At 69.2% G+C, this 56,645-nt stretch carries 58 protein-coding genes (2 of these 58 running past the window's edge); 19 read left to right on the plus strand and 39 right to left on the minus strand.

Features of this window, described 5'->3' with window-relative positions:
* The 3 genes in view from A5757_RS08740 to A5757_RS08750 are tightly spaced (at most 9 nt apart) and all read right to left on the minus strand, a layout consistent with a single transcriptional unit that may run on beyond the window.
* Nucleotides 1-699, minus strand: partial view of an APC family permease gene (locus A5757_RS08740; RefSeq protein ID WP_066831465.1) — the 5' portion only. 651 nt of this gene lie to the left of the window's left edge; 699 of the gene's 1,350 nt are visible here — the first part of the coding sequence; it begins with the start codon at nt 697-699; its stop codon lies beyond the left edge, outside the window.
* Nucleotides 700-708: 9 nt separating this feature from the next.
* Nucleotides 709-2,319: an amidohydrolase gene (locus tag A5757_RS08745; RefSeq protein WP_066831468.1), complete on the minus strand. Its 1,611-nt coding sequence runs from the start codon at nt 2,317-2,319 to the stop codon at nt 709-711.
* Entirely contained in the window at nt 2,316-3,296 is a 981-nt protein-coding gene (locus A5757_RS08750) for a nitrilase-related carbon-nitrogen hydrolase (RefSeq protein WP_066831470.1), read from the minus strand. The genes A5757_RS08745 and A5757_RS08750 overlap by 4 nt, the downstream gene beginning before the upstream one ends.
* A gap of 72 nt (nt 3,297-3,368) precedes the next feature.
* Here A5757_RS08750 and A5757_RS08755 point away from each other — a divergent pair, with 72 nt between their 5' ends.
* Entirely contained in the window at nt 3,369-3,977 is a 609-nt protein-coding gene (locus A5757_RS08755; RefSeq protein WP_066831481.1) for a TetR/AcrR family transcriptional regulator C-terminal domain-containing protein, read from the plus strand.
* A 73-nt stretch (nt 3,978-4,050) separates the two neighbouring features.
* On the opposite strand, the gene A5757_RS08760 is transcribed toward A5757_RS08755, so the two are convergent.
* On the minus strand, nt 4,051-4,743 hold the full coding sequence (locus tag A5757_RS08760; RefSeq protein WP_066831484.1) for a hypothetical protein: 693 nt from the start codon (nt 4,741-4,743) through the stop codon (nt 4,051-4,053).
* 171 nt (nt 4,744-4,914) lie between these two features.
* Here A5757_RS08760 and car point away from each other — a divergent pair, with 171 nt between their 5' ends.
* Entirely contained in the window at nt 4,915-8,418 is a 3,504-nt protein-coding gene (gene car, locus A5757_RS08765; protein WP_066831487.1) for a carboxylic acid reductase, read from the plus strand.
* 51 nt (nt 8,419-8,469) lie between these two features.
* A complete protein-coding gene (locus tag A5757_RS08770) occupies nt 8,470-9,558 on the plus strand; it encodes a GGDEF domain-containing protein (RefSeq protein ID WP_066832302.1) in 1,089 nt (362 codons plus the stop codon).
* Between the two features lie 3 nt (nt 9,559-9,561).
* Here the strand turns inward: A5757_RS08770 and ruvB are convergent, their stop codons facing one another.
* The 6 genes from ruvB to A5757_RS08795 all read right to left on the minus strand — a co-directional run bounded on the left by ruvB (nt 9,562) and on the right by A5757_RS08795 (nt 13,144).
* Nucleotides 9,562-10,629 carry a Holliday junction branch migration DNA helicase RuvB gene (ruvB, locus tag A5757_RS08775; RefSeq protein WP_066831490.1) on the minus strand — a complete coding sequence of 356 codons (1,068 nt, stop codon included), beginning with the start codon at nt 10,627-10,629 and terminating at the stop codon, nt 9,562-9,564.
* The gene (gene ruvA, locus A5757_RS08780; protein WP_066831493.1) at nt 10,629-11,219 is read right to left on the minus strand and encodes a Holliday junction branch migration protein RuvA; all 591 of its coding nucleotides are present in this window, start codon (nt 11,217-11,219) and stop codon (nt 10,629-10,631) included. The genes ruvB and ruvA overlap by 1 nt, the downstream gene beginning before the upstream one ends.
* The gene (ruvC, locus tag A5757_RS08785) at nt 11,216-11,770 is read right to left on the minus strand and encodes a crossover junction endodeoxyribonuclease RuvC (protein ID WP_066831496.1); all 555 of its coding nucleotides are present in this window, start codon (nt 11,768-11,770) and stop codon (nt 11,216-11,218) included. The genes ruvA and ruvC overlap by 4 nt, the downstream gene beginning before the upstream one ends.
* A 76-nt stretch (nt 11,771-11,846) precedes the next feature.
* Nucleotides 11,847-12,200, minus strand: a complete 354-nt coding sequence (locus A5757_RS23135; RefSeq protein ID WP_156618250.1) for a hypothetical protein — start codon at nt 12,198-12,200, stop codon at nt 11,847-11,849.
* A 16-nt stretch (nt 12,201-12,216) separates the two neighbouring features.
* Nucleotides 12,217-12,522, minus strand: a complete 306-nt coding sequence (locus A5757_RS23140; RefSeq protein WP_156618252.1) for a hypothetical protein — start codon at nt 12,520-12,522, stop codon at nt 12,217-12,219.
* A gap of 4 nt (nt 12,523-12,526) precedes the next feature.
* Nucleotides 12,527-13,144 carry a TetR/AcrR family transcriptional regulator gene (locus tag A5757_RS08795; protein WP_082929382.1) on the minus strand — a complete coding sequence of 206 codons (618 nt, stop codon included), beginning with the start codon at nt 13,142-13,144 and terminating at the stop codon, nt 12,527-12,529.
* A 66-nt stretch (nt 13,145-13,210) separates the two neighbouring features.
* Between A5757_RS08795 and A5757_RS08800 the strand changes: the two genes are divergently transcribed.
* On the plus strand, nt 13,211-14,041 hold the full coding sequence (locus A5757_RS08800; RefSeq protein WP_066831509.1) for an alpha/beta fold hydrolase: 831 nt from the start codon (nt 13,211-13,213) through the stop codon (nt 14,039-14,041).
* A 4-nt stretch (nt 14,042-14,045) separates the two neighbouring features.
* Here A5757_RS08800 and fmdA read toward each other — a convergent pair whose 3' ends face one another.
* The 10 genes from fmdA to A5757_RS08850 all read right to left on the minus strand — a co-directional run bounded on the left by fmdA (nt 14,046) and on the right by A5757_RS08850 (nt 23,687).
* The gene (gene fmdA / locus A5757_RS08805; protein ID WP_066831511.1) at nt 14,046-15,299 is read right to left on the minus strand and encodes a formamidase; all 1,254 of its coding nucleotides are present in this window, start codon (nt 15,297-15,299) and stop codon (nt 14,046-14,048) included.
* 11 nt (nt 15,300-15,310) lie between these two features.
* Nucleotides 15,311-15,535 (minus strand): zinc ribbon domain-containing protein, encoded by a 225-nt coding sequence (locus A5757_RS08810; RefSeq protein WP_369815924.1) that lies wholly within the window; start codon nt 15,533-15,535, stop codon nt 15,311-15,313.
* Nucleotides 15,536-15,707: 172 nt separating this feature from the next.
* Nucleotides 15,708-16,961, minus strand: a complete 1,254-nt coding sequence (locus A5757_RS08815) for a PucR family transcriptional regulator (protein WP_066831516.1) — start codon at nt 16,959-16,961, stop codon at nt 15,708-15,710.
* A 31-nt stretch (nt 16,962-16,992) separates the two neighbouring features.
* Nucleotides 16,993-17,937: a PDR/VanB family oxidoreductase gene (locus tag A5757_RS08820; RefSeq protein WP_066831524.1), complete on the minus strand. Its 945-nt coding sequence runs from the start codon at nt 17,935-17,937 to the stop codon at nt 16,993-16,995.
* Complete coding sequence (locus A5757_RS08825; RefSeq protein WP_066831527.1) at nt 17,934-18,980, minus strand: aromatic ring-hydroxylating dioxygenase subunit alpha; 1,047 nt, start codon at nt 18,978-18,980, stop codon at nt 17,934-17,936. The genes A5757_RS08820 and A5757_RS08825 overlap by 4 nt, the downstream gene beginning before the upstream one ends.
* Nucleotides 18,981-18,993: 13 nt before the next feature.
* The gene (locus A5757_RS08830) at nt 18,994-19,881 is read right to left on the minus strand and encodes a polysaccharide deacetylase (protein WP_066831530.1); all 888 of its coding nucleotides are present in this window, start codon (nt 19,879-19,881) and stop codon (nt 18,994-18,996) included.
* On the minus strand, nt 19,878-20,840 hold the full coding sequence (gene speB, locus A5757_RS08835) for an agmatinase (protein ID WP_066831533.1): 963 nt from the start codon (nt 20,838-20,840) through the stop codon (nt 19,878-19,880). Before speB ends, A5757_RS08830 begins: the two co-directional genes overlap by 4 nt.
* A gap of 11 nt (nt 20,841-20,851) precedes the next feature.
* Nucleotides 20,852-21,526: an SDR family NAD(P)-dependent oxidoreductase gene (locus tag A5757_RS08840; protein ID WP_066831536.1), complete on the minus strand. Its 675-nt coding sequence runs from the start codon at nt 21,524-21,526 to the stop codon at nt 20,852-20,854.
* A 2-nt stretch (nt 21,527-21,528) separates the two neighbouring features.
* Nucleotides 21,529-22,224 (minus strand): SDR family NAD(P)-dependent oxidoreductase, encoded by a 696-nt coding sequence (locus A5757_RS08845; RefSeq protein WP_066831539.1) that lies wholly within the window; start codon nt 22,222-22,224, stop codon nt 21,529-21,531.
* Nucleotides 22,221-23,687 (minus strand): APC family permease, encoded by a 1,467-nt coding sequence (locus tag A5757_RS08850; protein WP_066831542.1) that lies wholly within the window; start codon nt 23,685-23,687, stop codon nt 22,221-22,223. The genes A5757_RS08845 and A5757_RS08850 overlap by 4 nt, the downstream gene beginning before the upstream one ends.
* A 214-nt stretch (nt 23,688-23,901) precedes the next feature.
* Here A5757_RS08850 and A5757_RS08855 point away from each other — a divergent pair, with 214 nt between their 5' ends.
* Complete coding sequence (locus tag A5757_RS08855; protein WP_231983920.1) at nt 23,902-25,011, plus strand: polyprenyl synthetase family protein; 1,110 nt, start codon at nt 23,902-23,904, stop codon at nt 25,009-25,011.
* 3 nt (nt 25,012-25,014) lie between these two features.
* Here the strand turns inward: A5757_RS08855 and A5757_RS08860 are convergent, their stop codons facing one another.
* Nucleotides 25,015-25,767 carry a YebC/PmpR family DNA-binding transcriptional regulator gene (locus A5757_RS08860; protein WP_066831547.1) on the minus strand — a complete coding sequence of 251 codons (753 nt, stop codon included), beginning with the start codon at nt 25,765-25,767 and terminating at the stop codon, nt 25,015-25,017.
* Between the two features lie 126 nt (nt 25,768-25,893).
* Here A5757_RS08860 and A5757_RS08865 point away from each other — a divergent pair, with 126 nt between their 5' ends.
* Nucleotides 25,894-27,606, plus strand: a complete 1,713-nt coding sequence (locus A5757_RS08865; RefSeq protein ID WP_369815925.1) for a CocE/NonD family hydrolase — start codon at nt 25,894-25,896, stop codon at nt 27,604-27,606.
* Here the strand turns inward: A5757_RS08865 and pdxT are convergent.
* The 13 genes from pdxT to A5757_RS08930 form a co-directional block, all read right to left on the minus strand.
* Nucleotides 27,603-28,187, minus strand: a complete 585-nt coding sequence (gene pdxT, locus A5757_RS08870; RefSeq protein ID WP_066831553.1) for a pyridoxal 5'-phosphate synthase glutaminase subunit PdxT — start codon at nt 28,185-28,187, stop codon at nt 27,603-27,605. The genes A5757_RS08865 and pdxT overlap by 4 nt on opposite strands.
* Complete coding sequence (gene tesB / locus A5757_RS08875; RefSeq protein WP_066831555.1) at nt 28,184-29,029, minus strand: acyl-CoA thioesterase II; 846 nt, start codon at nt 29,027-29,029, stop codon at nt 28,184-28,186. Before tesB ends, pdxT begins: the two co-directional genes overlap by 4 nt.
* Nucleotides 29,030-29,036: 7 nt before the next feature.
* On the minus strand, nt 29,037-29,915 hold the full coding sequence (gene pdxS / locus A5757_RS08880) for a pyridoxal 5'-phosphate synthase lyase subunit PdxS (protein ID WP_281498527.1): 879 nt from the start codon (nt 29,913-29,915) through the stop codon (nt 29,037-29,039).
* A gap of 192 nt (nt 29,916-30,107) precedes the next feature.
* Nucleotides 30,108-31,301, minus strand: a complete 1,194-nt coding sequence (locus A5757_RS08885) for a PrsW family intramembrane metalloprotease (RefSeq protein ID WP_066831559.1) — start codon at nt 31,299-31,301, stop codon at nt 30,108-30,110.
* Complete coding sequence (locus tag A5757_RS08890) at nt 31,298-31,948, minus strand: hypothetical protein (protein WP_066832305.1); 651 nt, start codon at nt 31,946-31,948, stop codon at nt 31,298-31,300. Before A5757_RS08890 ends, A5757_RS08885 begins: the two co-directional genes overlap by 4 nt.
* 183 nt (nt 31,949-32,131) lie before the next feature.
* Nucleotides 32,132-33,157 (minus strand): NUDIX hydrolase, encoded by a 1,026-nt coding sequence (locus A5757_RS08895; protein WP_066831561.1) that lies wholly within the window; start codon nt 33,155-33,157, stop codon nt 32,132-32,134.
* Nucleotides 33,154-34,290: a glycosyltransferase family 4 protein gene (locus A5757_RS08900; RefSeq protein ID WP_066831564.1), complete on the minus strand. Its 1,137-nt coding sequence runs from the start codon at nt 34,288-34,290 to the stop codon at nt 33,154-33,156. The genes A5757_RS08895 and A5757_RS08900 overlap by 4 nt, the downstream gene beginning before the upstream one ends.
* Before the next feature lie 4 nt (nt 34,291-34,294).
* The gene (locus A5757_RS08905) at nt 34,295-35,215 is read right to left on the minus strand and encodes a phosphatidylinositol mannoside acyltransferase (RefSeq protein WP_066831567.1); all 921 of its coding nucleotides are present in this window, start codon (nt 35,213-35,215) and stop codon (nt 34,295-34,297) included.
* Nucleotides 35,212-35,880 (minus strand): phosphatidylinositol phosphate synthase, encoded by a 669-nt coding sequence (pgsA, locus tag A5757_RS08910; protein ID WP_066832308.1) that lies wholly within the window; start codon nt 35,878-35,880, stop codon nt 35,212-35,214. Before pgsA ends, A5757_RS08905 begins: the two co-directional genes overlap by 4 nt.
* The gene (locus A5757_RS08915; RefSeq protein WP_066831570.1) at nt 35,877-36,473 is read right to left on the minus strand and encodes an HIT domain-containing protein; all 597 of its coding nucleotides are present in this window, start codon (nt 36,471-36,473) and stop codon (nt 35,877-35,879) included. Before A5757_RS08915 ends, pgsA begins: the two co-directional genes overlap by 4 nt.
* Nucleotides 36,470-38,524 carry a threonine--tRNA ligase gene (thrS, locus tag A5757_RS08920; protein ID WP_066831573.1) on the minus strand — a complete coding sequence of 685 codons (2,055 nt, stop codon included), beginning with the start codon at nt 38,522-38,524 and terminating at the stop codon, nt 36,470-36,472. Before thrS ends, A5757_RS08915 begins: the two co-directional genes overlap by 4 nt.
* A 61-nt stretch (nt 38,525-38,585) precedes the next feature.
* Nucleotides 38,586-39,056 carry a TIGR02611 family protein gene (locus tag A5757_RS08925; RefSeq protein ID WP_066831575.1) on the minus strand — a complete coding sequence of 157 codons (471 nt, stop codon included), beginning with the start codon at nt 39,054-39,056 and terminating at the stop codon, nt 38,586-38,588.
* Nucleotides 39,053-39,679 (minus strand): PaaI family thioesterase, encoded by a 627-nt coding sequence (locus A5757_RS08930; RefSeq protein WP_066831576.1) that lies wholly within the window; start codon nt 39,677-39,679, stop codon nt 39,053-39,055. The genes A5757_RS08925 and A5757_RS08930 overlap by 4 nt, the downstream gene beginning before the upstream one ends.
* A 69-nt stretch (nt 39,680-39,748) precedes the next feature.
* Here A5757_RS08930 and A5757_RS08935 point away from each other — a divergent pair, with 69 nt between their 5' ends.
* On the plus strand, nt 39,749-40,249 hold the full coding sequence (locus tag A5757_RS08935; protein WP_066831577.1) for a DUF1990 domain-containing protein: 501 nt from the start codon (nt 39,749-39,751) through the stop codon (nt 40,247-40,249).
* On the opposite strand, the gene A5757_RS08940 is transcribed toward A5757_RS08935, so the two are convergent.
* Entirely contained in the window at nt 40,221-41,306 is a 1,086-nt protein-coding gene (locus A5757_RS08940; protein ID WP_066831579.1) for a hypothetical protein, read from the minus strand. The two genes, A5757_RS08935 and A5757_RS08940, sit on opposite strands and share 29 nt — an antisense overlap.
* A 66-nt stretch (nt 41,307-41,372) precedes the next feature.
* Nucleotides 41,373-42,134 carry a carboxylesterase gene (locus A5757_RS08945; protein WP_066831585.1) on the minus strand — a complete coding sequence of 254 codons (762 nt, stop codon included), beginning with the start codon at nt 42,132-42,134 and terminating at the stop codon, nt 41,373-41,375.
* 99 nt (nt 42,135-42,233) lie between these two features.
* Here A5757_RS08945 and A5757_RS08950 point away from each other — a divergent pair, with 99 nt between their 5' ends.
* Together A5757_RS08950 and A5757_RS08955 are read left to right on the plus strand one after the other, a co-directional pair.
* A complete protein-coding gene (locus tag A5757_RS08950) occupies nt 42,234-42,632 on the plus strand; it encodes a phage holin family protein (RefSeq protein WP_197497296.1) in 399 nt (132 codons plus the stop codon).
* Nucleotides 42,632-42,922, plus strand: a complete 291-nt coding sequence (locus A5757_RS08955) for a DUF3618 domain-containing protein (RefSeq protein ID WP_066831591.1) — start codon at nt 42,632-42,634, stop codon at nt 42,920-42,922. Before A5757_RS08950 ends, A5757_RS08955 begins: the two co-directional genes overlap by 1 nt.
* Nucleotides 42,923-42,931: 9 nt before the next feature.
* On the opposite strand, the gene A5757_RS08960 is transcribed toward A5757_RS08955, so the two are convergent.
* On the minus strand, nt 42,932-43,249 hold the full coding sequence (locus A5757_RS08960; RefSeq protein WP_066831596.1) for an STAS domain-containing protein: 318 nt from the start codon (nt 43,247-43,249) through the stop codon (nt 42,932-42,934).
* A complete protein-coding gene (locus A5757_RS08965; RefSeq protein ID WP_066831598.1) occupies nt 43,249-45,810 on the minus strand; it encodes a SpoIIE family protein phosphatase in 2,562 nt (853 codons plus the stop codon). Before A5757_RS08965 ends, A5757_RS08960 begins: the two co-directional genes overlap by 1 nt.
* Before the next feature lie 106 nt (nt 45,811-45,916).
* On the opposite strand from A5757_RS08965, the gene A5757_RS08970 reads away from it, so the two are divergent.
* Together A5757_RS08970 and A5757_RS08975 are read left to right on the plus strand one after the other, a co-directional pair.
* Entirely contained in the window at nt 45,917-46,474 is a 558-nt protein-coding gene (locus A5757_RS08970; protein ID WP_231983921.1) for a TetR/AcrR family transcriptional regulator, read from the plus strand.
* Nucleotides 46,475-46,531: 57 nt separating this feature from the next.
* Nucleotides 46,532-47,386: an alpha/beta fold hydrolase gene (locus A5757_RS08975; protein ID WP_066831602.1), complete on the plus strand. Its 855-nt coding sequence runs from the start codon at nt 46,532-46,534 to the stop codon at nt 47,384-47,386.
* A 12-nt stretch (nt 47,387-47,398) separates the two neighbouring features.
* Here A5757_RS08975 and A5757_RS08980 read toward each other — a convergent pair whose 3' ends face one another.
* Nucleotides 47,399-49,021, minus strand: a complete 1,623-nt coding sequence (locus tag A5757_RS08980; RefSeq protein WP_066831604.1) for an NAD(P)/FAD-dependent oxidoreductase — start codon at nt 49,019-49,021, stop codon at nt 47,399-47,401.
* A gap of 90 nt (nt 49,022-49,111) precedes the next feature.
* On the opposite strand from A5757_RS08980, the gene A5757_RS08985 reads away from it, so the two are divergent.
* The 8 genes from A5757_RS08985 to A5757_RS09020 form a co-directional block, all read left to right on the plus strand.
* A complete protein-coding gene (locus tag A5757_RS08985; protein WP_066831605.1) occupies nt 49,112-50,134 on the plus strand; it encodes a ferredoxin--NADP reductase in 1,023 nt (340 codons plus the stop codon).
* 89 nt (nt 50,135-50,223) lie between these two features.
* Nucleotides 50,224-51,405, plus strand: coding sequence for a hydroxylase (locus A5757_RS08990; protein WP_066831611.1), 1,182 nt, complete (start codon nt 50,224-50,226; stop codon nt 51,403-51,405).
* Between the two features lie 10 nt (nt 51,406-51,415).
* A complete protein-coding gene (gene bphC, locus A5757_RS08995) occupies nt 51,416-52,324 on the plus strand; it encodes a biphenyl-2,3-diol 1,2-dioxygenase (protein ID WP_066831613.1) in 909 nt (302 codons plus the stop codon).
* The gene (locus A5757_RS09000; protein WP_066831615.1) at nt 52,321-53,784 is read left to right on the plus strand and encodes an FAD-dependent oxidoreductase; all 1,464 of its coding nucleotides are present in this window, start codon (nt 52,321-52,323) and stop codon (nt 53,782-53,784) included. Before bphC ends, A5757_RS09000 begins: the two co-directional genes overlap by 4 nt.
* Nucleotides 53,785-53,942: 158 nt before the next feature.
* Entirely contained in the window at nt 53,943-54,794 is an 852-nt protein-coding gene (locus A5757_RS09005) for an IclR family transcriptional regulator (protein ID WP_066831616.1), read from the plus strand.
* Entirely contained in the window at nt 54,791-55,735 is a 945-nt protein-coding gene (locus A5757_RS09010) for an alpha/beta hydrolase (RefSeq protein ID WP_066831620.1), read from the plus strand. Before A5757_RS09005 ends, A5757_RS09010 begins: the two co-directional genes overlap by 4 nt.
* Nucleotides 55,728-56,075, plus strand: coding sequence for a hypothetical protein (locus A5757_RS09015; RefSeq protein WP_066831622.1), 348 nt, complete (start codon nt 55,728-55,730; stop codon nt 56,073-56,075). The genes A5757_RS09010 and A5757_RS09015 overlap by 8 nt, the downstream gene beginning before the upstream one ends.
* Nucleotides 56,068-56,645 carry the 5' portion of a Dabb family protein gene (locus tag A5757_RS09020; protein WP_066831624.1) on the plus strand. It continues 40 nt past the right edge of the window, so only the first 578 of its 618 coding nucleotides appear in the window; its start codon is at nt 56,068-56,070; its stop codon lies beyond the right edge, outside the window. The genes A5757_RS09015 and A5757_RS09020 overlap by 8 nt, the downstream gene beginning before the upstream one ends.

Here is a 56,645-nt window from a genome sequence, read left to right on the forward strand (position 1 = left end):
CACCGTGCGGCGAGGGTCCTTGGCCTCCTCCGACAGCGTCGACACGGCGTCGAAACCCAGGAACGACAGGCACAGGATCGCCGCGCCCGCGAGTACCGGGCCCATACCGTCGGCTGATCCGTCACCGGTGAACGGAGCGAACAGGTCGACGGTCCCGAAACCCGCGATCTTGCCCAGCGCCAGCACCAGGAACACCACGATGAAGACCGCCTGGATGGCAATGATCAGGAAGTTGGCGCGCGCCACCGACACGATGCCGACGATGTTCAGCACGGTCACGAAGGCGATCGCGACCAGCACGATCACCCATTCGGGCAACGCAGGCACCGCCGCGTTGAGATAGAGCCCGATCACCAGATAGTTGAGCATCGGCAGGAACAGGTAATCCAGCATCAGCGACCACCCGGCCAGGAAACCCGCCGGCGCCCCGAAGGTCCGCTGCGTGTAGGTGTAGGCCGAGCCCGCGACGGGGATCGCCGCCGCCATCCGCGCGTAGGACAACGCGGTGAACACCATCGCGATCAGCGTGACGACATAGGACAGCGGCACCCGGCCACCAGAGGTCACGGTGACGATGCCGTAGGTGGTGAACACCGTCAGCGGCACCATGTAGACCAGACCGAACAGCACCAGCGACGGCAGGCCCAGTGCCCGCTTGAGGCTGCCCTCGTCGGTGTCGGCGATGAATTCGGATGTCATATCGACCTTTCAGTCCCGTGCCTGGTACATCGGCGCTCCGCGAAGATACGTGGTCCGCACGCCCACCGTGGGCAGTTCGAGCGGTGCGGTCGTGCGGGGGTCGCTGCGCAGCCACACCATGTCGGCGCTGGCGCCGGGCGCCAACACACCCCAGAGCTGTTCGGCAAACGCCTGTTTGGCGACCCCGGCGGTGTAGGCGGTCAGCGCACGCTCGACGGGCAGCACCTCGTGCGGCGTCCAGCCGCCCTCGGGATCGCCGGCGGCGGTGCGCCGCGAGGTCGCGACGGCGATGCCATCCAGCGGTGCGCCGGACGACACCGGCCAGTCCGATCCGAAACTCAGCGGGGCGCCGGAGGTGTCGAGCGTGTTGATCGGGTACTGCCGGTCGGCCCGCTCGGCACCGAGCCGCGGAATCGTGAGCACCGTCATCAATGCATCCAACTGGGCCCACAGCGGCTGCATGTTGGGGATCGCCCCGAGTGCGGCGAAGCGGGCCAGGTCGGCCTGGTCGACGAGCTGACAGTGCGCGATCACCGGCCGTCGATCGCGCGGCGGGTTCTGCGCCACCACGTATTCGATCGCGTCGAGCGCCTGGCGCACCGCGGCGTCGCCGATCGCGTGGATGTGGATCTGCAGACCGAGCTCGTCGACGCGGCGCGCCGCCTCGGCCAGGGAATCGCCTTCCCAGTTCTGCATACCCCGGTTATGCGCGTGCAGGCCCGTGCAGTACGGCTGCAGCAGCGCCCCCGTCTCGTTCTCGACGACGCCGTCGGCGAAGAACTTCACCGTCTGCGCGGTGAGCAGCGGGTTGCCGGCCGCCTCGACTGCCCGGCGCTGTTCGGCGAATCTGGTGACCTGCCTGTCGAAGTGGCGTGGATCGGCGTAGAGGGCCAGGTTGAACCGGACCCGCAGGGCGTCGCGGCGGGCCGCCTCGACATAGGTGTCGACGTCGGCTGGTTCGACCCAGGCATCCTGCACCCAGGTGACGCCGCGGGCGAGGTAGTAGTCGGCGGCCGTGCCGAGCGCATCGATGCGTACCTGTTCGTCGCGGGGCGGCATCACGTTCATCACGAGATCGACTGCGCCCCACTCCCGTAGGGTGCCCAGCACCGAGCCGTCTGCGCGGTGCGGGATCTCGCCGAGCACGGGATCGGGGGTGTCGCTCGTGATTCCGGCACGTTCGAGCGCCACGGAGTTGCACCACACGGTGTGGTAATCCCAGGCCCGCAGCACCACCGGCCGGTCCGGCACCGCGGCGTCGAGCCAGCGGGCGTCGAACAGACCCCCCTCGGCGAGGCTGCCGTCGTAGGAGGCGCCGACGATCCACTCCTGCTCCGGGTTCTCGTCGGCGTACCGCTTCACGGCGAGCACGATCTCGTCGACGGTCGTGGCCTGCCGCACCGCGGGGCCGACCGCCTCCAGACCGCCGTAGAGCGGGTGGGCGTGACCATCCCCGAACGACGGCATCAGGAAGCCGCCCTGCAGATCCACCGTCGTCGCGGCCGTCGCGCCCCGGGCCGCCTCCCCGATCGACGCGACCACACCGTCGACTACGAGCAGCGCGTCCGTCTCCTGCCGACCCGTCCAGATCACGCCGCCGGTGAACAGCGTCGCGCTCATTTGACGACCGCCGTCGCCCGGTGCCCGGCACCGTAAGGATGTTGCGGGTCAACAGGTTCGGTGAGGGCGCCGTAGGTGTCGGGGCGACGGGTGAGCAGGAACGGGAACAGCTCCAGCCAGTCCCGCCGCTGGTCGAGGTCGAGGTCGGCGACCAGTACAGCTTCCTCGTCGCGCGGCGCCTGCACCAGAACCCGGCCATACGGGTCGGAGATGAACGAGGATCCGTAGAACGTGAGGGCCCCCTCGTCGCCGACCCGGTTGGGCACGATCATGAACAGGCCACTGCTGATGCCGTTGGCGACGATGACCTGCTGCCACAGCGGTCGGGTGTCGAGATCGGGGAACACCGGTTCGGAGCCGATCGCGGTGGGATACACCACGATCTCGGCGCCGCCCAGCGAGTAGCTGCGGGCCACCTCGGGAAACCACTGGTCCCAGCACGTGGGCAGCCCGATGCGCGCGCCGAGTCCGTCGGGCGCATACACCGGGTACGGATCGTCGGCGGCGCCCGGGCGGAAATAGGTGTCCTCGTAGTAGCCGGCCGAGATCGGGATGTGCAGTTTGTGCGTCCGAGCCACGAGTTCGCCTGCGGGAGAGACCAATATCGCCGTGTTGAGTCCCAACCCGTCGGCGGCGGGCGAGCGCTCGTAGAGCGAGGCGTGCACGAAGATTCCGTGCGCGGTCGCGGCTTCCGCGGCCAGCGTGAACGTCGGCCCGGTGTGGAGGTCCTCGGACAGCGTGTCCGCGTGCGCGCCACCGGGTCGATCAGCCGGGTAGCGCAGCAGCGTGATCTCGGGCAGGAATACCGCCGTGGCGCCGGCGTCGGCCGCGAGGGCGATTCCGGACCGCACCGCCGCGGCCAGCACCGCGGCGTCTGGGCGCCACCGATGCTGGACGAGCCCGACGCGCAGTGGGGGGCGGTGCGATTCCGCGGTGCGGGACAGCGGCGGTGGCGCCGCCGCGGTGAGGACGATCATCCGGCTCCTAAAACGAATGTAGTTCGTTTATTGTGAGCACAGTCACCCGACGTCGCAACCGGGAGGTGCGGAGTGGGCCGGCCCGCCACGCCGAAGTTGTCCGTCGACCTCATCGCCGAGGCGGCGCTCGACCTCGTGTGCACCACGGGCGGGTTCACCATGCCGGCGCTCGCACGCAAACTGCGGGTCCAACCGTCGTCGCTCTACAACCACGTATCCGGACGCGACGCCGTCGTCGAACTGCTGCGGGAGCGCGCGATGTCGGAGGTCCGGCTGCCGTCCATCGACCTGGACGATCCGGACCGGCCGTGGCGCGACGTCGTGGCCGATATCGCCCGGACCTACCGGGCCAGCTTCGCCCGGTATCCCAGCCTGATTCCGCTGCTGACCGAGTTCGCCGTCAACAGCCCCCAGGCCTTCACCATGTACGACGCGCTGGCGGTCACGCTGCACCGGGCGGGCTTCAGTCCCGCGGACACGCTGCGTTGCATCACCCTGGTGGACAACTACGTGCTCGGGGCCGCGCTCGACGTCGCGGCCCCGGACGAACCGTGGCGGCCCGGACCCGGCTGCAGTCCGGAACTGACCGCCGCCCTGGCCACCGGGTCCCCGAAACCGGGGCGGGCCGACGACGCTTTCGAATACGGACTGGCGGTGCTGCTGCGCGGCCTGCACCCCTGAGCCGCGAAACAGCATTCCCGGTCGTCAAGCCGCGGGCTTGACGACCGGGAATGCTGTTTCGCGACCGGCTGGATCAGTGGTGGACGAGGTTGTCGCGGCGACGACCCGGACGCAGCCGGCTCAGCAGGCCGCGGCGCGGACGGTTCTCGTACGTCGGGCCGACGACCTCCGTCTTCTGGTTGGCCAGCATGTGCTGATCGGTCACCGGGAGCGGCTGGGACACCGGGGCGTCCGCGACCCCGGCGGCCGGGGTCGCGACCGGGCGCTGGGCGTAGGCGATGTCGCGGGCGCTGCGGATGGACAACCGGCCGACGGCCACCGCGCCGAGGAAGATGATCAGGGCGCCGAGGCCGTAGAAGTATGTCAACTCCAGCCACACCCGCTTGGTCTCCGCGGTGGCGACCGGAGAACCGGCGTTCCCGAGATTCAGCGGTCCCGCCAGGGCGCGGCCGATGACGAACCACGCGCCCGCGGCCACGGTCAGCCACCCGCCGAGCATCGCCGTGGCGCGGTTGCGCGACGTCAGCAGCAGGATGCCACCGATGATCGTGACCACACCGGGCAGCACTTCCAGCCAACCGCGGCCGGTGGTCCAGGCCCACGGCGAGTCCGGGGTGAAGGCGAAGTCGAAGTAGGGGCCGACGAAGGGTACGAGGGCACCCCAGAGACCGAGCAGGATCAGCAGGAAACCGCTGGTTGCACCGCGGCTGCGGGGAATCGTCATCCGTCCGCCGCGCGGACGTTCGGGGTGTTGTGAGCCGATCATGATGCCTCCTGGGGTTGTGGAGGCCGGATACCCCGCGGGGGTCACGCCCTAACGCCCATTCCTCCCAGCGAACTCACAGCGCGCTCCAGGAATACATTTAGCGTTGCTAACGTATTTTCCATTAGGCGCAACGGAGCGTCCGTCCCCCACCCTTCGACGTGAGGAGCCGCTGTGTCGACTTCGTATTCCCCCGACGGTCGCGAAGCGCGCCTCGACCGGCGCATCGCCGATCTCTACGCCTCCGATCCGCAGTTCGCCGCCGCCCGGCCCGACCCCGTCGTCGGCGCCGCCGTCGACCAGCCAGGCCTGCGGCTCCATGACATCGTCCGCGCCGTCATGGAGGCCTACGCCGAACGGCCCGCGCTGGGCCGGCGCGCCGTCGAGTACGTCACCGACGCCGCCGGGCGCACCTCCGCCGAACTGCTCCCCCGGTTCGACACCATCACCTACCGCGAGACGTGGGACCGGGTCCGCGCGGTGGCCGCCGCGCTGGCCGACCGCGTCGTGCGGCCCGGCGACCGCGTCGCGGTGCTGGGTTTCACCAGCGTCGACTACACGATCATCGACATGGCGCTCAACGTCGTCGGTGCGGTGGCGGTACCGCTACAGACCAGCGCGGCCGTCACCTCCCTGCAGCCCATCCTGGTCGAGACCGAGCCGGTGGCGCTCTTCGCCGCCGTCGACTTCCTCGATGACGCCGTCGACCTCGCCCGCACGGGCTTCACACCGCGGCGCCTCGTCGTGTTCGACCACGACGCCCGCGTCGACGCCGACCGGGAGGCCGTGACGGCCGCGGCATCGGCGCTGTCGAGTGCCGGTGTCGCCGTCGAGTCGCTGACCGACGTCATCGCGCGGGGGCGCACCCTGCCCGCCGCGGCACCGCACATCCCGGCCGACCCGGACCCGCTGATGCTGCTCGTCTACACCTCCGGCAGCACCGGCACGCCCAAGGGCGCGATGTATCCCGAACGGCTGGTGGCCAATTCGTGGCGGACGTCCGCGCGTCAGGCGTGGGGCCAGCAGAGCGTGACGCCGGCGATCACGCTGTCGTTCATGCCGATGAGCCACATGATGGGCCGCGGCATCCTCTACGCCGCACTCGCGGCCGGCGGCACCGTGTACTTCGCCGCTCGCAGCGACCTGTCGACCTTCCTCGAGGACGTTGCGCTGGTACGGCCCACGCAGATGAACTTCGTCCCCCGCATCTGGGAGATGCTCTTCCAGGAGGCCCAGAGTCGAATCGCCCGCGACGGAACGGATCTCGCCGACCTGCGCAGCCAACTCGTCGGCGACCGCGGGGTCAGCGCGCTGACCGGTTCGGCACCCATCAGCCCGGAACTCAAGGCATGGGTGGAGGACTTCCTGGATCTGCCGCTGATCGAGGGCTACGGCTCCACCGAAGCCGGCGGAGTGTTCGTCGACGGCCACGTGCGCCGTCCGCCGGTGCGCGACTACAAACTCGTCGACGTCCCCGACCTCGGCTACTTCCACACCGATCGGCCGTTCCCGCGCGGCGAGCTGCTGGTCAAGTCCGACGATCTCATCCCGGGCTACTACCGGCGCCCGGAGATCACCGCCGAGGTGTTCGACGAGGACGGCTACTACCGGACCGGTGACATCGTCGCTGAGACCGGGCCCGATCAGCTGAAGTACCTGGACCGGCGCAACAACGTCCTCAAGTTGTCACAGGGCGAGTTCGTCGCCGTGTCGACCCTCGAGGCCGTTTTCGGTGCCAGCCCGCTGGTGCGCCAGATCTATCTGTACGGCAACAGCGCCCGCTCGTATCTCCTGGCGGTCGTGGTCCCCACCGAGGCCGCGCTCGAACGGTCAGGCGGCGACGACGCTGCCCTGCGCGCGGCACTGTCGGAGGCGCTGCTGTCCACGGCCCGCGAGGCCGGGTTGCAGTCCTACGAAATTCCGCGTGACCTCATCGTCGAGACCGAACCCTTCACGCTGGAGAACGGTCTGCTGACCGGTATCCGCAAGCTGGCTCGCCCGAAGCTCAAGGAGCGCTATGGCCCGCAGCTGGAACAGCTCTATACCGACCTCGCCGACGATCAGGCCGCCGAACTGCGCGCCGTCCGCGAGGGCGCGCAGCAACGCCCCGTGCTGGAGACCGTGAGCCGCGCGGCCGCCGCACTGCTGGGCGCCGCGGGCACGGACGTGCGATCGGATGCGCACTTCACCGACCTCGGTGGAGATTCCCTGTCGGCGTTGACGTTCGGCAACCTGCTCAACGACGTCTTCGACATCGACGTGCCCGTGGGTGTCATCGTCAGCCCCGCCAACGACCTGGCGGCGATCGCCGGGTACATCGAGGCGCAACGGTCGTCGGCCGGAAAGCGGCCGACGTACGACTCCGTGCACGGCCGGGACGCGACCGTCGTGCGCGCCCGCGACCTCACCCTGGACAAGTTCATCGACGCCGAAACCCTCAGCGCCGCAACGGCGCTACCTGCCCCCACCGGAGAGGTGCGCACCGTTCTGCTCACAGGGGCGACCGGGTTCCTCGGGCGCTACCTCGCCCTGGACTGGCTCGAGCGGATGTCCCTGGTCGGCGGAAAGGTCGTCTGCCTGGTCCGCGCCAAGGACGACGCGGCCGCGCGACAGCGCCTCGACGACACCTTCGACAGCGGTGACCCGAAGCTCCTGGAGCACTACCGGCGGCTGTCCGAATTCCTCGAGGTGCTCGCCGGCGACAAGGGCGACGCCGATCTGGGCCTGCCGCAGCCGGTGTGGCGGAGCCTCGCCGAGACGGTCGATCTGATCGTCGATCCGGCCGCGCTGGTCAACCACGTGCTGCCCTACCGGCAGCTGTTCGGCCCCAACGCGCTGGGCACCGCGGAGCTGATCCGGTTGGCCCTCACCGCCAAGCTCAAGCCGTTCACCTACGTGTCGACGATCGGCGTGGGCGCCGGCGTCGCCCCGGGACGGTTCATCGAGGACGGCGACGTCCGGGAGATCAGCCCGACCCGCGCCGTCGACGACAGTTACGCGAACGGCTACGGCAACAGCAAGTGGGCCGGTGAGGTGCTGCTGCGCGAGGCGCACGACCTGTGCGGGTTGCCCGTGGCGGTGTTCCGCTGCGACATGATCCTGGCCGACACCACCTATGCCGGACAGCTGAATCTGCCCGACATGTTCACCCGGACGATCCTGAGCCTGGTGGCGACCGGCATCGCACCCGAGTCGTTCTACGAACTCGACGAGGCGGGCCGGCCGCAGCGCGCCCACTACGACGGGCTGCCGGTGGAGTTCATCGCCGAGGCGATCGACACCCTGGGCGCGCAGGCGGTCAGCGAATCCGGCACCGGCTTCGCCACCTTCCACGTGATGAACCCGTACGACGACGGCATCGGACTGGATCAGTTCGTCGACTGGCTGGTCGACGCGGGCTACCGCATCGACCGGGTCGCGGGCTACGACGCCTGGCTCACCCGGTTCGAGACCGCGGTGCGGGCGCTGCCGGAGCGGCAGCGCCAGTACTCGTTGCTGCCCCTGCTGCACAACTACCGGCGAGCGGAGCGTCCGCTGAACGGGGCCATGGCGCCGACCGAACGGTTCCGGGCCGCCGTCCAGGAGGCCAAGATCGGTCCCGACAAGGACATTCCGCACGTGACGCCGCCAGTGATCGTGAAATACGCGACCGATCTGGAGTTGCTCGGACTGCTCTGACGTCCGCGGCTGCCCGCGTAGCATGCGGGTGGACGTCGGGAGCGAGGAGTGGTGCGCGGAATCCACCTGTGGTGGCGACAGCCGGACCACTATGACTGGCTCACGGGCTATCTGGCCGCCCGTGGCCTGACCCATGCGGCCCGCTACATCCTGGCCGGAATCCTGACGCTGCTCGCGGCGGCCACACTACTGATGAGGTTCAGCCCGGCCGGCCCGGCCACCATCGCCGAACGGGTCGCCTCGGATGTGGTGACCGCCGTGCTGATCATCGTCGCCGTCGGCTATGTGTGGCGCTGGCCGGATCGCCGCCGCTCCGAGGTGTTCTCGCTGCTGGGTACCGTCGCGCTCGCCGGGGCGTGTCTGGCCGACTCGGATCCGCGCGCCGGCCTCCTCGGGTGCGCCGCCTTCATCGGGCTGGCGGGGTACGTCGGGTTCTTCCACTCCCCGCGCTACCTGACGATCACCCTGGCCATCTCGTTGGCGACGGCCACCGCGTGCGCGGTGCGCATCGCGTCCGAGGGCGACCCGGCCATGGCGCTGTCGAAGCTGATGGTGATGACCGGCGCCATCCTCGCGGTGCCGTTCTGTGGTCAGGTGCTGGTCAACTGGCTGTCGGTGGACGCGCTGAGATCCTCGATCGACGCGCTGACCGGGCTGCGGAACCGGCGCGGATTTCACCGCGCGGCGCGTGATCTGCTGACCGGAGCGGCCGGAGATCCCGATCGCAGCTTCACCGTGGTGATGGTCGATCTCGATGCGTTCAAACAGGCCAACGACACCTACGGCCACGCGGTCGGCGACATGATCCTCATCGCCGTCGCCGACAGTCTGCGCAAGGCCGCCGGAGACGACGCGGTGGTCGGCCGGATCGGCGGCGAGGAGTTCCTGGTCGCCGCCATCGCCGCGCCCGGCGCGCTCGCCGAGAACTCCGAACGGCTCCGCGCGGCCATCGCCGCGACGTCGTGGAACATCACGGCCAGCCTCGGCGTCTCGAGCACCGGTCTGACGCGGGTCGCCGAGACGCCGCGGGATCTGATCGAGGGCCTGATCGCCGCGGCGGACACCGCGATGTACGAGGCGAAGCGAGCCGGCGGCAATCGGATCCATTTCGCCGATACGCCGATGTCGCGGCTGTCCTGACCGTCAGTCGTACAGCCCGGGTTGGCCGAGTCCGCTGACGCCGCTGGGTGGGGTCAGCCCGAGATGCGTCCATGCCAGCGTCGTGGCCACCCGGCCGCGCGGGGTCCGCGCGATCATGCCCGCCCGCACCAGGAACGGTTCGCACACCTCCTCGACGGTCGTGGCCTCCTCGCCCACCGCGACCGCCAGCGTCGACACTCCGACGGGTCCGCCACCGAAGCTGCGGGTCAGCGCCGAGAGCACCGCCCGGTCCAGGCGATCCAGGCCCAGTTCGTCGACGTCGTAGACCGCCAGCGCCGCCTTGGCGATATCGCGGGTGATCACCCCGTCGGCGCGCACCTCGGCGTAGTCGCGGACGCGGCGCAGCAAGCGGTTCGCGATGCGGGGTGTACCGCGGGACCGGCGCGCGATCTCCGCCCCCGCCTCGGCGCCGAGTTGGATGCCGAGGATCCCGGCCGACCGGGCCAGCACCCGTTCCAGCTCGGCGGGTTCGTAGAAGTCCATGTGGGCGGTGAAGCCGAATCGGTCGCGCAGCGGGCCGGTCAGCGCGCCCGATCGGGTGGTGGCGCCGACGAGCGTGAACGGCGCCACCTCCAAGGGGATCGACGTGGCGCCGGGCCCCTTGCCGACGACGACGTCGACGCGGAAATCCTCCATCGCGAGGTAGAGCATCTCCTCGGCCGGTCGCGCGATGCGGTGGATCTCGTCGATGAACAGCACGTCACCCTCGATGAGGTTCGACAGCATCGCGGCGAGATCACCGGCCCGTTCCAGCGCGGGCCCGGAGGTCAGTCGCAGCGACGAACCGAGCTCGGCGGCGATGATCATCGCCAGCGACGTCTTGCCGAGCCCGGGCGGGCCGGACAGCAGGATGTGATCGGGGGTACCGCCGCGGTTCTTGGCCCCCTCGAGGACCAGTTGGAGCTGTTCGCGCACCCGGGGCTGGCCGATGAACTCACCGAGCGACCGGGGCCGCAGGCTGGCGTCGATGTCGCCCTCGCCGACGGTCAACGCCGGTGAGACGTCCCTGTCCTCGGGTTCGGGAGGCGTGTCCTCGTCGAAGCGGCCCACTACTTCTTCCCCAGCATCGACAGCGCCGACCGCAATGCGCTCGAGGTGGTGGCCTCCGGGTCGGCGGCCAGCACCTTGTCTGTGGCCTCCTCGGCCTGTTTAGCCGGGAAGCCCAGTCCGACAAGCGCTTCCACCACAGGACCGCGTACGGCGTGTCCGCCGGCCGCCGTCACGCCGGGCCCCGCGGCCACCGCACCGATCTTGTCGCGCAGTTCCAGCACCATCCGCTCGGCACCGCGCTTGCCGATGCCCGGCACCCGCGTCAGCGCCGTCACGTCGCCGTCGGCGAGCGCCTGGCGCAACGTCTGGGCGTCGTACACCGCCAGCGTCGCCAGCGCGATCTTCGGGCCGACACCGGACACCCCGAGCAGCGTGGAGAACAGGTCGCGCGCATCGCCGTCGGCGAAGCCGTAGAGCGTCATCGAGTCCTCGCGCACGATCATCGCGGTGATGAGCCGCGATTCGGCACCGCGCCGCAGCGTCGCCAGGGTCGACGGCGTGGCCATCACCTTGTAGCCGACGCCGGACGCTTCGATCACGGCGTGGTCGAGGGCGATGTCGATCACCTCGCCGCGCACCGAGGCGATCACTTCGCCGCCTTCAGTCGGGCCGCGTAGGCCCGACGCTGTTCGGCGGCCATCGCCTCCGCGGCGGCCATCCGCGCGATCATCGGGGCGCGCCAGCAATGGCAGATCGCCAGCGCGAGCGCGTCGGCGGCGTCGGCGGGGGTCGGCTTCGCCTGCAGCGCAAGGATCTTCGTGACCATGGCGGTCACCTGGGCCTTGTCCGCCCGCCCGTTGCCGGTCACCGCCGCCTTCACCTCGCTGGGCGTGTGGAAGTGCACGTCGATGTCCCGCTTGGCCGCGGCCAGCGCGATCACGCCCCCGGCCTGCGCGGTCCCCATGGCGGTGTTGGCGTTCTGGTTGGCGAACACCCGCTCGATGGCCACGACATCGGGCCGGTGGGTGTCCATCCAGTACTCGACGGTGTCGCTGATCGTCAGCAGCCGACGGTGCAGCTGCTCACCAGAGGGGGTACGCACCACGTCCACGTCGAGCGCGATGACCTGGCGACCGCGGCCGCTTTCGATGACCGACAGCCCGCAGCGCGTCAAGCCGGGATCGACGCCCATCACCCGCACGCCACACCCTTTCGCCAGAACACGTGTTCGATACCTTAGCGGTCCGGGGTGACCGACCGCGGTAGTGACACACCGCTCAGGCGTAGGGGCGCAGATCCTGCGGTGGCTGGCCGGGCGGCGGCACCTCGCCCGATACCTTCAGCCCGTGGACGATCTCGTCGACGCGCTCACCCGAGGCCCGCCAGCCCTTGATCTTCTCCTCGGCGAAATCGTCTCCGTCCCGCCGGACGACCACCTTCCACGGCACGCCGACGAACTTGCCGAGCAGCCAGAAGGGCCACGCGAGTACGAACGGCAGCGCGATCACGAACATCAGCACGCCGAACCAGCCGCTCCCCCACGACACCATGTCGTCGAGGTGGTCGATCAACGGCATCCAGCGGCGGCGCACCGACCAGCGCACACCTTCGGCATCTTTGAAATGCGGCACGACGACAGCCTAGAAGTCAGATCACGAACCGGCCGGAACGCGCGCCCTGCGACACCTCGAGTGCCAGTGCGGCGATACGCCCCTGGGACCGCTGCCAGCCGCGGACGAGTTCTCGGCCCACCTCCTCGCCGTCGCGCTCGATGACGATCGTCCAGCGGATCCCGAGCCACTTCGCGGCCACCCAGAACGGCCAGAGCGCCACGAACGGCAACGCGAGCAGCAGGGCGATCAGGTCGAGGTGCAGGTCGAGAACGCCGGGGAACGGCCACCACACGCGGTGCACGGACCACTCTCTGCCGTTGGGGTCGACGACCACAGCCACGAATTCAGAGCTTAGATCGAGACGACCCCTCGACGCCGGCGGAAGCGGCGATCAATTCCACCCCGCGGAACTGCGGTCCGAGAATCCGCCCCGCCGCCAGTAGCGGTTCGACGTCGCGCAACGTGCGGGCGAGGACGAACGCGCCCTCCAGGGCGGCGACGAGGGCGACGGTCACCTCCCGAGCCCGGGCGGGTGCCAAACCGCGTGTGGTGAAGTACGCGGTGCCGCCGTCGAGCCATCCGGTGAAGACGCCGGCGGTCGCTTCGCGCAGTTCCTCGACGGTGTCGGCGATCTCCGCGGCGACGGAGGCGATCGGGCACATGTTGGCGAACCCGGTGGCGGCCATGTCCTGCGCAGCCTGTTCGAAGACGCCCTGCAGCGCGGCACCCAAATCGGTGTAGCCGTCGACCACCGACGGGATGAGCAGCGCGTACGCGGCTCCGGCGTTGATGAGCGCCTCGCGGGCGATCTGCACCTTGCCGCCGCGAAAGTGGTGGTAGAGCGATCCGATCGGCGCACCGGAGGCAGCCGCGATGTCCTTCATCCCGACGGCGCCGTAACCGCGTCGGCGCATCAGTTCCGCGGCCGCGGTCAGGATCGATTCGCGCGTAGACCTTGCCACCGTCACCTCCCGGGTACACACTAGAGCATACGTTCTAGAATGGTCGTTCTAGCCGGAGGGATCGCCATGCGCACCGTCGACGTCACCGCAGGGACCATCGAGTACCGGGAGGAGGGCGATCCCGACGGACCGCCGGTGGTGCTGCTGCACGGGCTGCTCATGAACGACACGGTGTGGGACCTCGCCCTGCCGGCGCTGCCGCCCGGCTTCCGGTACCTGCTGCCGGTGCTGCCGCTCGGGGGCCACCGCATCCCCATGCGTGCCGACGCCGATCTCACCCTGGCCGGCATGGTCGGCGTCGTCGCGGACTTTCTCGACGCGCTGGATCTCGTCGATGTCACCCTGGTCGTCACCGACTGGGGCGGCCCGCTCTTCCTCACCGACATGGGGCGAGACAAGCGCGTGGCGCGGATGGTCATCTGCCCGTCGGAGGCGTTCGAGAACTTCCCGCCGGGGTGGCCGGGCAAGGTGGCGTGGCTGGCCAGCCGCAGCCCGCTGACCGTCGCAATCGCGATGCGACAACTCAAGGTCGGCTGGCTGCGCCGCCGTCGGCTGATGTTCGGAATGATGGCCAAAAAGCCGGTGCCGCAACACATCGTCGACGCCTGGCTGGACGCCGCGCTCGCCGACGAACGGATCCGCCGGGATCTGGTGCGCTACTGCGCAACGCGCTTCGTGGACGCCGAGTTGGTACGCGCCACCGAACGCCTCGCGGCGTTCGACGGCGACGTATTGGTGCTGTGGACCCGCAATCCCGTGATGCCCGACGACCATGCGCGCCGCCTGACCGAGCTGACCGGCGGCACGCTGCGCTACGTCGACGACGCCTACGTGCTGCTCATGCTGGACCAGCCGGAACGGACGGCGCGCGAGATCGGCGCCTTCCTGACGAGCTGATGACTCAGAACGCCGAGTGCGGCGCCCCGATGCCCGGGTCGATCTTGACCGGACCGGCCGCCGTCGGCTCGACCGGGAAATCGAAGATCGCCGTCGGGATGTACACCGTGGCACAGGCGTTCGGGATGTCGACCACCCCGGACAGCCGGCCCTCGATCGGCGCGGCGCCGAGCAGCAGATAGGCCTGTTCGGGGCTGTAGCCGAACTTCGTCAGGTAGTCGATCGCGTGCAGGCAGGCTCGCTGGTACGACAGATGTGAGTCCAGGTACCGCTGTTCGCCGTCGAGGGTCACCGACGTCCCGGAGAACGCCAGCCACTCCGAGTACTGCGGGTCGGTGTTGCCGGGCATGAAGATCGCGTTCTCGCTGACACCGTAGGTCTCCATGCCACCGGGGATCACGTCCACCCGCAGGTCGATGAAGCCGCCCATCTCGATGGCGCCGCAGAACGTGATCTCGCCGTCGCCCTGGGAGAAGTGCAGATCGCCCACCGACAGGTTCGCGCCGTCGACGAACACCGGATAGAAGATCCGGCTGCCCTTGGTGAGGTTCTTGATGTCCTGGTTTCCGCCGTTCTCCCGCGGCGGTGCCGTGCGGGCGGCTTCGGCAGCGGCCCGGGTGAACGCGTCACCGGTCAGGCCGCCGAGGATGGCGTCCTGCGGTTCGGGCGGGAGCGCCAGGGGCGGCACCCGGTCGGGATCGGTCGCGATCAGCGCGGCCTCCCGGGTGTTCCACGTCGAGAGCAGGTCGCGCGACGGCGCGGTGCCCATCAGACCGGGGTGCACGATGCCGGTGAACTCGACGCCCGGCACGTGCCGCGAGGTCGCCTTCTGACCGGAGAAATCCCAGATCGCCTTGTAGGCGTCGGGGAACTGTTCGGTGAGGAACCCGCCGCCGTTCTGGGTCGGGAAGATGCCGGTGTAGCCCCAGCCCTGCCCCGCCAGCGGTCCGGAGTCCTCCTGCGGGATCGGCCCGACGTCGAGGATGTCGACGATGAGCAGGTCGCCGGGTTTGACGCCCTCCACCGCGATCGGACCGGACAGCACGTGCACGGTGGTCAGCGGCGCGTTGAGGATGTCGTCGGCCGAATCGTCGTTGTGGATCGCCCCGTCGAACCATTCGCGGCAGTGCACCCGGAACGAGTCGCCCTTCTTGACCGTCACCGCGGCCGGGATGTCGGGATGCCAGCGGTTGTGGCCCAGCTTCTCCTGCTCGGTGAACTTCTTCGTCGAATCGAGGGGAAACACGATGTCGGGCATGGGATCTCCTTCTACGGTCGCGGGAGCTTGCGGTGCAACGGGTTGGTGCTGACAGGTCGCCGGCCCGTCGCCGGGGGCGGTGCGGTGACGACCGCGGGACGGTCGGCGGTGGCCCGCGTCGCATCCTGGAGGGCCATCGCCGCACCGCCGGCGCGGCCCAGCTTCGGCGCCGCGATCATCCGGCGGGCCGAGGCACCGCACTCGGGACACTCGACCGTGTCGGGCCGGTCGAGCATCGGATGCATCTGCTGCGTGGTGCCGCACCCGGCTTCACAGCGAAAGACATAGAGAATCAAGGCTTTTCCTCACTGTGATCGGTGCCGGTGATTCACACCCTACCCAGCGCCCGGACGGTCTGCGCGCCAGTTGGAGAACCCCACAACCGGTTCGCGACCGCGGTGTGGCGACCTACAGGGCCGAGGGTGTCCCCGCGCCCGGCGCAGGGGGTCGAGTAGCCCGGCTCTGCGAACCAAAAGTGTTGTGCGGCCGGGGTTTCGCGTTGAGCGACGCGGCGTCGCCACGGGGTGCGGCGCCATCGCCCATGCCCATGTTGCGCGCGGCCCAGAGCGCGATGCGGAAGTTGATGCGGTCCGTCTCGACCAGCGGATTCGCCCCGGTCAGTTCGGCGATCTTCGCCAACCGGTTGCGCAGTGTGTTCACGTGGACGTAGAGCTGGTTGGCCGCCGCGGTGAGGTCGTTGGCGGGCGTCAGGAACGCCTCCAGCGAGGCCACCAGATAGGAGTTGTTGCCTTTGTCGTGGTCAACCAGCGGAACGAGCAGCCGGTGCACGAACGGCACCAGGCGAACCTTGGGGACCGCGGCCAGCAGACCGTCGAGGGTAGCGATCTCGTCGATATGCACCGTGCGCCGCCACCGGGTCGCCTCGTGCAGCGCCTCGAGGGCCTCGGGGATCGCATACGCCATCGACTGGGCGTCCGCACCGATCGCCACACCGCACACCAGATCCGAGGCCGCCAGTGCCGCGGTGAACTCCGCGCTGCGCGGACAGAGCGCGATGATGCAGTCGTCGAACAGCGCGACGGCGCCGTGGTGTCGGTCGACGAGTTCGTGGACGTCGACATGGGACTCCGCGGTGAATGCACACACCGAGACGGGCCCACCGGCCAATCCGCACCGGGCCAACGCGGATTCGACCGGGCCGACACCGAGGGTGCCGGCCACGAACCAGCGCAGCAGGGCACCGAGTTCCCGCTCCCACGTATCGGCCTCGCGGTCGGCCGCGCGCCGAGACTCCGCCCAGTCGATGATCCGGCGGAACGGCACGGCGGCGCGCTGGATCAGCAACGGCAGATCCAGCTCGCGACAGGCTGCCGGCAGGGCGGTCGGCACGTCGTCGAGGACGTCACCGAGCCCGACCAGCAGAGCGGTGACGCCGCGATCGGTCAGGGTGCCGACGTACCGGCGGATCGCCTCCTCGGACTGGTCGGCCACCGGCACCCCGACACTGAGGATCAGCTCCGCCCCCGACAGGTATGGCGACGGGTCGACCAGCTCGGTCGGATACACGTAGCGGATCAGCCGGTCGAGGTCGTCGGCGCAGGCGATGGCCTCGACGTGCAGATCCGGCTGGGACAGCAGGTCGCGCAGGCTGACGGTGCCGTCGTGGGGTGTTGTCACCGGGACCTCTGCCTGCACCGTCATGGCTGCGGAGTCTAGGGGGCTGATCTTGTGATCACAGATCGAGCGTCAGCCGGCTCCCCGGGCGGGCTCGGGACACGCAAATCATCATCGTGGCGTTCGTCTGGTGTTCGTCCTCGCTGAGCAATTCGTCGCGGTGTTCGACGTCACCGGCGAGCACCTTCGTTTCGCACGTGCCGCAGAACCCGGCGGCGCACGAATAGGCGACGTCCGGGGCCACCTCCAGAACGGCGTCGAGGACGCTCCGGTCGGCCGGCACCGTGAGCGTGACGCCGCTGCGCACCAACTCGACGTCGAATGCGCCGTCGGCGACCGCGGGCACCTCCCTGGCCGCCGCCGCGAACCGCTCCACGTGCAGGGACAGCTCGGGGTGCGCCGCGCACGCATCCTGGACGGCGGCGATCATCGCCGGCGGTCCACAGCAGTAGACCGCGGTGCCCGCCGGACAGTCGGCCAGCGCCGTGGCGATGTCGGGCAGACCTGCCTCGTCCTGCGCCACCACGGCGACGGCGTCGACGGTGCCGAGGCGGTCGACGAACGCCATCGCGGCCCGGCTGCGTCCGCCGTAGACCAGCCGCCACGGCGGGGCGACGCCCTGTCCATCCCGCAGCGCTTCGATCATCGCGAGTATCGGGGTGATCCCGATACCACCGGCCAGGAACAGGTAGCCCGGCGCCTCGGCGAGCGCGAAGTCGTTACGCGGCTCCCCCACGTCCAGCACCTCGCCGATGCGCAGCCGCTGGTGTATCTCCCGGGATCCACCCCGACCGTCGCCCACCAGGAAGACGGCGATCGTGTAGCTGTACGGATCCTCGGCCGGCCCGCACAGTGAGTATTGCCGCACCAGCCCCGACGGCAGCGTGACCGCGACGTGGGCGCCCGGCGTCCATGTCGGTAGGCGGTCACCGGCCGGGCTGCGCAGCACGACGCTGACGACGTCCTCGGCTTCCCAACGCAGTTGAGTGACGCGCAGTTTCACGCGTGGACGTGACCGTTGCCGACGGGCACCTCAGCGAGCCCGCGCGCCTGCTGGATGGTCTGCACGGCGTACTGCGTGGCCCGGCGATAGTTCAGCGTGTAGATGTCCGCCGGCGCCGAGACCTCGAAGGCCTGCCCTGCCAGCGGCACCTCCTTGGGCTCGAGGCCTTCGAGCACCGGGGTGTCCTCGTTGAACACCATGGTCTCGACGGCCAGGATCTCGTCGGCCGTGCCGCCCTTGAAGTCGCGGTCGGTGGCCACTCCCCAGAAGATGATGCACTTGTCGTAGCTCACCGGGGACGGGAAGTCGACGAGGTAGCGCTTACCGGTTTCGGGGCCGAAATCGTAGAGGATGGTGGCGATTCCGGGCGCATACGAGTGGTAGTGCATCCACGCGTCGCCGACCGCGGAGAACTCCGCGGAGGGGACCTGCTCGTAGTAGTAGGACGCCCACACCTCGCGGCCGTCCCGCTTGACCTCGAGGTCCGTCACCACGGGGTTGACCTCGCCCATCGACGGCTCGTGGACGAACGGGAAATGCGCCATGTCACGGAAGTTCTCGGTGGCCGCCATGAACCCGCAGTCCGCATGGATCGGTTCCGCCGAGCGCCAGTCCAGGTCGAGGTCGGCGATCTCCGGCGGGTCCGGCAGGTCGAACACCGGATCGCCCAGACAAGTCCACACGTGCCCGAACCGCTCGATCACGGGATAGGACTTGATCGCGGCCTTGGGCGGGATGCGGCCGTCGGCGGGTAGTGACGGGATGCGGGCGCACGCTCCGGTGCTGCCGTCGAACTGCCACCCGTGGTACGGGCATTGGATGTTGTCGCCCACTACTTTTCCGTCGGCGAGATTGGCGCCGCGGTGGATGCACCGCCGGTCGGTGACGCGCGCGGCGCCGGTCGAATCGCGGAAGACCACCAGGTTGGTGTCGAGCAGCGTGGCGGATTGCGGTGTCAGGATGTCCTGGGAGCGGGCGACGACGAACCACACGTGCTGGTAGGCCTCGCGCAGCTTCTCGGGGGTCAGGGCGTCACGGTTCATGGGTGTCTTCTCCTCAGGGTCGGGTTGGGACCGGAGTCGGTTCGGGACGGGTGAGGGTGCGCGGATCCAGCTGTTGGGCGCGGACATGCTCGGCGATCTCGGACATGCCGGCCACCCACACGTCGTCCATGGCGCACACCTCGCCGATGAACTCGCGCAGTGCGGCGGCCCGGCCGGGACGGCCGGACAGGAACGGATGGTTGGTCAGGACCCACGCACCGCCGACGTCGCGCATGGCGTCGAGCTCGCTGCGCCACAGTTCGATCGCCTTGGCCGGCGTCTCGATCAGGCCGGTCCCGGAGAAGTCGGGCACGAAGCAGTACTGCTGCCAGTCGTCGAGCGCCCAGCTCACCGGCAACTCGACCAGCGAGGTGTCACCGACGGCGAGTTCGTAGGGATGGTCGGAATCCATCAGCGTGGAGTCGTAGAGGAACCCGAACTCCGCCAACAACTTCGGTGTGTGCCAGTTCATCTCCCACATCGGGGCGCGGTAGCCGGTGGGCCGCACTCCGGCGATCTCGTCGAGCGCTTCCAGGCCTCGTTCGAGGATCGCCCGTTCGGTGGCCTCGTTGACCCCGACCAGCGATTCGTGCAGGTAACCGTGGTGGGCGATCTCGTGGCCGCCCGCGGCGATCGAGCGGACCGCGTCCGGGTGCCGGTGGGCGGTGTAGCCAGGGACGAAGAAGGTGCCCTGCACCTTGAACTCGTCGAGGATGCCGAGTAGTCGCGGCACGCCGACAAGGGGACCGTAGGCCTGGTGCGACATTGCACCCATCCGGTCGGCGAACGCGAGATCGGTGGTCAGCAGCGGGCACTCGGCGTCGACGTCGAAGGTGAATGCGACAGCGCAACGTTTGCCGTTCGGCCATGTCACCGGACCGGCGGGGGTGGGGGCGGTCATCGTTGTGCCTTTCTTCCGAAGACGGACAGGAATTCCCACGTCACGTTCGCCGCCGCGATGGCGGTGATCTCCGCATGGTCGTAGGCGGGAGAGACCTCGACGACGTCGACGGCGACCAGGTTCACACCGTCCAGGCCGCGCACCACCTCGAGCAGTTCGCGGCTCGACATGCCGCCCGCCTCGGGCGTGCCGGTGCCCGGTGCGTGTGCCGGGTCGAGAACGTCGATGTCGACCGAGACGTACACCGGTGCGTCGCCGACCCGCGCGCGGATCTTGTCGACGACGCCCTCGGCGCCGAGCTTGTCGATGTCCCGGCAGGTGACCACGGAGAACCCGAAGTTGGCGTCCTCGACGAGATCCTGTTTGTCGTAGATGGATCCGCGGACCCCGACGTGGACGTTGCGGTCGAGCAGCAGACCCTCTTCGAACGCTCGGCGGAACGGCGAGCCGTGGGTGATGTCGGCGCCGTAGTAGCGGTCCCAGGTGTCGAGGTGGGCGTCGAAGTGCACCAGCGCCATCGGACCGTGGACGCTGTGCGCGGCCCGCAGCGACGGCAGCGCCACGGAGTGGTCGCCGCCGAGGATCACCGCGCGCGTGCCGTCGCGCAGCAGATCGGTCAATTGCTCGGCGATCTGGTCGACCGCCTCGGTGATGTCGAACGGGTTGCACGCGAGGTCACCGGCGTCGGCGAACTGGCACACCTCGAACGGTTTGATGTCGAGTTCGGGGTTGTAGCCGCGGATCAGGCGGGAACCCTGCCGAATCGCGTTGGGGCCGAAGCGCGCTCCGGGTCGGTAGGTGACCGCGCTGTCGAAGGGGACGCCCACCACGACGACGTCGGCCCGCGGCACGTCCTCGAGTCGGGGCAGCCGGGCGAAGGTGGTCCACCCGGCGTACCGCGGTTGCACCTGCGGGTCGGCCGGGCCGACGATCGCGGGTCGGGGGTTCTGGTTGTTCATCGAATGCCTTTCTAAACCCGGTTCCGGGATAATCCGCCGTCGAGGTTGACGATCTGGCCGACGGCCGCGCCGAGTTCGCGCCTGCACAGCAGGCCGATGACGGCTGCCGCCTGCTCGACGGTGCCGATGCGACCCAGCGGCGGCGGTTGCGACGCGCCGCCGACGACGTCACACACCGACCATTCGGAGTCGATGCCGCCGATCGCGACGCCGTTGACCCCGATGCCGAACGCACCGAGATCTCGGGTCAGTGTCTTCGTCAGGGCGACGATGCCGCCCGCGGCCGCAGCGACCGCGGACAGCGAGTCTCCCCCGATGTGCCACCGCGAGGTGGTCAGCACCATCCGGCCTCCGGTGCCGGCGTCGCGCATGTGCGTGGCAACGGCCTGGGCGTAGAGGAAGCTGCCGGTGAGGGTTTCGTCGACGTGCTGCCAGAAGTCGGCCATCGGCTGGTCCGTGATCCGGGCGACCCGCGGCAGGCCGTGGGCGACGACCAGAGCGTCGATACCGCTCATCGTCTCCGCCGCGTCCGCGACAGCTGAACGTACGGCGTTTCCGTCGGTGTGATCGATGCTCGCGGTGGTGCCCTCGACGACGGCGCCCCGCTCGGCGAAATGGTCACGCACGGCGGCGCCCAGCCGGGTGTCGACGCCGGTGACGAGCACGCGACGCGGTTGTCCGCTCATCGTCAGATCACCGTTCCGCTGTTGACCGACAACACTTCTCCGCACAGGAAGAGATCCTCTTCGAGCAGCGCCGCAACCAGCTCGGCCACCTCGCGCGGCTGCGCGATGCGCCGCGCCGGCAGCCCGGCGGAGAACTCCTCGGCCCGCTCCCAGGAGTCGGGCGGTAGCAGTGGAGTGTCACACGGGCCGGGGGCGACCGCGTTGACCACGACACCGTCGGCGGCCACCTCGACGGCGATGCTGCGCAGCAGGCTCAGCGCCGCGGCCTTGGCGGCGGCGTAGTGCGCGTCGTTGCTGCCGCCGCCGATCGCGCGTTCCGAGGCGATCCCGACGATGCGCCCGGATCCCCGGCGCCGCATCTGTGGCAGCACCGCGCGACACACATGGGCCAGGCCGCCGACGTGCACACGCAGCATCCGCTCCCAGGCGGTCTGCGTGAGGTCGAGGGCGGGGACCTCCGCGTAGTGTCCGGCGCACACCACGGCCGCGTCGATACGACCGAACGTCTCTTCGATCTCGGCGATGGCGTCCTCGACCTCGCGCTCCTCGGCGACATCGGCGATCAGCCATTTGTCCATGGCGGGTGCGGGTTCCCGGGAGATCGACGCGACCTGCCAGCCGCCTGCTTGCAGCAGGTTGGCGATCTCCAGGCCGATCCCGCTGCCTGCGCCGGTGACCACCGCGACGGGGCCGGTCATACGAGCTCGGTTTCTGCCGGGCGCACGGGTTCGGTCGGCTCGTCGGGTTCGGCGGGACGGGTGCCGACCTTGCGGACTTTGATGATCACCGCACCGAGCGCGAGGATCGCGCCCATCGCGACGAAGAACGCCCAGTTCATGTACCAGGATTCGGACACCGTGCGCGGCCAGACGATGTTGACGAAGGAGAAGGCGACCCACAGCAGCGCCAGGACCGCCACCGGGGTGCCGAACCGGCCGAGGTTCCACGGTCCGGGAACCCACGTGCCGCGCACCCGGGCCACCAGCCCGGCCACCAGCGGGAAGAGGAACGCCATGTAGTAGCCGCCGGCGGTGAACGTCACGAGCACCGAGTAGACGTCGGTGGCCGAGATCAGGTAGACGAACGCCCCGATCACGGTGGTGACGAGGATCGCGTTGATCGGCTGGGCCTCGGCCTTGGACAGCTTGGCCAGCATCCGCGAGGCCGGCAGCACCCGGTCGCGGGCGAAGGACCAGATGACGCGGGACGCGGTGGCCTGCAGCGCCAGGAAGCTCGCGAGGAAGCCGATCACGAACAGGAACAGGATGGGCTTGACGGCCGATTCGCCCAGCGCGCTGCGCAACACGTAGGTCACCGGGTCGGCTTCTTCACCGGAGGTCACCCGGTCGAAGTCGGGCACCGCGAGAGTCACGGCCAGCGACGCGTAGGCGATCACCAGGGCGATGAATCCGACCGAGAACAACATCGCCCTGGGCACGCTGCGCTGTGGATCCTTGACCTCTTCGGCGATGGCGCCTGCGCTTTCGAAGCCGAGGATGGACCAGCCGGTGAACGCGAGGGCCGCCAGGAACGGCCCGGTCAGGTATGCCATCGACCATCCGCTGGTGAGGTCGATACCGTGCAGGATCGCACCGAAATCGTGGTGGCGGTGGAAGATCAGCAGGTAGGTGCTCAGGCCCACCGAGGCGATGATCTCGGCGAGGATGCTGCCGATCATCAGCGCCTTGAGGAACCCGCGGCCAAGGATGTTCGCGCCGGTGCCGGCCAGCAGGATCAGCAGTGCGACGACGCTCTGCTGTACGGCGGTGGGACTTTCGATCCCGACGAGTTGAGCCAGGAAGCCGGCGCCGCCGTAGGCGACGGTGGCCATGATGATGACCAGCGCCCACATGTGCACCCAGCCGGCCAGCCATCCGGCGACGTCGCCGGCCAGCCGCTTCGTCCACTGGTAGAGCGAACCTTCGAACGGCCACCGCGAGACGAGTTCACCGAAGGCCAGAGCCACGAGGCACTGCCCGATGCCCACGATGATGAAGGTCCACCAGAAGCCGGGGCCCGCCGTCGCGATCGACAGCCCGTAGATGCCATACATCGCGACGATCGGCGAGATGAACGCGAACGCGAACGCGAACGCCGACCACAGAGAGAACTCGCGCCGCAATTCTCTTGGCGCGGAATCTGTTTGCGCATCTGATGTCATCTGTTCTCCCTTTCACCGCCCTGCGGACACGCAAGTATGGGCACGTCGTACGGGGCTCGGCACGCCGGACAGCGATGTGGGTTGTGGGTGCACAATCACCGGGCGCGCGACTGTAGGGATCTACAGGGCCGCCGCGTCCGCTCCATGCGCGATGTGCCGCCGCGGCGTATCCCCCATACACTCGCGGCGCCGCCCAACGGAGAGTGAGGACGTCGTGCCGGACACCGACCAGACAGAATTCCTGTCGGCCCTCGAAGACCATCTGCACGCCGTCGTGGCCGACATGGTCGCCGAACCGCTGCGATCGATCGACGACAGCCTGGGCACCGTCGCCGGGCTCTGCCGGTCCGCGGTGCAGTCCGGCGGCAAACGCCTGCGGCCTCGCTTCGCCTATTGGGCGTGGCGGGTGGGCGCACCGGCGGATGCGACGCCGCAGCCCCTGATCCGGCTCGCCGCCGCGCTGGAACTGCTGCACGCGGCGATCCTGGTCCACGACGACGTGATCGACAGTTCCGAGGTGCGCCGCGGGCAGCCGTCGGTGCGGGCGGCCCTGGCGGCCGGCCACCGCAACGACGCCGGATGGGGCGACGCGACCGAGTACGGCGACAATATGGCTTTGCTCGTCGGGGATCTGCTGTGGTCGGCAGCCCACGACACGTTCGACGACGCGCTGGCGGGCCTGGCGGACGAGACCGCCCGCCGCACCGCGCGCACGTTCCGCACCATGCGGGTCGAGGTGCTCGCCGGTCAGCTACTCGAGCTGCGGGCACAGGCAAGTCGCGACTATCGCCCCGAGACGGCCGAGAAGATCCTGCGGTACAAGACCAGCGCCTACACCGTCGAACGACCCGTGGAGCTGGGGCTGACACTCACCGGGCAGGCGTCCACCGAGACGGCCGCCACCCTGCGCGCGTACGCCGGGGCCGTCGGCCAGGCGTTCCAGTTGCGCGATGACCTCGCCGATCTGTTCGGCACGACCAAGACCAGCGGAAAACGGACCGGCGACGACATCCGGGCCGGTAAACCCACCGAACTGCTGGGTGCTGCTTACGACTTGGCCGACGATCTGGACCGCAGCCTGCTGGCCACCATCGTCGGCGACCCGACGGCCGATCAGGCGTCGATCGCGGAGGTGCAGTCGGTGGTGCTGCAGTGCGGAGCCGCCGACCGCGTCGGCCGCCGCGTCGCGACTCTGGTCGCCACGGCCCGCCGGGCGATCACCGACCTGTCGGCTTCGGCGGACGAAGCCGCACTGGCCGGGCTCACCGACATGCTCACCGAGTGCACCGAACTGTCGTTCCTGCCGTCCGAGCCGACGCTGTAGCTGCTACTCCTCGATCTGCGCGAGGATCTCGTCGGGGATGTCGACGTTGGTGTAGACGTCCTGCACGTCGTCGCTGTCCTCGAGTGCGTCGACCAGCTTCATGACCTTGCGGGCGCCCTCGGCGTCCACCGGCACGGTGACCGACGGCTGGAAGCTCGCCTCGGCGGAGTCGTAGTCGATGCCCGCGTCCTGCAGCGCCTTGCGGACGGCGACCAGGTCCGTGGGTTCGGAGATGATCTCGAAGCTGTCGCCGAGATCGTTGACGTCCTCGGCGCCGGCCTCCAGCACGGCGGTGAGCACGTCATCCTCGGTCAGATCGTTCTTCTCGAGGGTCACCACGCCCTTACGGGTGAACAGGTACGCCACCGAACCCGGATCGGCCATGTTGCCGCCGTTGCGGGTCATCGCCACCCGGACCTCACCGGCGGCACGGTTGCGGTTGTCGGTGAGGCACTCGACGAGGATCGCGACCCCGTTGGGGCCGTAACCCTCGTAGGTGATCGTCTGCCAGTCGGCGCCACCTGCCTCTTCACCGGCGCCGCGTTTACGGGCGCGCTCGATGTTGTCGTTCGGGACCGAGTTCTTCTTGGCCTTCTGGATGGCGTCGTAGAGCGTCGGGTTGCCGCCGGGATCCCCGCCACCGGTTCGGGCAGCAACCTCGATGTTCTTGATCAGCTTGGCGAAGTTCTTGCCCCTGCGGGCGTCGATGACCGCCTTCTTGTGCTTCGTGGTCGCCCACTTGGAATGGCCGCTCATCCGGTGGTGAACCTCTTTCTCGTCGTCATTCGCCTGTCGAGTCTACGGGCAGCCGCCATACCGCAGCGAAGTCGGCGCGGCAGATCGGGCGCAATGTCGTCGACGTTTCACCGTAGCGTGCAACCGGTGCACTCCCTCAACGGACCACAGACCACCGGCCGCTCCTACCGCCACCTCAGCGAACCGCGCCACACCGTCGTGCACGAGGTCAACGTCACCGTGCCGATGCGCGACGGCGTCACGTTGCTCGCCGACGTCCATCGCCCCCGCGGCGACGGCCGTCATCCCGCGCTGATCGCGGCGTCGCCCTACCCGCGGCAGATCCAGGACCTGGGCGCGCCCGCGGGGTTCATCGAGGCCGGGGTGACCGACTTCTGGGTGCCGCGCGGCTACGTCCACGTCATCGCCAACGTGCGCGGGACCGGCGGATCGGGCGGCCGGTTCGGCTTCTTCGACGCCCAGGAGCGCCGGGACATGCACGACCTGGTCGAGTGGGCCGCCACGCAGCCGTGGTGCGACGGCACCGTCGGGATGATCGGCATCAGCTACTTCGCGATGGCTCAACTCGAGGCGGCGGTGGAGCGGCCACCGCACCTCAAGGCGATCTTTCCGGTCGCGGTGACCGCCGACCTCTACGAGGCCGCCAACCATCACGGCCTGATGAGCTCGTCGTTCGTCACGCCGTTCCTGTCGATGATCGGCCTGACCTCGGAGCGCAGCGATGCGCTGTGGCGCGGGCCTGTCGTCGGTCTGCTCCGGCGCATCCTGCACACCCCGCCGCTGCACCGGAAGTTCGCAACCATGAACGGCGAGTCGGCCGTGACCATGATGCGTCAGCTGCTCAAGCTGCCGCACGACCCGCATCCGTGGGACGAGCTGTGGCACGCCATGGCCGTCGACCATCAGTTCCGCGACGAGTGGTGGGATGAGCGCAACCTGCTCCCCCTGCTCGACCGGGTCGACATCCCGGTGTACCTGGGTTGTGACTGGGAGAACGTGCCGCTGCACCTGCCGTCGACGTTCAAGGCGTGGGATGCCTTGAGGCACAACGATCATGTCCGGATGGGTCTGCTCGGCCGTTACGGGATGACCTGGCCGTGGGAGAGCCTGCACACCGAGGCGCTGGCGTGGTTCGACCACTGGCTCAAGGGCCGAGACACCGGCATCCTCGACGGGCCACCCATCCGCTACGTGCTCCCGGGCGAGGAGGGTTGGCACAGCGCGGATTCGTGGCCACCAGCGGGCAGCGTCCACCGCCGCCTGGCCCTGCGCGCCGACGGTGCCCTGGCCGACGACGAGGGCGAACCGGGCGCACGGGAGCTACTGGTCCTCGGCGCCGGGCTGAACCGCGCGAAGGCCAGCCCGATCGACCCACCGAGCCAGCTGGCGTGGACGACCGAGGTGTTGACCGAGGCCGTCGACATGGTCGGTGACGTCGAACTTCGGCTGGTGGCGTCGGCGACGGCCCTGGACACCGCGTGGATCGTGACACTGCAGGACGTCGCGCCGGACGGGACGGTCGAGGACGTGACGGCGGGATGGTTGCGGGCCAGCCTGCGGGCGGTCGACGAGTCCGCCAGCCGCGACGGCGCGCCCGTCCTACCGTGCCGCACCCCGCAGGGGGTGCCGGTCGGCGAAGCGGTGGAGTACCGGATTCCGTTGGTGCCCAACGCCCGACGCTTCGGCGTCGGCCACCGCATCCGGCTGGTACTCACCAGTGACGATCAGGATCCGGCCACGCCGTCGATCATGAACTTCCGGCACGGGGCGGTCGGCACCAGCAGTCGCAACACCGTCCACTCGTCGTCGCGGCTGCTGCTGCCGGTGATATCGCGTTAGGAGACCATGTCCACGAACAGCCGGTGCACCCGTCGGTCGCCGGTCATCTCGGGGTGGAACGACGTGGCAAGCATCCGGCCCTGCCGGACGGCGACGATGTGGTCGCCCGCGCGGCCGAGCACCTCGACATCCGGGCCGACGCGCTCGACCCACGGTGCGCGGATGAACACCGCGTGCACGGGGCCGTCGAGTCCCTGGAACGGGATGTCTCCTTCGAAGGAGTCGACCTGACGTCCGAAAGCGTTGCGCCGCACCGTCATATCGATACCCCGCAACGGGGTGGCCTCGCGGCCCTCTGCGCCGGCGTCGAGGATCTCGCTGGCCAGCAGGATCATGCCGGCACACGATCCGTAGGCCGGCATCCCGTCGGCCAGTCGTTCCCGCAACGGCTCGAGCAGATCGAACTCCCGCAGCAGATGGCTCATCGCCGTCGACTCGCCGCCCGGGATCACCAGCGCGTCGACCGCGTCGAGTTCGGCGCGCCGACGCACGGTGGCCGCGTCGGCCCCGGCCTCCGACAGTGCGGCGAGGTGTTCGCGGGTGTCACCCTGCAGTGCCAGCACCCCGATGCGGACGCTCACGCCCGGCCCGGGGTGAAGTCGCGCGGATACCGGGTCAGCCCCTCCTGCATCACCGCCGCGACCATCTCGCCGTACTGGTTGAACAGCTTGCCCTGGGTCAACGCCCGGCCGCCGCACGCCGACGGCGAGGACTGGTCGTAGAGCAGCCACTCGTCGGCGCGGAACGGCCGCATGAACCACATCGCGTGGTCGAGCGACGCGATGTTGAGGTGCTTGCGTTCTTCGGGGTGGTTGACCTGCGCCGAGCCGAGCAGCGTGAGGTCACTGAGGTAGGCCAGCGCGCAGATGTGCAGGACCGGGTCGTCGGGCAGCGGGTCATGGTGACGGAACCAGACCTGCTGCTGAGACGCTTTGCCCGGCAACAGATTCACCTGTTCGCGCGGCACGATGCGCACGTCCCATTCGGCGAACTGGGCGAACCCGGCGTCGTCGAAGACCTTCCCGGAGCGGAAGCTCGGCAGATCGTCCGGGGGCGGCGCGGTCGGCATGGCGTCCTGGTGCTCGATGCCGCTCTGATCGGTCTGGAACGACGCCGACATCGAGAAGATGGTCTCGCCGTGCTGGATCGCGCTCACCCGGCGCGTGCAGAACGAGCCGCCGTCGCGGATCCGTTCGACGATGTACACCGAGGGCGCGCGGGCGTCGCCGGGCCGTAGGAAGTATCCGTGCAGCGAGTGGACGAGGAATTTGGGGTCGACCGTGCGCACGGCCGACACCAGCGACTGGCCCGCCACGTGACCGCCGAAGGTCCGCTGCAGAAATCCGGATTCGGGGCTGAACACCGCCCCGCGGTAGATGTTGTACTCGAGTTGCTCGAGGTCGAGGATCTGCTCGATCGCCACGTGCGGATTACCAGCCGCGTTCGGCGAGCCGGTGCGGCTGGGCGATGTCCTCCACGTTGATACCAACCATCGCCTCACCCAGCCCGCGCGACACCTTGGCCAGCACGTCGGGATCGTCGTAGAAGGTGGTGGCCTTGACGATCGCCGCGGCGCGCTCGGCGGGGTTACCGGACTTGAAGATGCCCGATCCGACGAACACGCCCTCGGCGCCGAGCTGCATCATCATCGCCGCGTCGGCCGGGGTGGCGATACCGCCAGCGGTGAAGAGCGTGACGGGAAGTTTGCCCGCCCGCGCCACCTCGGCCACCAGATCGTAGGGCGCCTGCAGCTCCTTGGCCGCCACGAACAATTCGTCTTCGCTCAACGACGTCAGCCGGCGGATCTCGCCACCGATCTTGCGCATGTGGGTGGTGGCGTTGGAGACGTCACCGGTGCCGGCCTCACCCTTGGAGCGGATCATCGCCGCCCCCTCGGTGATTCGGCGCAGCGCCTCACCGAGGTTGGTGGCCCCGCACACGAACGGCACGGTGAAGCGCCACTTGTCGATGTGGTTGGTGTAGTCGGCGGGGGTGAGCACCTCGGACTCGTCGACGTAGTCGACCCCGAGGCTCTGCAGGATCTGCGCCTCGACGAAGTGGCCGATGCGTGCCTTGGCCATCACCGGGATGGTGACGGCGTCGATGATGCCCTCGATCATGTCGGGGTCGCTCATCCGGGAGACCCCGCCTTGGGCGCGGATGTCGGCGGGCACCCGTTCGAGCGCCATCACCGCCACCGCGCCGGCGGCCTCGGCGATACGGGCCTGCTCAGGGGTGACGACGTCCATGATCACGCCACCTTTGAGCATCTCGGCCATCCCGCGCTTGACGCGCGCCGTGCCGGTCAGGCTGGACGCTCCGTTGTGCTGTGCGCCGTTAGCTGCGGTTTCCACTACTATCTCCTCCGAATCGCTACTGATCCAGTGTAGTGAGGCCGCCAAATCCGACGAATTCGTTTTTCGCAGGAGCGACCCGACCACCGGTGACCAGTGTGGACACCATTGTCGCATCACCCCGGCGGAGACCCGGAATCCAGCAGATCACCAGACCGAGGGCGCACCCCGCCGCAGGCGTTGAACCTCCGACCGGGCGAACCGCACCCGATCGGTCTCCGCGCCGCGGGCCGCTGCCACCTCCTCGGCGAGGTCGTGCGCCGCCGCGAGGACGTGCCCGGCCGCCTTCCGTTCGCGGCGGCTGCCCAGCGCCTTGCGGAAGGCTGTGCGCGCCGCGCGGTCCCCGGTCAACACCCCGAGTTCGACGGGGTTGATCACGTCCCGGGCGACCTCGGGGGCCAGTACGGTGCGCATGAGGTCGCGTTCCCGCGCGACCGTCATGCCGTACACCCGGATCACGGCGAGTACCGCCACGACGACCAGACCCACCAGCAGCACGATCGACAGCCACGCCTGCTCGCCGGCAATGGCGCCCATCGCATCCCACACGCCGTGCAGCAGCATCGCCGTCGCCATGAGCAGCAGGCCGCGGCCGAGGCGCCGGGGTTCGGCCGGCCGGCCCATCACGTACACCAGGCCGGCGCAGAAGATCGCGCTGTAGGCGACGTGACTCGCGACGCCGGTGGCCATCCGGAGCCAGATGGTGTTCATCTCAGAGGCGACGGGGTCGGCACCGAAGTGGGCACTCGCCGAATTCATCGCATACGAGATGTCCTCGAGGACCTGGAACCCCAGCCCGATCACCGCGCCGAGCATGAAGCCGTCGAATGCGGTGCGGATCACCCTGGGCGCCAACGCGATCAGCAGCACCAGACCCGCGCCCTTGGACAGCTCCTCGCTGAACGGTGCGCTCAACCCGTCACCCCAGTTCAGCGCCCAGTTCTGGCCCAGCAGCTTGGCGTACAGGCTGCTGATCGCGCCGTTGGCGTTCGCGGCCATCGCCCAGCTCGCGGCGAATGCACCCCACAGCAGACCGGCGATCAGGAGGGTGACCGGAAGCTTGCCGTAGCGGTCGACGCGCTGGGTGAACCACCAGAACAACAGTCCGTAGAGCCCGAGCAGCACGACCGCCCGCACCACCACGCCACCGAAGCTCTCGGGCTGGGCGGTCAGCATGGGCACGAACGACATCGCCCCGAAAAGGACCAGGAGCAGATACACCCAGAACGCCAGGTTCCTCGGTTGGTAGAAGACGAAGCGGCGCCCCCAACCGGAGGTCTGCAGGGCGGACGTGCGGGCGGCGTCCAGGGCGGCGAGTTCGCGGTTGAGGGTGTCGGTCACGCCTGGTCCTCGCTGTCGTGCCGGATGCTCGCCACCATTTGGCTGATGGCATCGGTCTCTGCGGGGGTGACCGTCGGCGGCTGGATTGCCAGCGCCGTCACGCCCTGCCCGTCGAGGACGAAAGCCGCCAGCACGCCCGCGGCGTCCGCGGTCGCGATGGGCACCACCACGCCGGGCTCGCCGGCATCGGTGGTCACCGACGTGCGGTCCCCGATGAACTGCAGATCGCCGGCGCCGAGGACCTCCGGCGTGGTGGCGACCTGATCGAGCAACGCGTTCGCGTCACCGGGAAAGGTGTCGGCCTGCACCGTGAACAGGACGTCGCCGTCGACCAGCGTGGCCTGTGGGGGGTAGGTCCCGTCGGCGGCGGGTCGGCCCGCGCGCACACCCGCGATGATCCCCCAGCCCGGCTCGGGCACGAACGTCACCCCGTCGCCCAGCTCCATCATGTCCCCGGCAGCGACCTCGTCCTCGTACTGGACCAGTTCGTCCGCCACCGGCAACGCCACGCTGGTGACGAACGCCAGACCCAGCACCGCCAGCGCCGGAGCCACGGTGCCCCGGTCGACACCCAGCCAGCGTCTCTCGACCGGGATCCACCGTTCGTCGGGCTCGTAGACGGCGTTGTCCGTCGAGGTCTGTGTCATCGCGATGTCCTTGCGCAACTGTCGGGTTCGGCTCTGCCGAGGGGCGAGCGGGTGACCGCGTGTTCGAACTTAGACGGTCGTGGCCGGCATCGATCGCTGGTCGACGCGGCGCGTCGCCGTGGAACTCGTATCTTTCGGCCCAGCGGACCGGCGGACACGACCTCATCGTGGCCGGCTGACAGTTCAGCGGATCTGCAGCGCGGGACCGGGCGTCTGCGGGACGGGGGCCTCGGTCAGTGCGATCGCCTGCTCGAGCAGTTCGCCGAGCTGGCGCGGGTACACGGCCTCACCGGCAGCGGCCAGTGAGGCGATCGCGGGCCTGTCACACCACCGGTGCCCGTGGATGTAGCGGCGCTCCAGCGGCGTGTGGCCGGTGACCGCCGGCTCGAAACGTGTTGTGCGGTGGACGAAGAACATCTCCCGGCTGTGCATCATCGCGCCGTTGAAGTCGAATACGGCGTCCCGCCGCCACACCGGCCCGATCAGCGCATCTGCCTCGACCCGCAGACCGGTCTCCTCGGCCAGTTCCCGTGCGGCGGCCTGCGCCAGGGTCTCCCCCGCTTCGACGGCGCCGCCGACGGTGAACCACCAGCGCGGCGCGGATCCGTTGTCGGCAGCGGGATCCGAACCGCACAGCAGCAGCACCGAACCGGTTTCGTCGAGCAGGACGACCCGTGCGGAGGTGCGCGGTTTGACCGGTTCGGTGTCGCGCGACGAGGTCTCGGCGATCTCGAAATAGGTGGGCAGCGCGGCGGTTCCGCCGAGGCGCAGCAACCGCACCGGGGTGCGTTCCCGCAATGCCAGGGTGTCGCGGACGGCGTCGTTGTGGAAGCGGCGGGCCAGCAGCACCCGGGCCTCGGCATCGGCGAGCTCGGCGACCAGTGCCGTCGGCAACCGTGCCGGGTCGACTTGCGCCAACGCCGCCGACAACTCGTTCTCGGCCGCTTCCCTGGCGGCGCGCGGCGCGCGTTCGGCGGCCAGTGCCAGCGCGGCCAGCCGGCGGCCCTGCGGCGCATCGGCGTACGCGTCGGCGGCCACGGCGCGGGCCACCACCGCCCGCCGCCCCAGCGCACCGTCGAGGGCCTCCCAGCTGAGGTCGTAGCGCACGTGGAGGCGGTCGAGCCGGTGGGCGGTCTGATAGGCCCAGAAGGCGATGAGCACCACGACGGTCGCCAGTGCAGCGACCGCGACGATCAGCCACGCGGTCACGACGCGACCGAGACCTTCACGCCCGCACCGGCGACCGTCTCGTACACCCGCATGATCTGGCTGGCCACCACCGACCAGTCGTAGCGGTGCACGGCTTCGGTCGCCGCGGCGACGCGGCGTTCGCGGGCCGCGACCTGCTCCGGAGAGTCGGCGAGCATCTGGATCAGACCGACGGCCAGCGCGTCGGCGTCGTCGACGGGAACCAGACAGCCGGCGGCGCCGTCGAGCAGCACCCGTCGGAACGCGTCCAGATCGCTGGCCACCACCGCGGTACCGGCGGCCATCGCCTCGACCAGCACGATCCCGAAACTCTCCCCGCCGGTGTTCGGCGCGCAGTAGACGTCGGCGCTGCGCATGGCCGACGCCTTCGTCGCGTCGTCGACCTGCCCGAGGAAGCGCAGATGTCCGGCGAGCGCACCGGCCTGCTCGCGCAGCCCGTCCGCGTCGCCGCGGCCCACGACGAGGATCTCGACCTCCGGGAACCGCGCGACGAGCGCCGGCAGCGCTCCCAGCAGCACCGCCATCCCCTTGCGGGGTTCGTCGTACCGGCCGAGGAACAGCACCGTGCGGCCGGGACGGGGATATCCGGGCAGCAGCGGTGCGGTGGCGAACGACGCCACATCGACGCCGTTGGGGATCTCCACCGCGTCGGAGCCCAGCGCTTCCATCTGCCAGCGTCGCGCGAGGTCCGACACGGCGATACGGCCCACGATCTTCTCGTGGTAGGGGCGCAGGATGCCCTGGAAGACCGACAACGTCAGCGATTTCGTGGTCGACGTGTGGAACGTCGCGACGATCGGCCCCTGCGCGGCCTGCAGCGCGAGCATCGACAGGCTCGGCGCATTCGGCTCGTGCAGGTGCAGGACGTCGAACTCACCCTGCAACAGCCACTTCTTGACCAGGCGGTGGGTCGCGGGCCCGAACCGCAGCCGCGCCACCGACCCGTTGTAGGGAATGGGCACCGCCTTGCCGCCCGAGACGACGTAGTCGGGCAGCTCTGCGTCGGGCGACATCGGCGCCAGCACGCTCACCTCGTGGCCGCGGGCGCGCATCACCTCGGCGAGCTGCAGCACGTGGGACTGCACACCGCCGGGCACGTCGAACGAGTACGGGCAGACCATGCCGATGCGCACGCGCTCACCCCCCGGCGAGCCGGGCGCGGCGCGCCTCGGAGAGATCGGCCAGCCACTGTGGCTGGAACATGTGCCAGTCCTGCGGATGCGCCGCGATGTTGACCGCAAACCGGTCGGCCAACGCCTGGGTGACCACGCCGACGTCCCGGCTGGAGGTGTCCAGCGGGTCGTACACCTGCATGCCCCAGCCGTCACGAGAGAACCAGCAGTGCACCGGCAGCAGGGCCGCACCGGTCTCGATCGCGAGTTTCGCCGATCCGGCGGGCATCCTGGTCGGTTCGCCGAAGAAGTCGACCGGTACACCGCTTCGGGACAGATCCCGCTCGGCCATCAGACAGACGACACGGTTGTCACGCAACCGTTCCCGCAGCAGCTGATACGGCGGCCGCTCGCCGCCGGAGAGCGGGATCACTTCGAAGCCGAGGCTCTGCCGGTAGGCCACGAACCGGTTGAACAGTGACTCCGGTTTCAGGCGTTCGGCGACGGTGGTGAACTCGCCGTGGTTCTGCACCAGCCACACCCCGGCCATGTCCCAGTTGCCGCTGTGCGGCAGCGCGAGCACCGCTCCCCTGCCCTCCCGCAGCGCGGCCCACAGGTGGTCGATGCCGATCACCGAGAGCTCCCGGCCGATCTTCGCGTGGTCCATCCCGGGCAGCCGGAACGCCTCACGCCAGTAGCGGGCGTACGACGCCAGCGATGCGCGGATCAGTGCGTCCGGCACGTCGCGCGGCGCCACCCCGACGACCCTGGCCAGGTTCTTGCGCAGCTGCTCGGGTCCGCCGTTGCGGGACGAGTACAGCGCACCGGCCTCGAACGCATTGCGCGCCACCACGTCCGGCACCGCGCGGACCAGTCGCCAGCCGGCGGCGTAACCCCAGTCCGACAGCTGTTCCGGATGTGGCAGCCAGCCGCCGAGCGCGGTCACTGGTCGCCCGCCGCCGGTTTCTCCTCCCCGGCGGAGTCGATCCGATCCGTCGCACCCGGTGAGGTGCGCACGGTGTGCACGCGCTGCAGCACGGTGATCACGCTGGCCACGGCGAGCACCCACATGGCCACATGGATCAACCACGGGATGTGCAGGAACCACACGCCGGACAGGCCGGCACCGGTCAGCACGATCACCAGGCGTTCGGGCCGCTCGATGATGCCGCCGTCGCCGCGCAGACCGCTGGCTTCAGCTCGGGCCTTGATGTAGGAGATCACCTGGGAGGTGATCAGGCAGATCAGGGTGGCCACCACCAGCGGACGGCTCTCCATACCGAACGCCGCCCACCACAGCAGGCCGGCGAAGATCGCCCCGTCGGCGATGCGGTCACAGGTGGCGTCGAGTACCGCGCCGAAACGTCTGCCGCCGCCGCGTTCCCGGGCCATGGCGCCGTCGAGCATGTCGGCCAGGACGAAGACGGCCACCGCGAACGCGCCCCACCACAGCTGCCCCATCGGGAACAGCGTCAGCGCGGCCAGCACGCTGCCCGCGGTACCCAGGATCGTGATGCTGTCCGGGGTGAAACCCAGTCGTAGCGCCCCGCGCGCGATGGGGCGGGACAGCTTGACGTAGGCCGCCCGCGTCATCAGGTAGAAGTTGCTCAGGGTTCCATCCCCCCGTCGCTGCGCAGCCGGGCCCATTCGGTGGCCAGCAGTTCGCGCGTCTCCCGCAGCAGCTGCGGGATCACCTTGGATCCGCCGATGATCGTGATGAAGTTCGCGTCGCCACCCCACCGCGGGACGACGTGCATGTGCAGATGTTCGGCCAGCGAGCCGCCCGCCGAGTGCCCGAGATTGAGTCCGACGTTGAAGCCGTGCGGCCGGGACACGGCTTTGATCACCCGGATCGCCTGCTGTGCGAAGGACATCAGCTCCGCGCTCTCGGTGGCGGTGAGCTCCTCGAGTTCGGAGACCCGGCGGTAGGGCACCACCATCAGATGGCCGGGGTTGTACGGATAGAGGTTGAGCACCGCGTACACCTCGGCGCCGCGGGCGACCACCAGACCGTCCTCGTCGGCCATGGTGGGGATGTCGGTGAACGGCTGCGACGACTGCGACGAATCCGAGCCCTTCTTCATCGGCGACTCGGCGATGTAGCTCATCCGGTGCGGCGTCCACAGCCGCTGCAGATGGTCGGGGTCGCCGACACCGTGATCGACGATTGTCTGCTCATCGCGCGAGCGCTCATCGCCCGTCACGTCGAAGTGCCCACCTTCACCAGTTCGGCTGTGGGAGTAGCGTTCTGGCGTGCGGCGATCCACTCCACGATGGCGTCGGCCGCCGCGTCGCGCGGTACGCCGTTGATCTGGGTGCGGTCCCCGAACCGGAAGGACACCGCACCCGCTTCCACGTCCTTGTCGCCGGCCAACAGCATGAAGGGCACCTTCTGGTTGGTGTGGTTCACGATCTTCTTCGCCATCCGGTCGTCACTAGAATCCACCTCGACTCGCACCCCGCGCGCACGCAGCGCCGCGGCCACCTCGTGCAAGTAGGGCACGTGGGCGTCGGCGACCGGGATGCCGACCACCTGGACCGGCGCCAGCCAGGCCGGGAAGGCACCGGCGTAGTGCTCGGTGAGAACACCGAAGAACCGCTCGATCGAACCGAACAGCGCGCGGTGGATCAAGACGGGCCGTCGACGTGATCCATCCTGGGCGGTGTACTCCAGCTCGAAGCGGTCCGGCATGTTGAAGTCGAGCTGGATGGTCGACATCTGCCAGCTGCGCCCCAGCGCATCCTTGACCTGGACCGAGATCTTCGGCCCGTAGAACGCGGCGCCGCCCGGATCGGGGACCAGATCCAGGCCGGAGGCCTCGGCGACCTCGCGGAGCGTGTCGGTGGCTTCCTCCCACAGCTCGTCGGAGCCGACGAACTTCTCGGGATCCTTGGTCGAGAGCTCCAGGTAGAAGTCGTCCAGACCGTAGTCGGCGAGCAAATCCAGCACGAACTGCAGCAGCCGGGCCAGTTCGTCGCGCATCTCCTCGCGGGTGGTGTAGATGTGGGCGTCGTCCTGCGTCATACCGCGCACCCTGGTCAGTCCGTGCACCACGCCGGACTTCTCGTAGCGGTACACCGACCCGAACTCGAAGAGCCGCAACGGCAGTTCGCGGTACGACCGGCCGCGCGACCGGAAGATCAGGTGGTGCATCGGGCAGTTCATCGGCTTGAGGTAGTAGTCCTGGCCGGGCTTGCGCACCGTGCCGTCCTCGTTGTACTCCGCGTCGATCTGCATCGGCGGGAACATGCCGTCGGCATACCACTCGAGGTGGCCGGAGGTGATGTAGAGCTGTTCCTTGGTGATGTGCGGGGTGTTGACGAACTCGTAGCCCGCCTCGAGGTGCTTACGCCGCGAATAGTCCTCCAGTTCGCGCCGCACCACGCCACCCTTCGGGTGGAACACCGGAAGCCCCGAACCCAGTTCGTCGGGGAAACTGAACAGGTCGAGCTCGACGCCCAGCTTGCGGTGGTCGCGGCGCAGCGCCTCCTCGATGAGCTCCAGGTGCCGGTCCAGCGCCTCCTGCGACTCCCACGCCGTGCCGTAGATGCGTTGCATGCTGGCGTTGTTCTGATCGCCACGCCAGTAGGCCGCCGAACTGCGGGTCAACTTGAACGCCGGGATGTACTTGGTGGTGGGGATGTGCGGGCCCCGGCACAGATCGCCCCAGATCCGTTCGCGGGTGCGGGGATTGAGGTTGTCGTAGGCGGTGAGCTCGTCCCCGCCGATCTCCATGATCTCGGGATCGCCGGATTTGTCGTCGACGAGTTCCAGTTTGTACGGCTCATTGGCCAGTTCCTCGCGGGCCTCGTCCTTGGACTCGAAGACCCGCCGCTCGAACAGCTGACCGTCCTTGACGATCTTGCGCATCCGCTTCTCGAGCGCCTCGAGATCCTCGGGCGTGAACGCCTGCGGCACGTCGAAGTCGTAGTAGAACCCGTCGGTGATCGGCGGTCCGATGCCGAGCTTGGCCTCCGGGAACAGCTCCTGCACGGCCTGGGCCAGCACATGGGCCGCCGAATGCCGGATGACGCTGCGGCCGTCCTCGGTATCGGCGGCCACCGGCACCACCTCGGCGTCGGTGTCCGGTGCCCACGACAGGTCACGCAGCCGGCCCTCGGCGTCGCGCACCACCACGATGGCGTCGGCGGCGCCGCGGCCCGGCAGTCCCGCCTCGCGGACCGCGGCGCCCGCGGTCGTCCCGGCAGCGACCCGGATCGGGGCTGCTGCGGCGGGGCTGGCGGCGGCGGTCATCGGTGGTTCTCCAAGCTTTCGAGGGCGTGACACGACCCGACCATGCTATCGGGGTGGACGATCAGCCTCCGACCCCGATGGGACTCTTCAGCCACGGATATTCGAGGCCGACGAACTCCCCGGCCCAATCGAGTGCACCCAGCAGCCACAGGGTGCCCGCGACGATCAGCGCCGTGAGCACACCGCCGAGGATCTGCACGATCGCCCCCTGGCGGTGGAACCACTCCATGACCTCGTCGTAGCGGTGTTTGGCGTAGACGAGCAGCCGCTGCGCCCACCTGAACTCGGTGGCCAGGATCCCCAGCCCGACGAACACGATCGCCCAGCCGGGGCCCGGGTACGGGATCGCGACGATGCCGACGGCCAGCACGACCAGACCGACGACGCCGACGGCGATGCGGTAGAAGAACTCGACGCGGGGCCGTTCGCGGATGCCGTCGCGCCAGTGTCCCCAGCGGCGTCTGACCGCGACGAAACGGTGCGGCTGCGAGGTGCCATCCCGGGGGTTGTCGTCCCGGGGGCTGTCGGTCACGGCTGCCCCGGCTTGAGGCGGACGAACAGCGCCTCGGCCTCGGCCAGCACCGTGTCGCCGTCGAACAACCGACCCTCGACGAAGATCTTGCGGCCGTCGATGCGGTCGATACCGGCCTCGACGCGCAGCGTCTTCTCGACGGGTGCGATGTTGCGGTAGTTGACGTGCAGGAACGCGGTGCGCTGATAGCGGCTCTCGGTGAGCTTGTAGGCGGTGTACCCGAGTACGGAGTCGAACAGCAGCGCCACGGCCCCGCCGTGCGCGGCGCCGTTACGGCCCAGGTAGAAGCGTCGGAACACGGCGTCGCCGGCGATGCGGCCGTCGGCGGTCTTCTTCAGCACCATCGGCACCTGCAGGATGTTGCCCCGGTTGGGCAGGTCGACGCGCCGTCCCGAGGGCGCGTGCCACTCGTCGGCGCGGTACGGCGCGAGCAGCTCGGTGACCTTCTCGATCAGGCCCGCCGCCTCGGTGACGACCTCGTCAGGAGCGTCGGCGCTGCGGGCCAGATCCTGCAGTTCGCGGACGGCCTCGACGAACCGCCCGTAGTCGGGGCCGCCGCGGGTGGTGGGCACCGGCGGGTTGAAGCCGCCGCCGGTGGGCGCGTCGGTCGGGTCAGTCACCACCTGCCCAAGATATGGGGCGCCGGGTCGATCCGCGCCACCGGCACGCCCGGCTGCTGGCATGGTGGCGGGGTGAAGCTGAGTGAACTGGCGACGCTGCCGTTGACCTACGACGAGGTCGGCGCGACGGCGGGCCCGCTGCCCGCGGGATACCTCCATGTCCAGCGGTCCCGTGAGATCGGTTCCGGTCGCGCGCGTTTCGATGAAGCGGCCGATGCCGTGATGCGCTGGGGCATGCTGCGCGGCGCCGGCCTGAGGGTCACGGCCACCACGGAGGTGGCCGCGGTCGGTTCGGAGGTCATCGTCGGCATGGGCCCGGTGCGGGTGCCGTGCCGTGTCGTCTACGTGATCGACGAGGACCCGGACCGGCGCGGGTTCGCGTACGGCACCCTGCCCGGGCACGCGGAATCCGGGGAGGAGCTGTTCGCGGTGCGCCACGATCGCGCCACCGACCGGGTCTACGCGGAGGTCGCGGCGTTCTCCCGCCATGCGACGTGGTGGAGCCGGCTGGCCGGACCGGTGACGTCGCTGCTGCAGCGCGTGATCACCGCACGCTATCTGCGGGCACTCTGACCCCGTCGCGAACGTCGCGTCGCACCGCCGCGCCGATCTGGTAGTTGAGGATCGCGAGGGTGAACAGCCCGATCGACACGCCGAGCAGTGCGCCGAAACCATCGGTCGCGAAGTCGACGAACGCGTTGAGGAACGTGGAGATGAGCGCGGCGTTGCGCAGCCATCGCAATGGCCACACCCGGTCGGTGCGCCGGCGGGCGATCATCGCGGGTACGGCGATCGCGGCAGTGGTTGCGGCGATGACGAGCAGACTGATCGACGCCGGACTTGATCCGTCGAGTTCGACTTGGACCCTCTCGTCCTCGTACTGGTAGCCGTCGAGCGCGATGCCCAGCACCCCGAACAACAGGCCGCCGACGGCGCTGAGGACGAGCAGCCAGCCGACCACCGGAACCCAGCGGGGACTGCGGAAGAATCCGGGGATCAGTCGCGGCGCCGACTGCTGCAATCGGTAGAGCCGGTCGGGCGCACGGTCGGCGGTGCGCAGCAGTGAACGCACATGGGCCACCTCGGCGGGGTCGGCACCGCCGCTTTCGGCCTGGGCGAGCAGCGCGAGCCCCACGTCGCGGCGGTGCTCCGCCAGTCCCCTGGCCACCCCGTCGGCGGCGATCACGGCCGCTGAGGCGAGGCACTCCCTGGCGGTGAGCGGGCGGAAGTCCCGGACGATGCGGGCGCCGACGAGAATGACGACCACCAGGATGTACATGATCTCGGCCGACGGGCCGTAGAAGTAGTCGTCGTCCTTGGTGACGAACTTGCCGACCTCGTCGAGGAACAGCCCGAACCCGACGCCGCCGAGCAGCACCGCCGTCACCCGGGTGCCCGTGCCGATGGTCAGCCACCCGACGAGCAGAGCCAGCATCATCAGCGCGCCGCCCCACAGAGCGTGGGCAATGTGCAGGTTGCCCCCACCGATCTGCGGATAACCGGTCAGCTCCAGGTAGAGCCGGGTGATGAGGATGGTGGCGACGGCGATGAGGACGAAGGCCTCGGCCGCAGCCGAACCGGTGGCGTCACGGGTGATCGGTCCGCGGCGACCGTGCGCAACGCTGTTCATGCTTCCTCCGGCTCGACCGTGGCGGCGCGATTGCTCAGCCTCGAGCAACTTAGCTCTGCCGCGCACTCATCGGGGCGGGTCGGCGAGGAGCGTGTCGAGCCAGCGCAGTACCGGCGGGGCCACCTGTTCGACTGCCGACTCGGCGATTATCCAATGCGGCAGAGTCGGATGTACCTGGTGCTCGGCGCCGTATCGCTTGGCGATTCGCCGCGAAAGCCATTGCGCGACATTGCGATCCTGGCCGGCACTGACACACAGCACCGGGCAGGTGACGTCGGCGGCCTTGACCCGCGTGGAGGAGGCGCCCAGCGACATCTCGCGGAAGACGCGGCCCGAATCTCGAACCAATTCACCGACGAGCGCGCTCTGTTCCGTCGGGGGCAGTGTCGACAGCGGCACCTCGCGCATCGTCTTCGGCGAGGGCAGGAAAGGTTTGCCCGCCGTGACCGCGGGCAGCACCGGGAAGAGATGAGGCGTCGCGCGGGGTTGGGGCCACAGCACACCCGGCGGCACGGAGGCGAGCAGCACCGCGGCGGTGGGTGTGCGCGCAGCGGCGATCTTCTGGGCGAGCAGGCCGCCCAGGCTGTGACCGATGACGATCGGTGCGCCGCCGATTCGGTCATAGGCCTCGAGGACGACGTCGAAGCAGTCGGCGATGCCGGTTCGCGCCAGCACCGCCTCATCGGTTGGGTCGCGGCCGGGCAGGGCCGGCGCGTGCGTCCGGTAGCCGGCCGATTCGAGAGCATTGCGCCACGGACTCAGCAGTGACGGTTTCCCGAAGACACCGTGAACGAAGAAAACGGGCGGTTTGGGCGCGCTTGCAGCCACGCGGTCAGTATGCACGGATGACGGTTGTCATCGACGGGTTTAGGCCCGCCGACCCGGGGCACCACAACATGCACAACGGCACACAGGGGTTGGTATGTGATGAGTCTCGAATCTAAGCCGACGGCCGACGCGTCGATCGGTGAGTTGATGGGTCAACTGTCGGCGCAGACGTCCCGGCTGGTGCGCGATGAGTTGCGGCTGGCTCAGAAAGAGTTTCAAGAGTCCGCCAAACATGCGGGCATCGGCGCCGGACTGCTCAGCGTCGCAGGCCTATTCGCGTTCCTGGGCCTGGTGACGGTGATCGCCGCGGCGGTGGCGGGGCTGTCGCTGGTGCTGCCGGTGTGGGCGGCGGCGCTCATCGTCGCGGTGGTGCTGTTCATCGTGGCCGGAGTCGCCGCGCTGGTGAGCAAGAAACAGGTCGAAGAGATCACGCCCGCCGCGCCCCGAACCGCGGAGACCGTCAAGGCCGACATCCAAGAGATCAAGGACCGCACCTGATGACCGCACCGAATCCCCGTCCCGAGCCCGGCCCGGACGCCGGTAAGGATGATATCGAGGCCGATATCGAGACCACCCGTCAGGAACTCGGCGACACCGTCGAGGCGCTGCAGGCGAAGTTGGACGTCAAACAGCGCACCCAGGACAAGGTCGACGAGACCAAACAGAAGGTGGCCGACACGGCGCACCAGGCCCAGCAGACGGCCAAGCAGAAGCCGGTGATCCCGGCGGCCGCCGTCGCGGTCGTGGCGGTCATCATCGGGATCGTGGTGTGGCGCCGCAGACGGTGACGCCCGGGATCAGCGCGGCGGTGCGGTGTCGACCGGGAACAGTTCGGTGAATCCGGTCATCGCCAGCGTCGACATCAGGATCTCCGGCGCAATGACGTGAATGAGGTCCCCCCGCAGGAAGAGGGCGTTGATGGCGGCACTGTCCAAGTACTCGAGGTCGCCGAGGTCCACGATCAGCCGCTCACCGCTGCCATCCGCGGCGGTGGTGGCGCTGGCGAGCGCCTGATCGAACTGCGCGATATTGCTCAGGTCGATCTCACCGGCGGCCGCCAGTACGAGCCTGCCGTCCGCGCGGCGGGCCGTGTCCAGGGTGAGGGGTGTGGGCATCAGCCGACTTTCGCTGTCAGTTGCACGGTGGTTCCTGTGTCGCCGGTCTCGACCAGGACGTGATGCATCAGCGATCGCATCAGGGCGGTACCCCGCCCGCGGTTCGATTTACCCGTAACGGGCGGTTTCCATGCGCCGGTGTCCGAGATCGTGACCTGGAGATCGTCGCTGAGCGCGGTCGCGCTCAGCGTGATGGTCCCGCCCGGATGGGCACGGTGGCCGTGTTCGATGGCGTTCGCGACAGCTTCGCCGGCGGCGATCAGCATCTTCATCGCCTGTTCTGTCTCGACGCGGTTCCGGACCAGCCATCTGCGCAGTTCGGTCCGGATCGGGGCGAGGTATTCGGCGTCGGCCGGGAACGTCAGCTCCAGGGGTGCGGGATGGCGGTAGAGCAGGAGCACGACGTCGTCCTGGTAGCCGCTCTGCGGCGTCAGGCCGGACATGGTGTCGCTCACGAGGTCGTCGAGCGCTTCATCGCGCCGCTCGGCGACGGTGGCGGCGAGGCGGGCGATCCCGTCTTCGAGGGCGGTGCCGCGCCGTTCGACCAGCCCGTCGGTGTAGAGCACCAGGGTTGCGCGCGGCGGCATCGTGATCCGGGCTTCGGGTCGCGGCCAGTCCGCCCGCATCCCGAGGGCGATGGTGTGGGCCTCGGCGAGATCCTGGGTGGCGCCGTCGGCATGGACGACGACGGGCGGTGGATGCCCGGCGCTGGAGTACACGAGTTCACCGGTGTCAGGATCGAGGACCACGCACACCGCGGTGGAGCACTGGGCGCCGGGTAGCCGCGCGGCGAAACGGTCCAGTCCGGCGAGCGCGGCCGCCGGACTCGGGTGGTCGAAGAGCAGCGCGCGACACGCGCTGCGCACCTGCCCCATGACGGTGGCGGCGGCCAGCCCGTGGCCGACGCAGTCGCCGACCACCAGCGCGATGCGCCCGTCGTCCAGGTCGACGACGTCGTACCAGTCACCACCGACCTGCAACGGCGGGCTTGCGGCCTGATAGCGCGCCGCGAAGCCTTCGGGGAGTTCGGCGGGGCCGAGGATCGCATGTTGCAGTGCCAGCGCGGTCTCCCGCTGCTGGTCGACCTGGTGCACCCGCTGCAGGCCCTGGCCGAGACGGCCGGCGAGCACGGTGAGCAGCGTCTGGTCCTCCAGGGTGAAGGACCGGGCTTCGTTGAGATCGATCCACACCACGAGGACGCCTTCGGGATGGCGCAGCGCGATCGCGGCCGTACCGGGTTTCACGACGCTGGGGGTGAGCAGGTCGCCGTCCCGCAGGGCGATGAGCCCGTCCTGGGTCGAGGCGGGCAGGTCGGCCCACTGTGCCGGCCCGCCGACGGACACCACCTGCGGGTCGCTGTTGCGCGCCGCCGACCGGTGGTCGACGAACGTCACCGCCAGGACGCGGCGGGCCCGCCAGAGCCTCCGGAGTTCCTCGGCGGCGGCGTGTACGGCGTCGTCGACGGTGTCGGCCAGCGCGAGCTCCTGGTTGAGCGCGTGTTCCCGGCCGGCGGCCAGCGCCAGGGCGATCGCGGCGTGCAGCGCGAAGTCGCTGACCAGCACGAGGTAGTCGTTGTCGAACGGCGCCTGTTGAGGGTGGCGGGCGACGGCGATCACGCCGAGGACCGCCTCGTCCGACACCAACGGCATGACGATGGCCGAGCGTTCGCCGACATCGGTGAAGCCTTCGATCGGATACTGGAAGGAATCGGTGATCAGCGGGATCCCCCGGCGCGCCACCCCGCCGGTGGTGGAACCGTCCATCGGTACCTGCTGCCCGATCACCTGGGCGGAGTAGCGGCCGGCCGTCGCCGCGACGACGAGGGTGTCGACGGCCTCGTCGAGGCTGTCGGCCTCCTTCGGGACCAGCAGGATGGCCTGTTCGGCGTCGGCGAGTTCGAGCGCGCGGTTGACGATCAGCTGCAGCGGGCCCACCTGCGGATCCCCGGAGAGCAGCGCGCTGGTGATCTCCCGACTGGCCTTGGTCCACCGCGCCGATTCCCGCTCCCGCTCGAACAGCCGGGCGTTGTCGATGGCCGCAGCGGCGGCTGTGGCCAGCGCGCGCACGGCGCTTTCCTGCATGTCGGAGAACCCGCAGCCCGGCCGGTCGTCGGCCACGTAGAGATTGCCGAACGCCGCGCCGCGCACCGTGATCGGTGAGGCCAATACCGCGCGCAGCGGACCGTGCTGTCCGCTGACGCCGACGAACTCCGGATGGACACCGACGTCGTCGACGTGCAATCCGTCGCCGACCCGCAGACCGCCCAGCCGACGCGCGGCAACGCCATCCAGTCCGGTGCTGACGATCGACACCGGCGAACCGTCGGTGGCGCCGATGGCCAGCACGCCGTACGGGGCGCCGGTCAATCGCAACGCGCCGTCGACGATGCGCCGCAGCGTGACCTGAAGATCCAGATCGGAGCTGATTTCGACGATGACGCTGACCAGCTGCTCCATCTGGTCACGGACGGCCACCAACTCGTCGAGCTGCTCATGCATCCGGGTGACGAGCTCACGCCGGCCCGGCCATGTGAACGCGGATTCCTTTTCGTCACCGCTCATGGGAGAAAGCTACACCGGTGTACAGCATCGATGCGCCCGGCGCGTCGCCTCCCACTGACCGAGATCGGATCCGGCCGGCCGGTGGCAGCCGGAATAGCCTTCGGCGGTGAAACAGCGGCACCGTCGCATGCGCATCGTCACGGCCGGGCTCGATGCGGCTGCCGCCGGTTACGACGCCGTCCACATCCGTACGGTGGCGGACCGCGCCGGTATTGCGACAAGCACGGTTTATCAACATTTTTCGTCCAAAGACGATCTGCTCGCCGCGTGCCTGCAGCACTGGCTCGCCTCGTCGACGGCGCTGTCCCGGAGCGACGTGAGCGATGTCGCGGATCCGTACGACCGGATGATTTTCCTCGCCGATGCCATTACGTGCGAGCTGTGGGAGACGCCGTTGCTTGCCGATGCGCTGATGCGCGCGTATCTGTCGGCGGACGGTCTGGCCGCCCAGAATGTGGATCTGGTCCGCGACACCCTCAGCCGCATGATGTGCACGGCGGTGGGGGACGACGCGGCGATGCCCAGCGAGATCGCGGAACTCGTCGCCGATCTCTGGGTGGCGAATCTGCTCGCACTCGTACAGAACCGCGCTGACGCAACGGACCTGCGGCACCGGCTGCAGCGCGTGGTGGCGGTGATCCGCCGCTCCCCCGTGCACGTGTGATGTCCGCTCACCGGACGCCGCCCACCTCACCTCGAACACGGATGTCAGGCTGGTCCCATGACATCGGATCTCGGGGTTCCCCTCCAGGACATCGCCACGCCGGCGGGCACGCTGCGCTACTACGACACCGGTGACGGACCGACGCTGCTGTTCCTGCACGGGTCCGGCCCCGGTGTGACGGGCTGGCGCAACTTCCGGGGCGTGCTGCCCGCCTTCCGTGACGAATTCCGTTGCCTGATTCTGGAGTTCCCGGGATTCGGGGTGAGCGAGGACCAGGGCGGCCATCCGATGGTGACCGCGCAGGGCGTCGTCGCACCGTTCCTCGACGCCCTCGGTGTCGACCGCGTCGACATCGTCGGCAACTCGATGGGCGGAGGCGTCGGCATCAACTTCGCCATCCACCACCCCGATCGGATCCGGCGTCTGGTCACCATCGGCGGCATCGGCACCAACGTCTTCAGTCCGGGACCCAGCGAGGGCATCCGGCTGCTGCAGGAGTTCACCGAGGATCCGACACGCCAACGACTCGTCGACTGGCTGCATTCGATGGTGTACGACCCGGCGCTGGTGACCGAGCAACTCATCGAGGAGCGGTGGGCCCTGGCGACCGACCCGGAGACACTCGCCGCCGCGCGCCGGATGTACGGCAAGGCCGCGTTCGCACAGATGATGGCGTTCATGCGCAGCTCCGAGGCACCGCTGCCCTGGGCGCAGATGCACAGGGTGGCCGCGCCGACGCTGCTGACCTGGGGCCGCGACGATCGGGTCAGCCCGCTGGACATGGCGCTGATCCCGATGCGGACGATCCCCAACGCCGAACTGCACGTGTTCCCGAACTGCGGACACTGGGCGATGATCGAGGCCAAGGCGGCGTTCGAGGCGACGGTGCTGTCGTTCCTGCGGCGCGGCTAGCCGCGAGCGGCGTCATCGGGTCTTGAGCAGCTCGAAACCCTTGTAGCCGGCGTTGGCAACCTCGGCGCAGATGTCGAGGTAGACCCCGAAGCCGCCGATGAACAACATGAACCCGCGGGGCTTGCCGGGCACGTTGGCGCCCATGTACCAGGAGTTGGCCTGGGTGAACAGCGTTGCCTCGGCGCGCCGCGTGAGTTCGGCGCCCCAGTCGTCGACCGCCCGGGCGGTCGCCTCGATGGCCGGGTAGCCGTGGTCGTCGAGATAGCGGATGCAGTCGGCGATCCAGTTCACGTGCGCCTCGGCGTGCAGCACCATGTTGGCCAGCACCGCGGGCGCGCCGGGACCCGACACGATGAACAGATTCGGGAAACCGTCGACGCCGAGGCCCAGGTAGGTCCGCGGCCCGTCGCGCCAGTCGTCCGCGAGCGTCTCACCGCCCCGCCCGACGATGTCCATCTTGGCCAGCGCCCCGGTCATCGCGTCGAATCCCGTTGCCAGCACGATCACGTCGACGTCGTAGTGCGCCTCGGAGGTGGTGATCCCGGTCGGGTCGACACTCTCGATCGGGGTGTTGCGGACGCTGATCAACTCGACGTCGGGCCGGTTGAACGTCTCGAAGTAGTTGGTGTCGGTGCAGATCCGCTTGGTGCCGATCGGATGATCGTTCGGGATCAACAGATCGGCGACCCTCGGATCGTCGATGACGGCCCGGATCTTCTCCTCGTAGAACTTCCGGGCCTCTTCGTTGGCCTGCGGGTCGATCATCTGATCGCGGAACGTCTTCGAGAACAGCACGCCACCGAGTTCCCAACGCCGCTCGAACGCCGCCCGGCGCTCCTCCGGGGAGACCTCCATCGTCAGTTTCGGATGGGCGATGTGCGGGGAGCCCCCGCCGCTGAGCCAGGACAGGCGCCTGCGCTCGTCGTACTCCGCTTTCACCGCGGCGACGTCCTCCGCCGTCAGCGGCCGATTACCGGCGGGCACACTGTAATTCGGGGTCCGCTGGAACACGTAGAGATGGTCGGCCTGTTCGGCGATGATCGGGATCGACTGGATACCCGACGATCCGGTGCCGATGACGGCGACCCGCTTACCGGTGAAGTCGACATCCTCGTGCGGCCAGTCCGCGGTGTGATAGATCGCGCCGGCGAACGTGTCGAGGCCGGCGAACTGCGGTGTCAGCGCCGCGGAGAGCGGGCCGGTGGCCATGATGCAGAAGCGAGTCGTCACCACCTCACCGGTCTCGGTGGTGACGGTCCAGCGCAGCGTGTCCTCGTCGAGAACGGCGGAGCGGACCCGGGTGTCGAACGTGATGTCGCTGCGCAGGTCGAGTTTGTCGGTGACCCAGTTGATGTAGCGCAGGATCTCCGCCTGGGTGGCGTACTTCTCGGTCCAGGTCCATTCCTGCTGCAGCTCGTCGGAGAACGAGTAGCAGTAGTCCACGCTCTCGACATCGCATCGCGCGCCGGGATAGCGGTTGAAGTACCAGGTGCCGCCGACGTCGGGGGCGGCTTCGAACACCCGGACCGTCAATCCCTGCGAACGCAGTTTGTGCAGCGCGTACAACCCGGCGAAGCCGGCGCCGACGACCACCGCGTCGACGTGAGGGGTCAGTTCGTCAGCCGAGAGGTCCACGGTGATCAAAGCTAGGGCCGTGGCGTCCGCGCGCCGGTGGTGCGTCCCGGTCAACGGACGCCGCGTTCCGGTCACGCACCGTGCGCCCCCATGATCGCCGTCGTGGATTCCCTGCAGTTGACCGTCACCGACGTCATCGAGGAGAGCGTCGACGCCCGGTCGCTGGTCTTCGCGGTCGCCGAGGGCTCCCCCTTCGAGTACCGGCCGGGCCAATTCCTGACGTTGCGGGTGCCCGACGGGTCCGGGGCGGCGGTGGCGCGTTGCTATTCGCTGGCCAGCAGCCCACACACCGATGCCGCACCCAAGGTGACGATCAAACGCGTCGCCGGCGGATACGGGTCGAACTGGTTGTGCGACAACGTGACCACCGGCCACGTCATCGAATCGCTGCCCCCTTCGGGCGCGTTCACCCCCGCCGACCTCGACCGCGATCTCCTGCTGTGGGCCGGCGGCAGCGGCATCACGCCGGTGATGTCGATCCTGAAGTCGGCGCTGGCGGTGGGCAGCGCGCAGGTGACCCTGGTCTACGCCAACCGCGACGAGCGGTCGGTGATCTTCGCCGGCGAACTGCGCGCGCTCGCCGATCAGTACCCCGACCGGTTGACCGTCGTGCACTGGCTGGAGACCGTGCAGGGTCTCCCCCGCCGGCAGCACATGACCGCCCTGGCCCGGAGATTCGGCACCGGTGAGGCCTACCTGTGCGGGCCGGCTCCGTTCATGGCCGAGGTGCAGACCGCTCTGAGTGACGCCGGATACCCCCGCGACACCGTGCACACCGAGGTGTTCCGCTCACTGACCGGAGATCCGTTCGCCGAGGTCGCGCCGATCGACACCACCGAAGATGCCGTCGAACTGCAAGTGGACCTCGACGGCCGGGAGCACCGCCTGCGGTGGCCGCGGCAGGCCACGCTCGTCGACGCGATGCTCGCGTCGGGCCTCGATGTCCCGTACTCCTGCCGCGAAGGGCACTGCGGGTCGTGTGCGGCCACGCTGATCAGCGGCCGGGTGGACATGCCCGCCACCGACATCCTCGAACCCGAGGACATCGCCGACGGCACGATCCTGGGCTGTCAGGCCCGGCCGTCGTCCGATGACGTGCACATCGAGTTCTGACGGCCCTTTCCATTCACCGGGATTCGCCCACGAGCGGCAGACGATCGCGGTAGACCATCGAAGACAGCCTCACGAGAGAAGGACGCCTCATGACCGAGCGGGTAATCGACCGGGTGATGGAACTGGCCGACCAGTTCAGAGAGCAGGCCGTCGAGGCCGAACGGATCGGCGAGCTCACCGACACCACGGTCAAGAACATGAAGGCCATCGGCAACATCCGGCTGCTGCAGCCCGCCGAATACCAGGGCTACGAGGTGCATCCGCGGGAGTTCGCCGAGACCGTGATGGCCACCGCGGCCCTCGACCCGGCCGCGGGCTGGGTCAACGGTGTGGTGGGCGTGCACCCCTACCAGCTGGCCTACGCCGATCCGCGCGTCGCCGCCGAGGTCTGGGCCGACGACGTCGACACCTGGATCGCCTCCCCCTACGCCCCGCAGGGCGTGGCCAAACCCGTCGACGGCGGCTACCTGTTCAACGGGCGGTGGCAGTTCAGCTCCGGCACCGACGCGTGCGACTGGATCATCCTGGGCGCCATGGTCGGTGACGACGACGGCAGGCCGGTGATGCCGCCGCAGATCCTGCACATGATCCTGCCCCGCCGCGACTACGAGATCGTCGACGACTCGTGGGACGTCGTCGGGCTACGGGGCACCGGCTCCAAGGACGTGATCGTGCGCGATGCGTTCGTGCCTGACTACCGGACCATGGACGGGCTCAAGGTGATGGACGGCTCCGCCCAGCGCGAGGCGGGGATGACCAAGACCCTCTACAAGATGCCGTGGTCGACGATGTTCCCCCTGGGCATCAGCTCGGCGACGATCGGCATCTGTGAGGGGGCGCTGGCCGCGCATCTGGACTACCAACGCTCGCGGGTCAACGCCAGCGGCGTCGCCGTCAAGGACGATCCCTACGTGATGTGCGCGATCGGTGACGCCGCCGCGGACATCCAGGCGTCGCGTCAGGCGCTGCTGGCCAACGTGGACCGGATCTACGACATGGTCGACGCCGGCAAGGAGGTCGCCTTCGCCGACCGTGCCGCCGTACGCCGCGACCAGATCAAGGCCGTGTGGCGCGCCGTGGCAGCCGTCGACCAGATCTTCGCCCGCTCGGGCGGTAACGCCCTACGCATGGACAAACCACTGCAACGGTATTGGCGGGATGCGCACGCCGGCGTCGCCCATGCGATTCACACCCCCGGCACCATCTACCACGCGTCCGCGCTGAGCTCCCTGGGCGTCGATCCGCAGGGTGCACTGCGAGCAATGATCTGAGGAAGGACAGATGACAGCGTTGAAGAGCCTCGGCTACGTCACCGTACAGACCGCCGACATCGACAAGTGGCGCCATTTCGCGTTCCAGGTGCTGGGTTTCGCCGAGGGCAGTGGCCCCGATGATTCGTGCCTGTATCTGCGGATGGACGAGCGGGCCGCCCGCATCATCGTCAGGCCCGGGGACACCGACCGGATCGTCACCGTGGGCTGGGAGGTCCGCGACCACGCCGCACTCGAACAGGTCAAGCGGGATCTCGACACGGCAGGCGTGCCGTTCAAACAGCTCTCGCTGGAGGAGGCCGACGCCCGCCGGGTCGAGGAGGTGATCGCTTTCGAGGACCCCGCGGGCACCGCACTCGAGGTCTTCCACGGCGCGGTCCTCGACCACAGCCCCGTCGTCACGCCCTACGGCGCCCGATTCGTCACCGGCGCACAGGGTCTCGGCCACGTGGTGCTGCCCGCACTGGACGTCAACGGGACGTTCGAGTTCTACACCGAGGTGCTCGGCTTCCGGTCCCGCGGCGCGTTCCGCGTGCCGGTACCCCCGGAATTCGGCCCGGTGCGGGTGCGCTTCCTCGGCATCAACGAACGTCATCACAGCCTGGCGATCTGCCCGGCTCAGACCGTGCGCGACCCGGGCCTGGTGCACATGATGGTCGAGGTGGACAGCCTCGACGCGGTTGGCCAGGCGCTGGACCGCATCGCCGCCGACGGCTACCAGCTGTCGTCGACGCTGGGCCGGCACACCAACGACAAGATGGTGTCGTTCTACGTGCGCGCCCCCGGCGATTGGGACATCGAGTTCGGCACCGAGGGCATGCGGGTCGACGAAACCTATTACACGGCAGAAGAAATCACCGCCGACAGCTACTGGGGCCACCAGTGGGTGAGCGACCTGCCCGCGGCCATGCGGCCGTGACGGCCGAGGACGTCCGCCCCGTCCCCGCCTCGTCGCTCACCTCGTGGGACCACGAGGCCGATGTGGTGATCGCCGGATACGGCGTCGCCGGCGCGGCAGCGGCGGTCGAGGCGGCGCATGCGGGCGCCGACGTGCTGGTGCTCGAACGCACCGGGTCCTGGGGTGGGGCCGCCTCGATGGCCGGCGGGTTCATCTACCTCGGCGGTGGTACGGCGATCCAGAAGGCCTGCGGCTTCGCCGATTCCGTCGACAACATGGCGGCGTTCCTCAACGCCGCCATGGGTCCCGGCGCGGACGCCGCCCGGATCGCCGACTACTGCGAGGGCAGCGTCGCGCACTTCGACTGGCTCGTCGAGTGCGGCGTGCCGTTCAAGGCCGAGTTCTTCGGCGAGCCCGGTTGGGAGCCGATGGGCGACCAGGGCTTGATGTACAGCGGCGGGGAGAACTCGTATCCGTTCAACACCATCGCCACGCCCGCTCCCCGCGGGCACGTGCCGCAGATGTCGGACAAGAAGCAGGGCGAGGCCAGCGCCGGCTTCATGCTGATGAAGCCGCTCGTCGAGACCGCGACCGCCGCCGGCGCCCGCGCGCTGTACGACGTCCGTGTCCACCGCCTGGTCGTCGAATCCGACGGCCGGGTGGCCGGGATCTGCGCGCGGCAGTACGGCACCGACGTGACGATCCGCGCGCGCCGCGGCGTCGTGCTGGCCACCGGCAGTTTCGCCTACAACGACGCGATGGTCACCCAGTACGCGCCGCGGATCGCGGGCCGTCCCGCGGCGTCGATCGAACAGCACGACGGTCAGGCGATCCGGATGGCCCAGGCCCTCGGGGCCGATCTGGCGCACATGGACGCCACCGAGGTCGCGATCTTCATCGACCCGCAGCAACTGGTGCGCGGGGTCCTGGTCAACGAACGCGGTCAGCGGTTCGTCGCCGAGGACACCTATCCCGGCAGGGTGGGGCAGCTGACGCTGTACCACCAGAACAACACCGCGTACCTGATCATCGACGGCGACGCGCAGGAGGAGGCGATGGCCTCGCTGTCGCCGCAGCTGATGATGCGGCCGCCGACGTGGGTGTGCGAGACCGTCGCCGAACTCGAGGCCGAGATCGGCTTGGCGCCGGGCGCGTTGCAAGCCACCATCGCCGCCTACAACGACGGCGCGGCGCGCGGAGAGGATCCGCTGCTGCACAAGAAGTCGCAGTGGCTGCGGCCGGTCGGCACCCCGGTCGGGGCGATCGATCTGCGCGAGAGCACCGGCGGCTTCACCCTCGGCGGCCTGCAGACCTCACTGGACGGTGCGGTGCTGCACGTGAACGGAGAACCGATTCCTGGCCTGTTCGCCGCCGGCCGCTCGACGGCCGGACTGGCCGCCTGGGGTTACGCCAGCGGCGTCTCGCTCGGCGACGGCAGCTTCTACGGCCGCCGAGCCGGTCGGTCGGCCGCCGCGGCCTGACGCCACCACCCACTGCGCGAGCAGGCACATCCGTGTCTGCTCGCGCAGTGCTGTCTGGGACCCGGATCGCAGTTACTCGGTTACGTGACACCGCCCACACGATTGTGATACAAACAGGCATATTCCTAATAGGAATATGCTCAGCCAAAGGAGGCGACATGACTGCGGCCCCAGTCACCCAGGAATCCACCACCCCGAGCGCGGTCATCGACCGCATCTCGCTCGTCTTGGATGCTTTCGACGGACCGGGACGGCTGACGCTGGCCCAGATCGTGCGGCGTACGGGACTGCCGCGGTCGTCGGCGCACCGCATGCTCGAGCGCCTCGTCCAGCTGCGGTGGCTGCGTCGCAGCGGCCGTGACTACGAACTGGGAATGCGGCTCGTCGAGCTCGGATCGCTGGCCGTGCACCAGGACCGCCTGCATCGCGCGGCGACTCCGCTGCTGCACGATCTGCACCGCGCGACCGGCCTGGTGGTCCACCTCGCCGTGCTCGACGGGGCGGACGTGGTGTACCTCGAGAAGATCGGCGACCGGATGGCCGCCGCACTGCCGAGCCGCGTCGGCGGTCGTCAGCCCGCGCACTGCACCGCCATCGGAAAGGCGTTGCTCGCGTACAACTCCGAGGCCTGCGACGAGGTGGATCTGGCGAATCGGCGCACCAAGTACTCGATCGGCACGGCGGCGCAGCTGGCCGGCGAACTGGCCAAGGTCAGCGCGCACGGCGTGGCCTACGACCGCGAAGAGTTGCTCCCCGGATTCGGTTGCGTCGCAGCGCCTATCGGAGCGCCGGGCGAGGCTGTCGCCGCACTGTCGGTCTGCGGCCCGATGAACCGGATGGCCTTCGATCAGCGCCTGGCCGCCCCCGTACGCATGACGGCGATGGGGATCTGGCGCAACGTGGAAGGCGGTGCCCAGCGCGTCGCCCCCACCCTGCAGCAGGTCCGCCCGCTGCGTGGTGGACCCGCGGCCCGACCGGTCCAGCAGTCCCCCGCCCTACAGCCCGCATGACGCTCGATCCGCAGATCGCCGGCATCATCGACGCACTCGACGGCGGTTTCCCGCCCGTCGAGACGATGACCGGTGCGCAGGCCCGGGCGACGATCCGCTCCCGCTTCGTCGCCCCGGCCCAGCCGGAGGAGGTGGGCAGCATCGTCGACCGGTCGGTCGACGCCCAGACGGGGACCGTTCCCGTCCGGATCTACCGACCCGCCGAAGCGCCCGAGGGGTTGTTACCGGCGCTGGTGTACGCCCACGGCGGCGGATTCGTGTTCTGCGACCTCGACAGCCACGACGGATTGTGCCGCAATCTCGCGAACCGCCTTGAGTCGGTGGTGGTTTCGGTCGGATACCGGCTGGCGCCGGAGCACCGCTGGCCGACTGCGGCCGAGGACGTCTATGCGGCCACGCGATGGGCGTCGGACAACTGCATCTCGCTGGGTGTGGACCCCGGCCGGATCGCCGTCGGCGGAGACAGTGCCGGTGGCAACCTGGCGACGGTGACGGCGCTGATGGCCCGCGATCGCGGCGGTCCCGCGCTGGCTGCCCAGGTGCTGCTCTACCCGATGATCACACCCGATTTCAGCACCGAGTCCTACCGGCTCTACGGTCGTGGCTTCTACAACCCCGAGGCGGCGCTGCGCTGGTACTGGGACCAGTACGTGCCCGCGGACGACGACCGGACCCACCCGTACGCTTCGCCACTGCACGCCGACCTGCGGAACCTGCCGCCCGCCGCTGTGGTGATCGCCGGTCACGATCCGCTGCGCGACGAAGGGGTGGCCTACGCCGAGGCGATGCAGGCCGCGGACGTCCCGACCGTGGTGCGCCACTTCGACGGCGGTATCCACGGTTTCATGACCATGCCGAGCCTGGACATCGCCCAGACTGCGCGAGCGCAGGTGTGCCAGGACGCCTCGGCCCTCCTCGCGGAGACACCCGTCCATGGCTGACGGACTGGTGTACGTCATCGACCGGGTGCTCACCCGACCGGGTGCGGCGCGGCAGTTCGTCGACGCCTACCTGTCCGGATACGCCCCCGGCGCCCGCGATCGCGGGATGACGCTGTGCAGCGTGCAGCTCAGTCCCCCGGTGTGGTTCGAAGACCGGCCCAACACCGTGATCGCCACGTGGTCGCTGCCCAGTACCAGGGCGTGGTGGGAGATGACGTGGAAGGGCCGGCCCGACCCGTCGATCGGACAGTGGTGGGACGAGATCGACGACCTGGTCCTCGAGCGCAGCCGCAGCGTCGCCGCCGACGCCGTCGACGTCGATCGGCTCTGCGATGTATAGCGTAATCCGCCTCATCGAGGCCCCCGACGAGGCCCAGCGAAGCCAACTGCTCAGCGATATCCGTTCCGCTGCAGCTGGACTCGACGCCGAACACGTGGTCGTCGAGCCAACGCTGCCGGGTGTCCGCAACGGCGGGGACATCCTGGCGCATCTGCGGTTCACCGACCGGCGGCAGGGCCACCGCGCCGTCGAACTACTCGACGGACTGCTGAGCGGGCCGGCGGTGAGCCACTGCAACGGTGCGACCTACGACGGCACACCCGTGCCGGGCGCACCGGGCGACGGCACCGTCTACCGCACCTTGTTGCTGCGCGTGAAGCCGGGCACCGACGATGCGGTCGTGCGCCGTTTCGAGGACGATCTGCGCCTGCTGCCGCGGCATGTTCGGACCATCCACACCTGGCAGCTCAGCCGCGTCGAGACCGCAATCGGCACCGTGCCGTGGACGCACGTGTTCGAGCAGGAGTTCACCGACGTCGACGGGCTGATGGGTCCGTACCTGATGCATCCGATCCACTGGGCGGTCGTCGATCAGTGGTTCGACCCGGAATGCCCGCAGATGATCGTGCG

Origin of the sequence: Mycobacterium sp. 852013-51886_SCH5428379, assembly GCF_001665575.1 — a bacterium.
GTDB lineage: Bacteria > Actinomycetota > Actinomycetes > Mycobacteriales > Mycobacteriaceae > Mycobacterium.

Excerpts from the sequence above, each read along its gene's own strand:
- A5757_RS08890 (WP_066832305.1), bottom strand. The coding sequence starts at position 31,948 with ATGACACAGACCTCGACGGACAACGCCGTCTACGAGCCCGACGAACGG.
- A5757_RS09015 (WP_066831622.1), top strand. The coding sequence starts at position 55,728 with ATGGCTGACGGACTGGTGTACGTCATCGACCGGGTGCTCACCCGACCG.
- bphC (WP_066831613.1), top strand. The coding sequence starts at position 51,416 with ATGACAGCGTTGAAGAGCCTCGGCTACGTCACCGTACAGACCGCCGAC.
- A5757_RS08950 (WP_197497296.1), top strand. The coding sequence starts at position 42,234 with ATGAGTCTCGAATCTAAGCCGACGGCCGACGCGTCGATCGGTGAGTTG.
- A5757_RS08840 (WP_066831536.1), bottom strand. The coding sequence starts at position 21,526 with ATGAGCGGACAACCGCGTCGCGTGCTCGTCACCGGCGTCGACACCCGG.
- A5757_RS08760 (WP_066831484.1), bottom strand. The coding sequence starts at position 4,743 with ATGATCGGCTCACAACACCCCGAACGTCCGCGCGGCGGACGGATGACG.
- A5757_RS08815 (WP_066831516.1), bottom strand. The coding sequence starts at position 16,961 with ATGACGGTGCAGGCAGAGGTCCCGGTGACAACACCCCACGACGGCACC.
- A5757_RS08860 (WP_066831547.1), bottom strand. The coding sequence starts at position 25,767 with ATGAGCGGCCATTCCAAGTGGGCGACCACGAAGCACAAGAAGGCGGTC.
- A5757_RS08845 (WP_066831539.1), bottom strand. The coding sequence starts at position 22,224 with ATGACCGGCCCCGTCGCGGTGGTCACCGGCGCAGGCAGCGGGATCGGC.
- thrS (WP_066831573.1), bottom strand. The coding sequence starts at position 38,524 with ATGACCGCCGCCGCCAGCCCCGCCGCAGCAGCCCCGATCCGGGTCGCT.
- A5757_RS08940 (WP_066831579.1), bottom strand. The coding sequence starts at position 41,306 with ATGAACAGCGTTGCGCACGGTCGCCGCGGACCGATCACCCGTGACGCC.
- A5757_RS08975 (WP_066831602.1), top strand. The coding sequence starts at position 46,532 with ATGACATCGGATCTCGGGGTTCCCCTCCAGGACATCGCCACGCCGGCG.
- speB (WP_066831533.1), bottom strand. The coding sequence starts at position 20,840 with ATGAACAACCAGAACCCCCGACCCGCGATCGTCGGCCCGGCCGACCCG.
- A5757_RS09010 (WP_066831620.1), top strand. The coding sequence starts at position 54,791 with ATGACGCTCGATCCGCAGATCGCCGGCATCATCGACGCACTCGACGGC.
- A5757_RS08810 (WP_369815924.1), bottom strand. The coding sequence starts at position 15,535 with ATGCTCGACCGGCCCGACACGGTCGAGTGTCCCGAGTGCGGTGCCTCG.
- A5757_RS08750 (WP_066831470.1), bottom strand. The coding sequence starts at position 3,296 with ATGATCGTCCTCACCGCGGCGGCGCCACCGCCGCTGTCCCGCACCGCG.
- A5757_RS08990 (WP_066831611.1), top strand. The coding sequence starts at position 50,224 with ATGACCGAGCGGGTAATCGACCGGGTGATGGAACTGGCCGACCAGTTC.
- A5757_RS08830 (WP_066831530.1), bottom strand. The coding sequence starts at position 19,881 with ATGACCGCCCCCACCCCCGCCGGTCCGGTGACATGGCCGAACGGCAAA.
- A5757_RS08955 (WP_066831591.1), top strand. The coding sequence starts at position 42,632 with ATGACCGCACCGAATCCCCGTCCCGAGCCCGGCCCGGACGCCGGTAAG.
- A5757_RS08800 (WP_066831509.1), top strand. The coding sequence starts at position 13,211 with ATGCGCACCGTCGACGTCACCGCAGGGACCATCGAGTACCGGGAGGAG.
- A5757_RS08985 (WP_066831605.1), top strand. The coding sequence starts at position 49,112 with ATGATCGCCGTCGTGGATTCCCTGCAGTTGACCGTCACCGACGTCATC.
- A5757_RS08965 (WP_066831598.1), bottom strand. The coding sequence starts at position 45,810 with ATGAGCGGTGACGAAAAGGAATCCGCGTTCACATGGCCGGGCCGGCGT.
- A5757_RS08745 (WP_066831468.1), bottom strand. The coding sequence starts at position 2,319 with ATGAGCGCGACGCTGTTCACCGGCGGCGTGATCTGGACGGGTCGGCAG.
- A5757_RS09005 (WP_066831616.1), top strand. The coding sequence starts at position 53,943 with ATGACTGCGGCCCCAGTCACCCAGGAATCCACCACCCCGAGCGCGGTC.
- A5757_RS08850 (WP_066831542.1), bottom strand. The coding sequence starts at position 23,687 with ATGACATCAGATGCGCAAACAGATTCCGCGCCAAGAGAATTGCGGCGC.
- fmdA (WP_066831511.1), bottom strand. The coding sequence starts at position 15,299 with ATGCCCGACATCGTGTTTCCCCTCGATTCGACGAAGAAGTTCACCGAG.
- A5757_RS08960 (WP_066831596.1), bottom strand. The coding sequence starts at position 43,249 with ATGCCCACACCCCTCACCCTGGACACGGCCCGCCGCGCGGACGGCAGG.
- A5757_RS08825 (WP_066831527.1), bottom strand. The coding sequence starts at position 18,980 with ATGAACCGTGACGCCCTGACCCCCGAGAAGCTGCGCGAGGCCTACCAG.